The organism is Pseudomonas sp. MF6767 (assembly GCF_016405475.1).
In the GTDB taxonomy this organism is placed as follows: Bacteria; Pseudomonadota; Gammaproteobacteria; order Pseudomonadales; family Pseudomonadaceae; genus Aquipseudomonas; species Aquipseudomonas paracarnis.
Window position 1 is genome coordinate 1 of sequence record NZ_JAEKCY010000031.1, and the last position, 56,469, is coordinate 56,469.

The 56,469-nt window shown below is 60.6% G+C and carries 45 protein-coding genes and 1 tRNA gene; 31 read left to right on the forward strand and 15 right to left on the reverse strand.

What is annotated here, in order from left to right; genetic code table 11:
- Positions 1–39: 39 nt before the first annotated feature.
- A tRNA-Leu gene (locus tag JFT58_RS28450) sits at positions 40–126 on the reverse strand.
- A gap of 224 nt (positions 127–350) precedes the next feature.
- On the opposite strand from JFT58_RS28450, the gene rnr reads away from it, so the two are divergent.
- From rnr to JFT58_RS28525, 15 genes are all read left to right on the forward strand, one after another.
- On the forward strand, positions 351–2,978 hold the full coding sequence (gene rnr, locus JFT58_RS28455) for a ribonuclease R (RefSeq protein ID WP_054896269.1): 2,628 nt from the start codon (positions 351–353) through the stop codon (positions 2,976–2,978).
- Positions 2,975–3,736, forward strand: a complete 762-nt coding sequence (gene rlmB, locus JFT58_RS28460) for a 23S rRNA (guanosine(2251)-2'-O)-methyltransferase RlmB (RefSeq protein ID WP_003188074.1) — start codon at positions 2,975–2,977, stop codon at positions 3,734–3,736. The genes rnr and rlmB overlap by 4 nt, the downstream gene beginning before the upstream one ends.
- Before the next feature lie 324 nt (positions 3,737–4,060).
- Positions 4,061–4,483, forward strand: a complete 423-nt coding sequence (rpsF, locus tag JFT58_RS28465; RefSeq protein ID WP_003236224.1) for a 30S ribosomal protein S6 — start codon at positions 4,061–4,063, stop codon at positions 4,481–4,483.
- A gap of 28 nt (positions 4,484–4,511) precedes the next feature.
- Complete coding sequence (gene rpsR, locus JFT58_RS28470) at positions 4,512–4,742, forward strand: 30S ribosomal protein S18 (protein ID WP_002551829.1); 231 nt, start codon at positions 4,512–4,514, stop codon at positions 4,740–4,742.
- A gap of 36 nt (positions 4,743–4,778) precedes the next feature.
- Entirely contained in the window at positions 4,779–5,672 is an 894-nt protein-coding gene (locus tag JFT58_RS28475) for a hypothetical protein (protein WP_014716675.1), read from the forward strand.
- Positions 5,673–5,690: 18 nt separating this feature from the next.
- On the forward strand, positions 5,691–6,137 hold the full coding sequence (gene rplI / locus JFT58_RS28480) for a 50S ribosomal protein L9 (protein ID WP_003171376.1): 447 nt from the start codon (positions 5,691–5,693) through the stop codon (positions 6,135–6,137).
- Positions 6,138–6,247: 110 nt separating this feature from the next.
- A complete protein-coding gene (gene dnaB, locus JFT58_RS28485; protein WP_003188079.1) occupies positions 6,248–7,645 on the forward strand; it encodes a replicative DNA helicase in 1,398 nt (465 codons plus the stop codon).
- Between the two features lie 184 nt (positions 7,646–7,829).
- A complete protein-coding gene (locus JFT58_RS28490; RefSeq protein WP_054896277.1) occupies positions 7,830–10,133 on the forward strand; it encodes a YgiQ family radical SAM protein in 2,304 nt (767 codons plus the stop codon).
- A 202-nt stretch (positions 10,134–10,335) separates the two neighbouring features.
- Positions 10,336–11,268 carry a hypothetical protein gene (locus tag JFT58_RS28495; RefSeq protein WP_054896270.1) on the forward strand — a complete coding sequence of 311 codons (933 nt, stop codon included), beginning with the start codon at positions 10,336–10,338 and terminating at the stop codon, positions 11,266–11,268.
- Positions 11,265–11,714, forward strand: coding sequence for a hypothetical protein (locus JFT58_RS28500; protein ID WP_054896271.1), 450 nt, complete (start codon positions 11,265–11,267; stop codon positions 11,712–11,714). The genes JFT58_RS28495 and JFT58_RS28500 overlap by 4 nt, the downstream gene beginning before the upstream one ends.
- A 166-nt stretch (positions 11,715–11,880) precedes the next feature.
- Positions 11,881–12,801 (forward strand): hypothetical protein, encoded by a 921-nt coding sequence (locus JFT58_RS28505; protein WP_054896272.1) that lies wholly within the window; start codon positions 11,881–11,883, stop codon positions 12,799–12,801.
- Entirely contained in the window at positions 12,798–13,247 is a 450-nt protein-coding gene (locus tag JFT58_RS28510; RefSeq protein WP_034125658.1) for a hypothetical protein, read from the forward strand. The genes JFT58_RS28505 and JFT58_RS28510 overlap by 4 nt, the downstream gene beginning before the upstream one ends.
- A 187-nt stretch (positions 13,248–13,434) precedes the next feature.
- Positions 13,435–16,725, forward strand: coding sequence for a transglutaminase family protein (locus tag JFT58_RS28515; RefSeq protein ID WP_054896273.1), 3,291 nt, complete (start codon positions 13,435–13,437; stop codon positions 16,723–16,725).
- Between the two features lie 193 nt (positions 16,726–16,918).
- Positions 16,919–19,405 carry a circularly permuted type 2 ATP-grasp protein gene (locus JFT58_RS28520; RefSeq protein WP_054896365.1) on the forward strand — a complete coding sequence of 829 codons (2,487 nt, stop codon included), beginning with the start codon at positions 16,919–16,921 and terminating at the stop codon, positions 19,403–19,405.
- Entirely contained in the window at positions 19,405–20,295 is an 891-nt protein-coding gene (locus tag JFT58_RS28525) for a transglutaminase family protein (protein ID WP_054896366.1), read from the forward strand. The genes JFT58_RS28520 and JFT58_RS28525 overlap by 1 nt, the downstream gene beginning before the upstream one ends.
- Before the next feature lie 131 nt (positions 20,296–20,426).
- Here JFT58_RS28525 and JFT58_RS28530 read toward each other — a convergent pair whose 3' ends face one another.
- Positions 20,427–20,609, reverse strand: coding sequence for a hypothetical protein (locus JFT58_RS28530; protein ID WP_034125662.1), 183 nt, complete (start codon positions 20,607–20,609; stop codon positions 20,427–20,429).
- A gap of 334 nt (positions 20,610–20,943) precedes the next feature.
- Here JFT58_RS28530 and azu point away from each other — a divergent pair, with 334 nt between their 5' ends.
- Positions 20,944–21,390 carry an azurin gene (azu, locus tag JFT58_RS28535; protein ID WP_003188091.1) on the forward strand — a complete coding sequence of 149 codons (447 nt, stop codon included), beginning with the start codon at positions 20,944–20,946 and terminating at the stop codon, positions 21,388–21,390.
- 136 nt (positions 21,391–21,526) lie between these two features.
- Here the strand turns inward: azu and nadE are convergent, their stop codons facing one another.
- The 3 genes from nadE to JFT58_RS28550 all read right to left on the reverse strand — a co-directional run bounded on the left by nadE (position 21,527) and on the right by JFT58_RS28550 (position 24,670).
- Positions 21,527–22,354: an ammonia-dependent NAD(+) synthetase gene (gene nadE, locus JFT58_RS28540; protein WP_014716685.1), complete on the reverse strand. Its 828-nt coding sequence runs from the start codon at positions 22,352–22,354 to the stop codon at positions 21,527–21,529.
- A gap of 3 nt (positions 22,355–22,357) precedes the next feature.
- Entirely contained in the window at positions 22,358–23,572 is a 1,215-nt protein-coding gene (gene pncB, locus JFT58_RS28545; protein ID WP_054896367.1) for a nicotinate phosphoribosyltransferase, read from the reverse strand.
- Positions 23,573–23,779: 207 nt separating this feature from the next.
- Positions 23,780–24,670 carry a LysR family transcriptional regulator gene (locus JFT58_RS28550; protein WP_034125663.1) on the reverse strand — a complete coding sequence of 297 codons (891 nt, stop codon included), beginning with the start codon at positions 24,668–24,670 and terminating at the stop codon, positions 23,780–23,782.
- Between the two features lie 153 nt (positions 24,671–24,823).
- Here JFT58_RS28550 and amaB point away from each other — a divergent pair, with 153 nt between their 5' ends.
- From amaB to JFT58_RS28595, 9 genes are all read left to right on the forward strand, one after another.
- The gene (gene amaB / locus JFT58_RS28555; RefSeq protein WP_019818294.1) at positions 24,824–26,314 is read left to right on the forward strand and encodes an L-piperidine-6-carboxylate dehydrogenase; all 1,491 of its coding nucleotides are present in this window, start codon (positions 24,824–24,826) and stop codon (positions 26,312–26,314) included.
- A 144-nt stretch (positions 26,315–26,458) separates the two neighbouring features.
- Positions 26,459–27,742, forward strand: a complete 1,284-nt coding sequence (gene amaA, locus JFT58_RS28560) for an L-pipecolate oxidase (RefSeq protein WP_198834811.1) — start codon at positions 26,459–26,461, stop codon at positions 27,740–27,742.
- 374 nt (positions 27,743–28,116) lie between these two features.
- Positions 28,117–29,253, forward strand: coding sequence for a branched-chain amino acid ABC transporter substrate-binding protein (locus JFT58_RS28565; RefSeq protein WP_034125665.1), 1,137 nt, complete (start codon positions 28,117–28,119; stop codon positions 29,251–29,253).
- A gap of 284 nt (positions 29,254–29,537) precedes the next feature.
- Positions 29,538–30,452: an ABC transporter permease subunit gene (locus JFT58_RS28570; protein WP_003188099.1), complete on the forward strand. Its 915-nt coding sequence runs from the start codon at positions 29,538–29,540 to the stop codon at positions 30,450–30,452.
- 2 nt (positions 30,453–30,454) lie between these two features.
- Positions 30,455–31,732 carry a high-affinity branched-chain amino acid ABC transporter permease LivM gene (gene livM / locus JFT58_RS28575; protein WP_003188100.1) on the forward strand — a complete coding sequence of 426 codons (1,278 nt, stop codon included), beginning with the start codon at positions 30,455–30,457 and terminating at the stop codon, positions 31,730–31,732.
- A complete protein-coding gene (locus tag JFT58_RS28580; protein ID WP_005784285.1) occupies positions 31,729–32,604 on the forward strand; it encodes an ABC transporter ATP-binding protein in 876 nt (291 codons plus the stop codon). Before livM ends, JFT58_RS28580 begins: the two co-directional genes overlap by 4 nt.
- Positions 32,601–33,317: an ABC transporter ATP-binding protein gene (locus tag JFT58_RS28585; RefSeq protein WP_005784287.1), complete on the forward strand. Its 717-nt coding sequence runs from the start codon at positions 32,601–32,603 to the stop codon at positions 33,315–33,317. Before JFT58_RS28580 ends, JFT58_RS28585 begins: the two co-directional genes overlap by 4 nt.
- 822 nt (positions 33,318–34,139) lie before the next feature.
- Positions 34,140–34,907, forward strand: a complete 768-nt coding sequence (locus JFT58_RS28590) for an SDR family oxidoreductase (RefSeq protein ID WP_034125868.1) — start codon at positions 34,140–34,142, stop codon at positions 34,905–34,907.
- A gap of 229 nt (positions 34,908–35,136) precedes the next feature.
- Positions 35,137–36,042, forward strand: a complete 906-nt coding sequence (locus tag JFT58_RS28595; RefSeq protein WP_003188105.1) for a cation diffusion facilitator family transporter — start codon at positions 35,137–35,139, stop codon at positions 36,040–36,042.
- 109 nt (positions 36,043–36,151) lie between these two features.
- Here the strand turns inward: JFT58_RS28595 and JFT58_RS28600 are convergent, their stop codons facing one another.
- The 5 genes from JFT58_RS28600 to ureE all read right to left on the reverse strand — a co-directional run bounded on the left by JFT58_RS28600 (position 36,152) and on the right by ureE (position 39,818).
- Positions 36,152–37,261: an AGE family epimerase/isomerase gene (locus JFT58_RS28600; protein WP_054896370.1), complete on the reverse strand. Its 1,110-nt coding sequence runs from the start codon at positions 37,259–37,261 to the stop codon at positions 36,152–36,154.
- A gap of 161 nt (positions 37,262–37,422) precedes the next feature.
- On the reverse strand, positions 37,423–37,995 hold the full coding sequence (locus tag JFT58_RS28605) for a HupE/UreJ family protein (protein WP_034125669.1): 573 nt from the start codon (positions 37,993–37,995) through the stop codon (positions 37,423–37,425).
- 22 nt (positions 37,996–38,017) lie between these two features.
- Positions 38,018–38,632 (reverse strand): urease accessory protein UreG, encoded by a 615-nt coding sequence (ureG, locus tag JFT58_RS28610; protein ID WP_003188109.1) that lies wholly within the window; start codon positions 38,630–38,632, stop codon positions 38,018–38,020.
- Positions 38,633–38,646: 14 nt separating this feature from the next.
- A complete protein-coding gene (locus JFT58_RS28615) occupies positions 38,647–39,321 on the reverse strand; it encodes an urease accessory protein UreF (protein ID WP_054896371.1) in 675 nt (224 codons plus the stop codon).
- The gene (gene ureE, locus JFT58_RS28620; protein WP_054896372.1) at positions 39,318–39,818 is read right to left on the reverse strand and encodes an urease accessory protein UreE; all 501 of its coding nucleotides are present in this window, start codon (positions 39,816–39,818) and stop codon (positions 39,318–39,320) included. The genes JFT58_RS28615 and ureE overlap by 4 nt, the downstream gene beginning before the upstream one ends.
- A gap of 340 nt (positions 39,819–40,158) precedes the next feature.
- Between ureE and JFT58_RS28625 the strand changes: the two genes are divergently transcribed.
- Positions 40,159–40,665 (forward strand): C40 family peptidase, encoded by a 507-nt coding sequence (locus tag JFT58_RS28625; protein WP_034125672.1) that lies wholly within the window; start codon positions 40,159–40,161, stop codon positions 40,663–40,665.
- 5 nt (positions 40,666–40,670) lie between these two features.
- Here JFT58_RS28625 and JFT58_RS28630 read toward each other — a convergent pair whose 3' ends face one another.
- Positions 40,671–41,303: a TetR family transcriptional regulator gene (locus JFT58_RS28630; RefSeq protein WP_003188114.1), complete on the reverse strand. Its 633-nt coding sequence runs from the start codon at positions 41,301–41,303 to the stop codon at positions 40,671–40,673.
- 151 nt (positions 41,304–41,454) lie between these two features.
- Positions 41,455–41,775: a hypothetical protein gene (locus tag JFT58_RS28635; protein WP_003188116.1), complete on the reverse strand. Its 321-nt coding sequence runs from the start codon at positions 41,773–41,775 to the stop codon at positions 41,455–41,457.
- Between the two features lie 357 nt (positions 41,776–42,132).
- On the opposite strand from JFT58_RS28635, the gene JFT58_RS28640 reads away from it, so the two are divergent.
- A complete protein-coding gene (locus JFT58_RS28640) occupies positions 42,133–44,199 on the forward strand; it encodes an AsmA family protein (RefSeq protein ID WP_054896373.1) in 2,067 nt (688 codons plus the stop codon).
- Between the two features lie 113 nt (positions 44,200–44,312).
- Here JFT58_RS28640 and JFT58_RS28645 read toward each other — a convergent pair whose 3' ends face one another.
- Positions 44,313–44,843, reverse strand: coding sequence for a ferritin-like domain-containing protein (locus tag JFT58_RS28645; protein ID WP_034125674.1), 531 nt, complete (start codon positions 44,841–44,843; stop codon positions 44,313–44,315).
- A 97-nt stretch (positions 44,844–44,940) separates the two neighbouring features.
- Positions 44,941–45,831: a DMT family transporter gene (locus JFT58_RS28650; RefSeq protein ID WP_034125675.1), complete on the reverse strand. Its 891-nt coding sequence runs from the start codon at positions 45,829–45,831 to the stop codon at positions 44,941–44,943.
- A gap of 98 nt (positions 45,832–45,929) precedes the next feature.
- Between JFT58_RS28650 and JFT58_RS28655 the strand changes: the two genes are divergently transcribed.
- From JFT58_RS28655 to JFT58_RS28665, 3 genes are all read left to right on the forward strand, one after another.
- Positions 45,930–46,718, forward strand: a complete 789-nt coding sequence (locus tag JFT58_RS28655) for an AraC family transcriptional regulator (RefSeq protein WP_034125676.1) — start codon at positions 45,930–45,932, stop codon at positions 46,716–46,718.
- A gap of 71 nt (positions 46,719–46,789) precedes the next feature.
- Positions 46,790–47,089, forward strand: a complete 300-nt coding sequence (locus tag JFT58_RS28660; RefSeq protein ID WP_014716700.1) for a PsiF family protein — start codon at positions 46,790–46,792, stop codon at positions 47,087–47,089.
- Between the two features lie 205 nt (positions 47,090–47,294).
- Positions 47,295–48,308, forward strand: coding sequence for an AI-2E family transporter (locus JFT58_RS28665; RefSeq protein WP_003188124.1), 1,014 nt, complete (start codon positions 47,295–47,297; stop codon positions 48,306–48,308).
- Positions 48,309–48,946: 638 nt separating this feature from the next.
- Here the strand turns inward: JFT58_RS28665 and JFT58_RS28670 are convergent.
- Positions 48,947–50,215, reverse strand: a complete 1,269-nt coding sequence (locus JFT58_RS28670; RefSeq protein ID WP_054896375.1) for an Hsp70 family protein — start codon at positions 50,213–50,215, stop codon at positions 48,947–48,949.
- 158 nt (positions 50,216–50,373) lie between these two features.
- Between JFT58_RS28670 and JFT58_RS28675 the strand changes: the two genes are divergently transcribed.
- Positions 50,374–56,469, forward strand: a 6,096-nt coding sequence (locus JFT58_RS28675; RefSeq protein ID WP_198834812.1) for an NEL-type E3 ubiquitin ligase domain-containing protein, incomplete at its 3' end; no start/stop codon positions are given.

The following is a 56,469-nucleotide window of genomic DNA, read 5'->3' on the forward strand; positions in this document are numbered from 1 at the left end:
GAAACGAAAAAACCCGCTTTCGCGGGTTTGATCTGAATTTGGTGCCCAGGAGAAGACTCGAACTTCCACGACCTTGCGATCACCAGCACCTGAAGCTGGCGTGTCTACCAATTTCACCACCTGGGCAGCATCAACAGCGTTGCCGTCGTCGATGGCGCGCACTATACGGAGCGATATTTGAGCTGTAAACCCCTGCCATGAAAAAAGCCTGGAAAATTTCGCCAGTGGTCGTGCAAGGTGCGCGCCGGGGGTCGCAAAGGGCTTTTAAACGCTTGTTGATACCTGAAATTTCCCGTTTCAATACGCGTATGCCAAACTAACCCGCATATAGACAAGGTGAAAACTCTCTAATGGCCGATTGGCAGTCCCTCGATCCCGAGGCCGCTCGTGAAGCGGAAAAATATGAAAACCCTATTCCTAGCCGCGAACTGATCCTGGCGCACCTCGCCGATCGTGGTTCGCCTGCTAGCCGTGAGCAACTGGTTGAAGAATTCGGTCTGACCACCGAAGACCAGCTCGAAGCCCTGCGCCGCCGTCTGCGTGCGATGGAGCGCGATGCTCAATTGATCTACACCCGTCGTGGCACTTACGCGCCGGTCGACAAGCTGGACCTGATCCTGGGTCGCATTGCCGGCCACCGTGACGGCTTCGGCTTCCTGATCCCGGACGATGGCAGCGACGACCTGTTCATGAGCCCGGCGCAAATGCGTCTGGTGTTCGATGGCGACCGTGCCCTGGCGCGGGTTTCTGGCCTCGACCGCCGTGGTCGTCGTGAAGGCGTGATCGTCGAAGTGGTGTCCCGCGCCCACGAATCCATCGTCGGCCGTTACTTCGAAGAAGGCGGCATCGGCTTCGTTGTGCCGGATAACCCGAAGGTCCAGCAGGAAGTGCTGATCACCCCGGGCCGCAATGGCGCCGCGAAGGTCGGCCAGTTCGTCGAGGTGAAAATCACCCACTGGCCTACTGCGCGCTTCCAGCCCCAGGGCGATATCGTTGAAGTGGTCGGCAACTACATGGCGCCGGGCATGGAAATCGACGTTGCCTTGCGCACCTACGATATCCCTCACGTCTGGCCTGAGGCCGTGCTCAAGGAAGCCGCCAAGCTCAAGCCGGAAGTCGAAGAGAAAGACAAAGAAAAACGCATCGACCTGCGTCATCTGCCGTTTGTCACTATTGACGGTGAAGATGCCCGCGACTTCGACGATGCGGTCTACTGCGAAGCCAAGCCTGGCAAGCTGCGCCTGTTCTCCGGCGGCTGGAAGTTGTACGTCGCGATTGCCGACGTATCCAGCTACGTGAAGATCGGTTCGGCCCTGGATAACGAAGCCCAGGTGCGCGGCAACTCCGTGTACTTCCCAGAGCGCGTGATCCCGATGCTGCCCGAGCAGCTGTCCAACGGCCTGTGCTCCCTGAACCCGAAAGTCGACCGTTTGGCCATGGTGTGCGAGATGACCATCTCCAAAACCGGCGAAATGACCGACTATCAGTTCTACGAAGCGGTGATCCACTCCCAGGCACGCCTGACCTACAACAAGGTCAGCACCATCCTGGAAACGCCGAAGACCAGCGAAGCCAAGGCCCTGCGTACCGAGTACGCTGGCGTGGTGCCGCACCTCAAGCAGCTGTACTCGCTGTACAAGGTGTTGCTGGGTGCCCGTCATACCCGTGGCGCGATCGATTTCGAAACCCAGGAAACCCGCATTGTCTTCGGCTCCGAGCGCAAGATTGCGGCGATCACCCCGACCACCCGTAACGACGCGCACAAGCTGATCGAGGAGTGCATGCTGGCGGCCAACGTGGCCACTGCCGAGTTCCTCAAGAAGCACGAAATTCCTGCGTTGTACCGTGTGCACGACGGCCCGCCGCCGGAGCGCCTGGAAAAACTTCGCGCCTTCCTCGGCGAACTCGGCCTGTCCCTGCACAAAGGCAAGGACGGCCCGACGCCGAAGGATTACCAGGCCCTGCTGGCCAGCATCAAGGACCGTCCGGATTACCACGTGATCCAGACCGTGATGCTGCGCTCGCTGAGCCAGGCGGTGTACAGCGCCGATAACCAGGGCCACTTCGGCCTGAATTACGAGGCGTACACCCACTTCACTTCGCCAATTCGCCGTTACCCGGACTTGCTCACGCACCGGGCGATCCGCAGCGTGATCCATTCCAAGCAGAACACCCCGCACGTCAAGCGCGCCGGTGCCATGACCATTCCGAAAGCACGGATCTACCCGTACGACGAAGCGGCCCTGGAACAACTGGGCGAGCAGTGCTCCATGAGCGAGCGCCGCGCTGACGAGGCCACCCGCGACGTGGTGAACTGGCTCAAGTGCGAGTTCATGAAGGATCGCGTGGGCGAGTCGTTCCCGGGTGTCATCACCGCCGTGACCGGCTTTGGCCTGTTCGTCGAGCTGACCGACATCTACGTCGAGGGCCTGGTGCACGTCACCGCCTTGCCGGGTGATTACTACCACTTCGATCCTGTGCATCACCGCCTGGCGGGCGAGCGCACCGGTCGCAGCTTCCGCTTGGGCGATACCGTTGAAGTGCAGGTCATGCGTGTCGATCTCGACGAGCGCAAGATCGACTTCGGCATGCCTGACAAGCCGGCAGAGCCTGCGGGTCGTAAAAAACGTGGTGAAACCACGGCGCCTGCGTCCAAAGGCAAAGCGGCCACCCCAAAAACCACGGCCGAGCCTGCACCTGCCAAGGCTGGTCGTCGTTCTTCCGCCAAGGACAAGGCCCCTGAAGCCTACCGCCCAAGCGACGCGGCGGCGAAAAACGCCGAGCTGCGCAAGAGCCGCGAGTTGAAGCAGCAGTTGCTCAACGAAGCCAAAAGCGGTGGTAAAGCGGCGTCTGGGGGAAAGTCCCACGGGGCGGAAAAGCCGTCGAGCAAGCCAAGTAAACACCGTAAAGGCCCGCCAAAAGCGGGTTCGGCTCCCGCAAAAAGCGGCGGGTCGCGCAAACCTAAGGCCAAGTCATGAGTCTGGAAAAAATCTACGGCGTGCACGCCGTAGAAGCACTGCTGCGTCACCATCCCAAGCGCGTCAAGCAGGTGTGGTTGGCCGAAGGTCGCAGCGAGCCGCGCGTACAGGCGCTGGTCGAGTTGGCTACGCAGAATAAGGTTGCCATCGGCCAGGCCGAGCGTCGTGAAATGGACGTGTGGGTCGAAGGCGTTCACCAAGGTGTGGTGGCTGACGTCAGTCCGAGCCAGGTGTGGGGCGAGGCGATGCTCGACGAGCTGCTCGACCGTACCGAAGGTGCACCTTTGCTCTTGGTGCTGGACGGCGTGACCGACCCGCACAACCTCGGCGCCTGCCTGCGTTCGGCGGATGCTGCCGGTGCGCTGGCAGTGATCGTGCCCAAGGACAAGTCCGCGACCCTGACGCCGGTGGTGCGCAAGGTCGCCTGCGGTGCGGCGGAAGTGATCCCGCTGGTGGCCGTGACCAACCTGGCGCGTACCCTGGAGAAGCTCCAGCAGCGCGGCCTGTGGGTCGTGGGCACGGCGGGGGAGGCTGAGGTCAGCATTTATGACCAGGACCTTACCGGCCCTACCATCCTGATCATGGGCGCCGAAGGCAAAGGCATGCGCCGCCTGACCCGTGAGCATTGCGATTATCTGGTGCACCTGCCGATGGCCGGTAGTGTCAGCAGCCTCAATGTGTCGGTGGCGACGGGCGTGTGCCTATTTGAAGCCCAGCGTCAGCGTGGTGCCAAGGCTAAGGCCAAGCCCAAGAAGTAATCACCATGTGGGGCTTGCCCCAATCCTGATGTAGGAGCGAGCTTGCTCGCGAAAAACGTCAACGATAACGCGGGCTTCCTGAATGAGCGCGGTGTCTGTGAGTTTTTCGCGAGCAAGCTCGCTCCTACATTTGTGTTTGTGGTGCTTGGGGTTGTTCAAATAATCACCAATTGCCTTGCGCCGCTTCTCCCCCTTCTCTACAATTGCGCCCCTTGCCTTCCTGGCAGGCACCGATGTGCCTCCCTTGCGGCAAGATCCATAAGTGTCATTCACTCCTTGTCTGACCGTTTTTGAGCGGCAGGCTACAACCCGTAAGGAGCATTCATGCGTCATTACGAAATCATCTTTTTGGTCCACCCGGATCAAAGCGAGCAAGTCGGCGGCATGGTTGAGCGTTACACCAAGCTGATCGAAGAAGACGGCGGCAAAATCCACCGTCTGGAAGATTGGGGCCGTCGTCAACTGGCCTACGCAATCAACAATGTTCACAAGGCTCACTACGTGATGCTGAACGTTGAGTGCACTGGCAAGGCCCTGGCCGAGCTGGAAGACAACTTCCGCTACAACGATGCTGTGATCCGTAACCTGGTCATCCGTCGCGAAGAAGCCGTTACTGGCCAATCCGAGATGCTCAAGGCTGAAGAAAACCGCAGTGAGCGCCGTGAGCGTCGCGACCGTCCTGAGCACGAAGGCGCTGATAGCGCTGATAGTGATGACAGCGACAACAGCGATAACGCTGACGAGTAATCCACGGACCTTTTAAGGAGCCTATCAAATGGCACGTTTCTTCCGTCGTCGTAAATTCTGCCGCTTCACCGCTGAAGACGTGAAAGAGATCGATTACAAAGATCTCAACACTCTGAAAGCCTACGTATCCGAGACCGGCAAAATCGTTCCAAGCCGTATCACCGGTACCAAAGCACGTTATCAGCGTCAGCTGGCCACCGCTATCAAGCGCGCCCGCTTCCTGGCCCTGCTGGCCTACACCGACAGCCACGGCCGCTGAGACCGGGCAGTCGACAAGTAGTAAGGGATTGAATGCATGCGCGCCTTAGCTGAGTTCATCATGCGCGGTCGCGTGCAGGCCACTCTGGTAGTGGCTGGATGTGCGGCATTGCCGTTGCTTTATTGGTTGGGTGCTGCCGCAGGTTGCCTTGTGCTACTGCGGCGCGGTTTGAAGGACGCCCTTGGCGTTCTTGCCCTGGGTTTGTTGCCGGCCTTGATCTGGTGGCTGCAAATGGGTGATCCACGGGTACTTCTGGTACTGCTGGGGTCATCGAGCCTTGCGTTGGTTTTGCGCGCAAGTGAGTCCTGGGTCCGCACGCTGCTGGTCAGCGTGGCATTGGGGTTGGTGTACTCAGTGATGCTTGGCGCGGCTTTCCGCCCGCAGATCGAGGCGCTGGCGCAGGAGATCGTCAAGATCCTGCCGTTGGCCCTCGGGGATCTCTACCAGCATTTGTCGGTAGATGAGCGAGCGCGGTTTGCGTCACTGATTGCCCCGGTCCTGACCGGCCTGATTGCGGCTTTGTTGCAGGTCGTCAGCGTGCTGAGCCTGATTCTTGGGCGTTATTGGCAGGCGTTGTTGTACAACCCGGGTGGTTTTGGTCGCGAGTTTCGCAGTATCAGAATCCCAGCGGGGCCGGCGATGTTGCTGCTGGCGTGCATGGTTGTCGGGCCGAACTTCGGCCCACAGATGGCCTTGCTGGCGCCGATTTGCAGCGTACCGCTGGTGTTTGCCGGGCTGGCCCTGATTCATGGGCTGGTTGCGCGAAAGCGCCTGGCCAGGTTCTGGCTGGTGGGGTTGTACGTCACGCTGTTGCTGTTCATGCAGCTGATCTATCCGTTACTCGTGGTCTTGGCCATTGTTGACAGCCTGATTGATTTTCGCGGTCGTCTGGCGTCGAAAGACGCCGATAACGCGAACGGTGAAGGTTAAAAGTTAGAGGATTTTCACATGCAACTGATCCTTCTGGAAAAAGTCGCCAACCTGGGCAACCTGGGCGACAAAGTGAACGTTAAGGCCGGCTACGGTCGTAACTACCTGCTGCCATACGGCAAAGCCACCGCTGCAACCGCTGCCAACCTGGCTGCGTTTGAAGAGCGTCGTGCTGAGCTGGAAAAAGCCGCAGCAGACAAAAAAGCGTCGGCCGAAACTCGCGCTGCCCAACTGGCTGAGCTGGAAGTGACTATCACTGCCACCGCTGGTGACGAAGGCAAGCTGTTCGGTTCGATCGGTACCCACGACATCGCTGATGCACTGACCGCCTCCGGCGTTGAAGTGCAGAAGAGCGAAGTTCGTCTGCCGAACGGCACCATCCGCAACGTAGGCGAATTCGACGTAGCCGTGCACCTGCACGCCGAAGTTGAAGCCACCGTACGCGTTGTCGTGGTAGCAGCTTAAGTCGCACCTAACTGACTGGCACCTCGCGTGCCAGCCGGTTAACATCGGGCACGATCCTGTTTACAGGTCGTGCCTTTTGTTTTTCTACACACCCCAAATTCCAAGTGGCCATGAACGAAATCTCTGCTCCTGAGCAATACGATCTGCAAACCGCTGCCCTGAAGGTGCCGCCGCATTCCATCGAGGCCGAACAGGCCGTGCTCGGTGGCTTGATGCTGGACAACAACGCCTGGGAACGCGTGCTGGATCAAGTCTCGGACGGTGACTTCTATCGTCATGACCACCGCCTGATCTTCCGCGCCATCGCCAAGCTGGCCGACCAGAACTCACCGATCGACGTGGTAACCCTGGCCGAGCAGTTGGACAAGGAAGGCCAGACCTCCCAAGTGGGTGGCCTGGGCTACCTCGGTGAGCTGGCAAAAAACACGCCGTCCGTCGCCAACATCAAGGCCTATGCCCAGATCGTCCGCGAGCGCGCCACGTTGCGCCAGTTGATCGGCATCAGCACCGAAATCGCCGACAGCGCCTTCAACCCCGAAGGCCGCACCGCTGCCGAGATCCTTGACGAAGCCGAGCGCCAGATCTTTCAGATCGCCGAGGCCCGCCCGAAAACCGGCGGCCCGGTCAGCGTCAACGACCTGCTGACCAAAGCCATCGACCGCATCGACACCCTGTTCAACACCGATGCCGCGATTACCGGTATTTCCACCGGTTACACCGACCTCGACGAAAAGACCAGCGGCCTGCAGCCGTCCGACTTGATCATCGTCGCCGGTCGTCCGTCCATGGGTAAGACCACCTTCGCGATGAACCTGGTGGAAAACGCCGTGTTACGCAGCGACAAGGCGGTGCTGGTGTACTCCCTCGAGATGCCAGGCGAATCGTTGATCATGCGTATGCTCTCGTCGCTTGGCCGTATCGACCAGACCAAGGTGCGTTCCGGCCAGCTTGAAGACGACGACTGGCCGCGCCTGACCTCCGCGGTCAACCTGCTCAACGACCGCAAGCTGTTCATTGATGACACTGCGGGTATCAGCCCGTCCGAAATGCGCGCGCGTACCCGGCGCCTGGTGCGTGAGCATGGCGACATCGCCCTGATCATGATCGACTACCTGCAGTTGATGCAGATCCCCGGTTCCAGTGGCGACAACCGTACCAACGAGATTTCTGAAATCTCTCGTTCCTTGAAGGCCCTGGCCAAGGAATTCAACTGCCCGGTGGTGGCGTTGTCCCAGCTCAACCGTTCCCTGGAACAACGTCCCAACAAGCGTCCGGTGAACTCCGACTTGCGGGAATCCGGAGCGATCGAGCAGGACGCCGACGTGATCATGTTCGTGTACCGCGACGAGGTGTACCACCCCGAGACGGAACACAAGGGCATTGCCGAAATCATCATCGGCAAGCAGCGGAACGGCCCGATCGGGTTTATCCGGTTGGCGTTCATCGGCAAGTACACGCGTTTCGAGAACCTGGCGCCGGGTAGCTACAACTTCGACGACGACGAGTAGTTTCAAGCGCCTGTAAGGGCCTCATCGCAGGCAAGCCAGCTCCCACATTTGGAATGCATTCCCCTGTGGGAGCTGGCTTGCCTGCGATGGGACCACCACAATTCCGACTACTACCGTCGGAATTGGTCAAAATTTGTGCTATATTCCGCGCCCGCGATTTTTCATCTTCACACCGGTCACCGTCATGCAAACAGCCAAGCCGTTATTTGACTATCCCAAGTACTGGGCCGAATGTTTCGGTCCTGCGCCATTCCTGCCGATGAGCAGGGAGGAGATGGATCAGCTTGGCTGGGATTCGTGCGACATTATCATCGTCACCGGTGATGCCTATGTTGACCACCCATCGTTCGGCATGGCGATCATCGGCCGGCTGCTGGAGTCCCAGGGCTTTCGCGTCGGGATCATCGCGCAACCGAACTGGCAGTCCAAAGACGACTTCATGAGGCTCGGCGAGCCGAACCTGTTCTTCGGCGTCGCGGCCGGCAACATGGACTCGATGATCAACCGCTACACCGCCGACAAGAAAATCCGCTCCGACGACGCCTATACCCCTGGCGGCATGGCCGGCAAACGTCCCGACCGTGCAAGCCTGGTGTACAGCCAGCGTTGCAAGGAAGCCTACAAGAACGTGCCGATCGTGCTTGGCGGCATCGAAGCTTCCCTGCGTCGTATCGCCCACTACGACTACTGGCAGGACCGCGTGCGCAACTCGATCCTGATCGACGCCACCGCCGATATCCTGCTGTACGGCAACGCCGAGCGGGCCATCGTCGAAGTTGCCCAGCGTTTGTCGTGGGGCCACAAGATCGAAGACATCACCGATGTGCGCGGTACCGCGTTCATCCGCCGTGATACGCCGGCCGGTTGGTACGAAGTGGATTCCACGCGCATCGACCGTCCGGGCAAGATCGACAAGATCATCAACCCGTACGTCAACACCCAGGACACCCAGGCCTGCGCCATCGAGCAGGAAAAGGGGCCGGTGGATGATCCGGAAGAAGCCAAGGTTGTGCAGATCCTGGCCAGCCCGCGCATGACCCGTGACAAGACCGTGATCCGCCTGCCATCGGTGGAAAAAGTCCGCGGCGACGCGGTGCTCTATGCCCACGCCAACCGCGTGTTGCACCTGGAAACCAACCCAGGCAACGCCCGCGCCCTGGTGCAGAAGCACGGTGAAGTTGACGTGTGGTTCAACCCTCCGCCCATTCCGATGACTACCGAAGAAATGGACTACGTGTTCGGCATGCCTTATGCCCGCGTACCGCACCCGGCGTATGGCAAGGAGAAGATCCCGGCCTACGACATGATCCGTTTCTCGGTGAATATCATGCGTGGCTGCTTCGGCGGCTGCACCTTCTGCTCGATCACCGAGCACGAAGGCCGCATCATCCAGAACCGTTCCGAAGAGTCGATCATTCGCGAGATCGAAGAGATCCGCGACAAAGTGCCGGGCTTCACCGGCGTGATCTCCGACCTCGGCGGCCCGACGGCGAACATGTACCGCATCGCCTGCAAGAGCCCGGAAATCGAATCCGCGTGCCGCAAGCCGTCGTGCGTGTTCCCTGGCATCTGCCCTAACCTGAACACCGACCACTCGTCGTTGATCCAGCTGTACCGCAGCGCCCGTGCGTTGCCGGGTGTGAAGAAGATCCTGATCGCTTCCGGCCTGCGCTACGACCTGGCCGTCGAGTCGCCGGAATACGTCAAAGAGCTGGTCACCCACCACGTCGGTGGTTACCTCAAGATCGCCCCGGAACACACCGAGGAAGGTCCGCTCAACCAGATGATGAAGCCGGGCATTGGCAGCTATGACAAGTTCAAGCGCATGTTCGAGAAGTACACCAAGGAAGCGGGCAAGGAGCAGTACCTGATCCCGTACTTCATCGCCGCCCACCCGGGTACCACCGATGAAGACATGATGAACCTGGCCCTGTGGCTCAAGGGCAACGGCTTCCGTGCCGACCAGGTGCAGGCGTTCTACCCGTCGCCGATGGCCACCGCCACCGCGATGTACCACTCGGGCAAAAACCCGTTGCGCAAGGTCACCTACAAGAGCGACGCGGTGACCATCGTCAAGAGCGAGGAGCAGCGCCGCCTGCACAAGGCGTTCCTGCGTTACCACGACCCGAAGGGCTGGCCGATGCTGCGTGAAGCATTGACCCGCATGGGCCGTGCCGACCTGATCGGGTCGGGCAAGGACCAGTTGATCCCGCTGCACCAGCCGTCCACCGACAGCTACCAGAGCGCCCGGCGCAAGAACTCGACGCCGGCCGGCAGCCATAAGGTCGCCAAGGAAACCACCACCAGGATTCTCACCCAGCACACCGGCCTGCCACCCCGTGGCAGCGACGGCAGCAACCCGTGGGACAAGCGCGAGCAAGCCAAGGCTGCGGCCCAGGCGCGCAATAAGCAGGCGGCCAAAGAGCGCAGCGATGCGGCCAAGGGCAAGGGCGGCAAGCCTACGCGCAAGCCGGTTGTACCGCGGTGATCGACGTCTGAAATGCAAAACGCCAGCCTCGTGCTGGCGTTTTGCTTTCTGGTCGGTGGTGAGTCTGTTTGGTAAGGTGGCGCCCATTAGATTTCTATCGCAGGCAAGCCAGCTCCCACAGGAGAATGTATTTCAAGCGTGGGAGCTGGCTTGCCTGCGATGAGGCCGGTCTGGGCACTCTCGATTTCAAGGAAGAACACTTATGGGCAACCCCTTGCTCAACATCGGCATGGACTCCAACCGCTCCCAATTCATGGCGCGCCAGCGCATTGAGAGCCAGATCAACCTGCCGCGGCTGTTCGCCGTCATTGACGCCGACCCCAGCATCGTCGGCGCTGGCGTGGTGTACATCGACGCCGACTTCAACGTGATCACCCTGCGCGAATTCAAACCCATCTGCAGCATCAAACCCAAGCGCGTCATTTTGCGCGAGGCGCAGAAGTACATCTCGCCGGCGCAGTTTGTCGAGCAGGTGAAGACCGACCCCCGTGAAGGGCGCCTCCAGAAGGAGGCCTTTGACATGGGGCTTTCCTGTGGGGCGGCGGTGATCGGCTGGATCGTGGTGTTCAGTGGCGGCGTCGCCGTACCGTTCACCGCCGGTGCCAGTGCTTTTGTGGTGGGTATCGGTGTCACGGCGGCGCTGGCCAGCAGCGCTCAGTGCGGGTTTGGCGTGGCCCGGACCTATAACGAGATCCTTGACCCAGATGCCAACGACCGCATGGACGACGCCCAGTGGTATGGCGCGGTGTCACCGATTCTCGATGCCGCGTCGTTGGTCGGGATCGGAACGGGAGCTTTCACCACATTAAGGCTGCTCAAGGCCAAAAAAGCCGCTGCGTTGGGCAAGAGCTGGTATGAATTGCTCAAGGGCTTGAATCGCCAGGAGCGCAAGAAGTTGACCCAGGAATTGCTCAGTCTCAAAGACCCAAGCCTGACCCCCAAGTTGCTCAAGTTGCAGCAGCGCGCCGGCACGTTGCCCAAGCGCTACAGCTCCACGGAAATTCGTCATGCCACGCTCACCCAGCTCAAGGACGCCTTGGGCGGCATGTTGGGTATCTGGGGCAGCTATCGAACCGGTCACGTTGGCTCGGCATCGACGCTTGCCATTGGCCTGTATGAGGAACTGACGGAATGAAGGGGTTTCCCGATAGGCGCAGTTTCCTTGCGCGTTATTTTCCGGTGTTCATGGGCACCATCTTCATGGCGATTTTCTCTGGTTCGGTGGCTGTGTCCACGGCGGGCGTAACCTATTTGCGCGGGGTTGAACCGGCGCTCAAGGCCAACTACTCCGGGGCTGCAATACTGGTGCTGGTAGCGGTGCTGGTGTTTGGCAATGTGATGATTGCACGCGGATTCCCCTGGGCGACCCGGCTGGTGGCGAGCTACTTGGTGTGTTGCCTGCTGTTCGTTTTGCCGATGATTCAATACGGCCTCAATACCCTGGTGTACGGTTCGGCGGTGCTGTTTCCGCTGCTGGGTTTGTTGCTGCTCAACAGCAAGCGCCATCGTGAAATGCGTCAGCGATTACTCGAAATACGTCACCTGCGTCGGGCGGCGATTGCGCAACGCAAGACCCGTTGATTAGATAGGTTTATTGGCGGTAGGTGGCCTGTTTGTTAGGGGGGCGCTCATCAGATTGCTATCGCAGGCAAGCCAGCTCCCACAGGGGAATGCATTTCAAGTGTGGGCGCTGGCTTGCCTGCGATGAGGCCGGTCTGGGCACTTTCAATTTCAAGGAAGAACACTTATGGGCAGCTCCTTGTTCAACATCGGCATGGATTCCAACCGCTCTCAATTTATGGCGCGCCAGCGTATCGAGAGCCTGATCAACCTGCCACGGCTGTTCGCCGCCATCGATGCAGACCCCGCCATTGTCGGTGCAGGTGTTGTGTATATCGATGCCGATTTCAACGTTGTCACCCTGCGCGAATTTCAGCCCATCTGCAGCATCGCACCCAAGCGTTTGATCCTGCGTGAGGCGCAGAAGTACATCGCGCCAACGCAATTCGCTCAGCAGGTGCAAGACAATCCGCGTGAGTCCCGCTTGGTGGGCGAAGCGGTCAATACCACGCTATCGTGTGCCGGCGCGGTTATCGGTTGGATCGTGGTGCTCAGTGGTTCCGTCGCAGTTCCGTTTTCGGCGGGGGCCAGTTCGGTGGTCGTGGCGCTCGGCTATACGGCCGCGGCAGCCAGTTCTGTGCAGTGCTTTGCCAGCGGCTATCGCACCGTCAATGAGATCCGCAACCCCGCGCGCAATGATCAGCTCGACAGTGAGGAGTGGTACCAATACACCATGATTGCCCTGGATGCGGCGTCGTTGGTTGGGGTGGGTTCATCGGCATTGGCAACGGTCAAGCTGGTGCGGCTGAATAAGGCCTCTACCGGGAAAAGTGTGAGAGAGGTGCTCAGGGGCCTGAATCGACAGGAGCGCGCCAAGTTGACCAAAGAGCTGCTGAGCATCAACGACCCACGCTTGACGTCCAAGATGATCAAGTTAAAGCAGTTGTCGGGCGATTTGCCTAAGCGGTTCACGCCCACCGAGGTCAAGCATGCAACGGTCACGCAGATCAAGGACGCGTTGGGCGCAGCCATCGGTTTTACCGGTAGTGCGGTGTCAGGGAACGTACGCACAATTGCCATAGGTCTGTATGAGGAGGCCGAACAATGAACGAGCTGCCTAGCATTCGCAGTTTTCTGTCGACGTATTTCCCCGTCTTTATGGGGGCGATATTCGTCTGCATTTTCACCCTCGTGTTTGCGGTTCCGGTGTTCTTCGATAGCTATATGCCAAGCCTGTCCATGGCAGATAATGCCAAATACTCCTTCCTGGCGGGTATCGCACTCACGCTAGTCATTGTGCACTGCAATTTCATGATCGCACGCGGGCGTCCCCAATGGATTTGGCCGCTAGTGTTGCTGCTGGGGGTATGCTTTCTGGGTGTATTGCCAACACTCAATGATCAACCGAACGGGGTGGTATATGCCTTGAGCCTGGTGTTTCCATTAATTGGGCTATTGCTGTTCAACAGCAAACGCCACCGTGAAATGCGCCAGAAACTGGTCGAAGTCCGCTGCCTGCGCCAGGCCATGATTGCCCAACACAAACACCATTGATTGGGTAGATTCACCACCTGCCCTCAGCCCGGCGCTACAAATGTGTGCAGCGCCTGCACCATAGCCACAACGTTGGCGCCGTTTTGGTGCTGTACTGCACCGGGCCTGACGTTTTAGTGCAATGACTGCTGCTGTGGCATAAGTCTTGCGCGCGTTGTGCTTATGCCCTGGCTCGCAGGAGGCCGCCGTGTCGATTCATGTCGCGTTGCACCACGTTACGCATTACCGCTACGACCGTGCTGTCGAACTCGGCCCACAGATCGTTCGGCTACGCCCGGCAGCCCATAGCCGTACGCGAATACTGTCCTACGCGCTGAAGGTGTTGCCCGAGCAGCATTTCATCAACTGGCAGCAAGACCCCCAGGGCAATTATCTGGCGCGCCTGGTGTTCCCGGAAAAGACTGACGAGTTGCGCATTGAGGTCGACCTGGTCGCCGAGATGGCGGTGTTCAATCCGTTCGATTTTTTCCTCGAGCCCTACGCCGAAAAAATCCCGTTCAGCTACGCCGCCGATGAGCAGCGCGAGCTGGCGCCGTACTTGGAAACCCTGCCGCTGACGCCAAGGTTTGCCGCTTACCTGGCCGGTATCGATCGCACGCCGCTGCCTGCTGTGGATTTCCTGGTCGGCCTCAACCAGCGCCTGGCCGCCGATATCGGTTACCTGATTCGCATGGAGCCGGGTGTGCAAACCCCGGAATTTACCCTGGAAAACGCGTCCGGCTCCTGCCGCGACTCGGCCTGGTTGTTGGTGCAATTGCTGCGCAACCTCGGGTTGGCGGCGCGATTTGTCTCTGGTTATCTGATTCAACTGACCGCCGACGTCAAAGCCCTCGACGGCCCGTCCGGTACCGAGGTGGACTTCACCGACCTGCACGCCTGGTGCGAAGTGTATCTGCCCGGCGCTGGCTGGATTGGCCTGGATGCCACGTCCGGGTTGTTCGCCGGTGAAGGGCATATCCCCTTGGCCTGCAGCCCCGATCCATCGTCTGCCGCGCCCATCAGTGGGTTGGTTGAGCCGTGCGAATGCGAGTTCACCCATGAGATGTCGGTGGAGCGCATCTGGGAAGCGCCACGGGTGACCAAGCCCTACACCGAAGAACAATGGTTGGCGATCCAGGCCCTGGGCCGGCAGATCGACGGCGACCTGCTCAAGGACGACGTACGCCTGACCATGGGCGGCGAGCCGACCTTCGTCTCTATCGACGACCCAGACGGCGCCGAATGGAACACCGCAGCCCTGGGCCCGGACAAGCGACGCCTGTCGGCCGAGCTGTTCCAGCGCCTGCGCCAGCACTATGCGCCCAAGGGCCTGGTGCATTTCGGCCAAGGCAAGTGGTACCCCGGGGAGCAACTGCCGCGCTGGTCGCTCAATTGCTACTGGCGCCGCGACGGCGTGCCGATCTGGCACAACAGCGCACTGATCGCCGATGAGCAAGAAGACTACGGCGCCGATGGGGTGATGGCCGGGCGTTTCCTGGCCAGCGTCGCCGAGCGCCTGAAACTGCCGGCGCGCTTTGTGTTCCCGGCGTTCGAGGACAATTTCTACTACCTGTGGCGCGAAGGGGCGCTGCCCCAGAACGTCACCGCCCAGGACCCCCGCCTGAGCGACGACCTGGAGCGTGAGCGCCTGCGCAAAGTGTTCAGCCAGGGCCTGGATAAAGTCATCGGCCAGGTGCTGCCGCTGGCACGTACTGCGGCCAATGACCGCTGGCAGAGTGGGCGTTGGTACCTGCGCGACAACCATTGCCGGTTGGTGCCGGGTGATTCGCCGCTGGGTTACCGGCTGCCCTTGGCTTCCCAGCCCTGGGTGACGGCGGCTGAGTATCCGTTCATACACCCCACCGACCCGAACCAGGACCAGCCCGAGCTTCCCACTGCGGCGCAATTGCGCAGCCATGGCGAGCCGGCCCCGGACGACGAGCGTGTGCCCAAGGTCGACGAGTCCGCCGACTGGCTGACCCGTACCGCGCTGTGCGCCGAAGCACGAGAAGGCCGCCTGTACCTGTTTATGCCGCCGCTGGAGCGCATCGAGGATTACCTGGAGCTGGTGACTGCCATTGAGGCCACCGCCGAAGAGCTGCATTGCCCGGTACTGCTGGAGGGCTACGAGCCGCCAGCGGATACGCGCCTGAGCAATTTCCGGGTCACGCCAGATCCCGGTGTCATCGAGGTCAACGTACAGCCGTCCGCCACCTGGGACGAGTTGGTAGAACGCACCGAATTCCTCTACGAAGAGGCCCGGCAAACCCGCCTGACCACCGAGAAGTTCATGATCGATGGGCGCCATACCGGCACCGGTGGCGGTAACCACTTCGTACTGGGCGGTGCGACGCCCAAGGATTCGCCCTTCCTGCGCCGACCGGACCTGCTGCGCAGCCTGATCAGCTACTGGCATAACCACCCGTCGTTGTCCTATTTGTTCTCCGGCCTGTTTATCGGCCCCACCTCCCAGGCACCCCGGGTGGATGAGGCGCGCAACGATGCGCTGTATGAACTGGAAATCGCCTTCGCGCAGATGCCGGCACCGGGCGAGGACTGCCCGCCATGGTTGGTGGATCGCCTGTTGCGCAACCTGCTGATCGACGTGACGGGTAATACCCATCGCGCCGAATTCTGTATCGACAAACTTTACTCACCCGACGGCGCCACTGGCCGCCTGGGGCTGCTGGAACTGCGCGCCTTTGAAATGCCCCCCCATGCGCGCATGAGCCTGACCCAGCAGTTGTTGCTGCGGGCGCTGGTCGCGCGGTTCTGGCGCGAGCCCTATGCGCCGCCGAAGCTGGCGCGCTGGGGCACTGAACTGCATGACCGTTTCCTGTTGCCGCACTTTATCGAGCAGGACTTTGCCGACGTGATCGTCGAGCTGAACGCGGCCGGCTACCCGCTGCGTGCCGAATGGTTCGCGGCGCATCTGGAGTTTCGTTTCCCCAAGGTGGGCGACTACGCCGTCAGCGGTATCGAACTGGAACTGCGCCAGGCCTTGGAGCCTTGGCATGTGCTGGGCGAGGAGGGCGCAGTGGGTGGCACGGTGCGGTATGTGGATTCGTCCCTGGAGCGCCTGCAAGTGAAGTTGAGCGGGTTGCCACCGCAACGCTACCTGCTGACCTGCAATGGCGTGCCGGTGCCGCTGCAACCAACCGGCCGCGTCGGCGAGTTCGTGGCGGGCGTGCGTTACCGCGCCTGGCAACCGGCCAACTGCCTGCAACCGACCATCCCCGTGCATGCGCCGCTGGTATTTGACCTGCTCGACACCTGGATGCAGCGTTCGTTGGGTGGCTGCCAATACCATGTGGCGCACCCGGGCGGGCGCAATTACGACAGCCTGCCGGTGAATGCCAATGAGGCGGAGAGCCGGCGTATGGCGCGTTTTTTCCGCTTGGGGCATAGCCCGGGCAAGCTGCCAGTGCCGACTGTAACGGTAAACGATGAGTTGCCAATGACCCTGGATTTGCGGCGTTTCACAAAAAATAAGGAATGAACATGATCCTAGTGTGGGAGGGCTTTTGTGGCGAGGGAGCTTGCTCCCGCTGGGGTGCGAAGCGCCCCCAATAGCAGGCGACTGCTGCGCAGTCGAGCGGGAGCAAGCTCCCTCGCCACAACAAGCCAGCTCCCACATTGGATCGTAGTGAATTTGAGTTAACCTGACTTCCCTTGCCTCTGCCGAGCGTTCCATGTCCGACTTGCTCGACCGTTACCCGCTCACCGCGGGCACCTATCACGAACTGCTGGACGCCAGCGGCGCGGTGCGTGCCCATTGGCGACGCTTGTTCGATCACCTGCAACGCAGCACGCCCGCACAACTGGCCCAGCGCCAGGCGTTGTTGACGCGCCAGATCCAGGAAAACGGCGTCACCTATAACGTCTACGCCGACCCCAAGGGCGCCGACCGCCCCTGGGAACTGGACCTGCTGCCTCATGTGCTGGCGGCCGAGGAGTGGCAGCAACTGTCGGCCGGCATCGCCCAGCGTGCGCGCCTGCTCAATGCGGTGCTGGCCGACCTGTATGGCCCGCAGCGCCTGATCAAGGAAGGCTTGCTGCCGGCCGAACTGGTGTTCGGGCATAACAATTTTCTGTGGCCGTGCCAGGGCATCCAGCCGCCCGACGGTGCGTTCCTGCATCTGTACGCGGTCGACCTGGCGCGCACGCCGGACGGCCGCTGGTGGGTCACCGCCGACCGTACCCAAGCCCCATCGGGCGCCGGCTACGCCCTGGAAAACCGCACCATCGTGTCCCGCGCCTTCCCGGACCTGTACCGGGATATGCAGGTGCAGCACCTCACCGGTTTCTTTCGCACGCTGCAGGAAACCCTGGCGCGTCAGGCCCCTGGCGATGATCAGCCGCCGCTGATCGTGCTGCTCACGCCGGGGCGTTTCAACGAAAGCTATTTCGAACACCTGTACCTGGCGCGCCAGCTCGGGTACCCCTTGGTAGAGGGCGGCGACCTCACCGTGCGCGACAGCACCGTGTTCCTGAAAACCCTTAGCGGCCTGCGCCGGGTGCACGCGATCATGCGTCGCCTTGATGATGATTTCTGCGACCCGCTGGAGCTGCGCACCGACTCCGCGCTCGGCGTGCCGGGCCTGCTCGACGCCGTACGCCAAGGCAATGTGCTGGTGGCCAATGCCTTGGGCAGCGGCGTGCTGGAGTCCCCGGGGTTGCTGGGCTTTTTGCCCAAGATCAACGAGTTTTTGTTCGGTGAAGCCTTGATCCTGCCGTCGATTGCCACCTGGTGGTGCGGCGAAGCGCCGGTGCTTGCCGAAGCCCTGGAAAAACTCCCGGAGCTGCTGATCAAGCCGGCATTTCCCTCACAAAGTTTCGCCCCGGTGTTTGGTCGCGACCTTGACGACGAACAGCGCCAGGCCCTGGCTGAACGCATGCGTGCGCGGCCCTATGCCTATGTCGCCCAAGAGCTGGCGCAACTGTCTCAGGCGCCGGTATGGCACACCGTGGATGACCACCTGCAACACCGTGCCATTGGTATGCGTGTCTACGCCGTGGCCAGTGAAGACGGTTATCGGGTACTGCCCGGCGGCCTGACTCGCGTGGCGGCCGACGCCGATGCCGAGGTGGTGTCGATGCAGCGCGGCGGGGCGAGCAAGGACACCTGGGTACTCGGCGAACGCGTGCCGGGTGGCGAGCAGTGGCGCGCCCAGCGCACCATTGGCGCCTATGACCTGGTGCGCCGCGATCCCTATCTGCCCTCGCGCGTGGTGGAAAACCTGTTCTGGTTCGGTCGTTACTGCGAGCGCTGCGACGACAGTGCGCGCTGGCTGCGCATTGTGCTGGCGCGGTATGTCGATGGCGACGATCCGCTGGCGTTGCAGGCCGCCGTCGAACTGGGCGAAAGCCTGCGCCTGTTGCCGGAGGAGGGCGAGCTGCCTGAGCGCCTGCTCGCCGCCTTGCTGGGTGATGACTGGCCTTCAAGTCTGCGCGCCAACCTGCAGCGCCTGCAGTGGGCGGCGTCCCAGGTGCGCGGCAAGTTGTCCAGGGAAAACTGGCAGGCCCTGGTGGAGCTGCAACGCGAAGCCATGGAACTGGAAAGCGACACTGCAGACTTTGGCGAGCTGCTCGACTTTCTCAACCGCCTGGTGATGTCCCTGGCGGCACTGTCCGGTTTTGCCCTGGACGACATGACCCGCGATGAAGGCTGGCGCTTTTTGATGATGGGCCGGCGTATCGAGCGTCTGCAGTTTCTGAGCAGCAGCCTTGCGGCGTTCCTGCGCGGTGTGGCGGTGTTCGATCAGGCCGGGCTGGAATGGTTGCTGGAGCTGGGCAACAGCAGTATCACCTACCGCTCGCGCTACCTGGCGGTGCCGCAGTTGATCCCGGTGCTCGACCTGCTGCTGCTCGACGAGCAGAACCCCCATGCGGTGCTGTTCCAGCTCAAGTTGGTGAGCCGCACCCTGCGCCGTCTCAATGATGATTTTGGCGTGCCCCGTGAAACCGGGCTGGTGCCTTTGGTCGAGTGCCTGGCGCGTTTTGACCTGGGCTGCCTGGAGAACGGCCTGTTTGGCGAAACCAGCGTGCGTGCCGCGCTGGACGGCCTGGCCGACCTGTTGCAAGCGGTGGCCGATGAAAGCGGGCAAGTGTCGGATCGCCTGGCGCTGCGCCATTTTGCCCACGTGGATGATGTCAGCCAGCAAACGGTGTCGGTGTAATGAGCGCGCGCTACCAGATTTTCCACGATACCCATTACCACTATGACAGCCCGGTGTCCCTGGCCCAGCAACTGGCGCACCTCTGGCCAAGGCCGTGCGCCTGGCAGAAGTGCACCTGGCAGCAGTTGGATATCAGCCCGGAACCCACCTCGCGCCGCGACGAACTGGACGTATTCGGCAACCCGATCACTCGCCTGGCGTTCGAACGGCCCCATGATGAATTGCTGGTGAACGCCGGGCTCACCGTGGAAGTGCTGGCGCGACCCGCTCTGGACTTCCAGCGGTCGCCGCCCTGGGACCACACCCGCGACAGCCTGACTTACAGCAGCCAGGCATTGAGCTCCGAACTGATCGAAGCCTGTCGTTATCGCTTCGAGTCGCCCTATGTCCATCTGAAGAAAACTTTCGTCGAGTTCTCCGAAAGCTGCTTCCCGCCCGGCGAGCCTTTACTGTTGGGCACGCAGGCATTGATGGAGAAGATCTTCAGCGAATTTACCTTCGATGCCGAAGCCACCCAAGTCGCCACACCGCTGGTGGAAGTGCTGGAGCGCCGTCGCGGCGTGTGCCAGGACTTCGCTCACCTGATGCTTGCCTGCCTGCGTTCGCGGGGCCTGGCGGCGCGCTATATCAGCGGCTACCTGCTGACCCAGCCACCGCCCGGCCAGCCACGGCTGATTGGCGCGGATGCGTCCCATGCGTGGGTCTCGGTGTTTTGCCCGGTATCAGGCTGGGTGGATTTTGACCCGACCAACAATGTGCAGCCGGCGCTGGAGCACATCACCCTGGCCTGGGGCCGGGATTTCTCCGATGTGTCGCCGTTGCGTGGGGTGATTCTGGGGGGAGGCAGCCACGACCCGGAGGTGCGGGTGACGGTGATGCCGCTGGAATGAAAAACGATCATTCCCACGCTCTGCGTGGGAATGCCTGCTGTGACACTCTGCGTCACCCTTGCGCTGGCTTCAAGCCTGGTGCGGGACGCGGAGCGTCCGGGGCTGCATTCCCACGCGGAGCGTGGGAACGATCATTCAGTTGGGGCTTTCGGGGTTTCGGTCTCGTCAGGTGCCGCTTCACCTTCGGCATCCGGGTTCAGCGCGCCGGCTTCTTCCTCAGCAGCGGCTTTCTTGCGTTGCAGCTTTTCCTCTTTCTTCTGTTCCTTGGCCAAGTCTCTCTGACGTTTGGCGAAGGAGTAATTAGGTTTGGCCATGGGCGATCCTCTAGGGTCGAAGGTGAGGGTGGGCGGCGCGCAGCTGCCTCGGGTCGTCATGGTAGCAGCTTCGGGGGGGCGTTTGCTTTCACTTACCGCAGGCGTAGGCAGCCAGGAGGCCGTTGAACAGGTGATTGAGGTGCATGGCATGAACTCCCGTGAGTGATGGGCCGATCATAATCAGGGTGCGGCAGTTTGGCTGGTTGATTGTGTTGATGAAGCTGATAGCCTAAAGTTGTATACAATCTGTTGATTCAGATCATAAGAACTCAAGCCTGATTGAGGCACCCTTACCGCAATCCGCGTTTTTTAAAACCCTGCCTTGGAGATTCACATGTTTGCCAAACTCGTTGCTGTTTCCCTGCTGACTCTGGCGAGCGGCCAGTTGCTTGCTGCAGAGTGCAAGGTCACTGTCGACTCCACCGACCAAATGTCGTTCAACACTAAAGAAATCACCATCGACAAGAGCTGCAAGCAGTTCACCGTTGAGCTGACTCACTCGGGTAACCTGCCCAAGAACGTGATGGGCCATAACTGGGTGCTGACTACCGAAGCCAATATGCAACCGGTAGCAACCGACGGCATGGCTGCGGGGATCGACAAGGATTACCTGAAAGCCGGTGATGAGCGCATCATCGCCCACACCAAGATCATCGGTGCCGGCGAGAAAGACTCGGTGACCTTCGACGTCTCCAAGCTGAAGGCCGATGAGAAATACAGCTTCTTCTGCTCGTTCCCAGGCCACATCTCGATGATGAAAGGTGCTGTGGTCCTGAAGTAAGACCGCGTTACCGTTCATCGCAGGCAAGACGGCTCCCACATTCGACCGCATTCCCATGTTGGAATCCGGTCAAGTGTGGGAGCTGGCTTGCCTGCGATGGCGATCTGACAATCAATGCAAAACCATCGGGTTCACCTCAAGGCGCAAACGGCATCACCCGCTTGTGCTCAGTCTTGCGATAGGTCTCGCAGATAATCCTGAACGCCTCCTCACGCACCGGCTCCCCCTGCAGGAACGCATCGATCTCGGCATAGGTCACCCCATGTGACGCCTCGTCCGGCTTGCCCGGCGACAGGTCTTCGAGGTCAGCGGTCGGCACCTTCTCCACCAGCGATTCCGGCGCACCAAAGTGACGGGCAATGGCCCGCACCTGATGCTTCACCAGCCCGCTCAACGGTGCCAGATCGCACGCGCCATCACCGAACTTGGTATAGAAGCCCATCACCGCTTCCGCCGCATGGTCGGTGCCGATCACCAGGCCACCGGCCGCGCCAGCGATGGTGTACTGCGCCACCATACGCATGCGCGCCTTGGTGTTGCCCAGCACGAAGTCACGGGACGCCGCGGCCTTGCCTTCAAAGGCGGCCACTTCATTGGCCAGGGCTTTAACCGCCGGGCCGATGTTCACGGTGTGACGTTCATCCGGCTCGATAAAGTCCACAGAGGCCTGGGCGTCGTGCTCGTCGAACTGGGTTTCGTAGGGCAGGCGCACGGCGATAAAGCGGTACGCCTCATCGCCGGTGCTGGCGCGCAGTTCCTGCACCGCACGTTGGGCCAAGAGGCCTGCGGTCAGGGAGTCGACACCACCACTGATGCCGAGCACCAGGGTCTTGAGCCCGGAATTGCGCAGGCAGTCCTGGATAAAGGCCACGCGCCGGGCAACCTCGGCTTCGAGTGCGGCCTGGTCCTTGAACGGGGCTTGCACCTTGAGCTGTTGTGCAATCTCACGCTGTACGGCTTGCATGATTCACTCCTTGCTGGATAGGGCAGGTACTTTGAAAACGTGACGCAAATAGGCGACAAAATTCGGGTCGGTGCAATGGGTCTTGCCCGCTTCATCGGAGATCTTCGCGACGGGCTGGCCATTGCAGGCGGTCATTTTAAGCACGATGCTCATCGGTTCCACCCCTGGAATATCACAGGTCAGGTTGGTGCCGATGCCAAAGCTCACATTAATGCGACCGCGCAACGCCCGGAATATTTCCAAGGCTTTGGGCAATGTCAGACTGTCGGAGAACACCAGGGTCTTGCTCATCGGTTCGATGCCCAGCTTGTGGTAGTGAGCGATGGCTTTTTCTGCCCACTGGATCGGATCACCGGAGTCATGGCGCAGGCCGTCGAACAGCTTGGCGAAGTACAAGTCGAAGTCGCCGAGGAACGCGTCGGTAGTGATGCAATCGGTGAGGGCGATACCCAGCAGGCCACGGTACTCGCGCACCCAGCAATCAAGGGCGGCGATCTGGCTGTCGATCAGGCGCGGGCCGAGTTGCTGGTGGGCCATGATCCACTCATGGGCCATGGTGCCCAGCGGCTTCATATCGAATTCGCGCGCCAGGTGCACGTTGCTGGTGCCGACAAAGCGCCCAGGGAAATCGTGCTTGAGCACGCTGACCACTTCCTCCTGCACCCGGTAGGAAAAACGCCGGCGCGTGCCGAAGTCTGCCACTTGCAGCTCCGACAGCTCATCGCTGTTGGCGTTGGCGGTCAACCAGTCGAACTTGCGATACAGCTGCTCGCGGGCCTGTTCAAGGATCACGGTCTGGTAGCGGTAGCGGTTACGCACCTCGCTGACGATGGCCAGCATTGGCACTTCAAACAGGATCACATGCAGCCACGGTCCGCGCAGGCGGATAAACAACTCGCCGTTCTCGATGCCGGTTTGCACATACCGCAGGTTGAAGCGAAACAGCCCGAGGAAGCGCAGAAAATCCGGTTTCATAAAACTGATCCGTTCCAGGAAACCCAATTGATCGGGGCTCAGGCTCAGCTCGGCGAGGCGCTCGATCTGGTAACGAATCTCCGCCAGGTAAGGGCGCAGGTCTTCACTGTTACGGCAACGAAACTCCCATTCAACTTCCACGTTCGGGTAGTTGTGCAGCACCGCCTGCATCATGGTCAGCTTGTAGAAGTCGGTGTCGAGCAGGTTCTGCACGATGCGATCGGCAAACACACTCTCGCTCATAACGGGAATCTCCAGACGGGTCGGCGATGGAGGCCGGCCTTTACGCACAATTGAGGAAGGGGGTTAGTGGCGCATAGACTTGTGGGGTTTTGCCAGTGATTTTTTCAGTAAGGCCACTGGCGCCATCGCAGGCAAGCCAGCTCCCACATTTGGAGTGCATTCCAAACGGTGGGAGCTGGCTTGCCTGCGATGGCGATTCTCCAGGCGCTAAAGCACCTGCTCCATCATCCACTTCACAAACTCGCGTACCTTGGGCACCTCCGCCGAATGCTCAGGATACGCCAGGTAGTAAGCATCCTGGCTTGGCATCGCATGTTGCCAGGGGATCACCAACTTGCCCTCGGCCAATTCCTCCTCCACCAGAAAACGCGGCAACAGCGCCACGCCGCATCCCACCTGCGCCGCACGAATACACATATAAAACGTGTCGAACCGCGGCCCATGGTAGCTGTGCTCGGTATGGAAACCCTGGCTGGCGAACCAGTCATGCCAGCCTTGGGGCCGTGACGCGTTTTGCAGCAGCACCAGCTCGCTCAGTTGTGTGGGGTCGGTGAAGGGCTGGGCGGGCAGGCTGTCGGGCGAACACACCGGTACCAGCTCTTCACTGAACAATTTCAGGCTCTCGGTGCCGGGGCGTGCGCCCTGGCCGAAATAGAACGCCATGTCGGCCTTGCCTTGCAGTAACTCGTCCGGGTCCTGTTCGTTGCACAGGTCCAGGTGGATCTGCGGGTGGCGCAAACGCCAACCCTTGAGGCGCGGTACCAGCCAGCGTGCGCCAAAAGTGTAGGGCGTGGACACGCGCAGCACTTCGGTTTCACCGCCGTAGGAGCGCAGGTAGTGGGTGGACATTTCCACTTGGGTGAGGATCTTGCGCACTTCCACCAGGTACAGGTCGCCCGCCGGGGTCATCTGCAAGCGGCGGCGCACGCGGCGAAACAGCAAGTGTTGTAACAGCTCTTCCAGCTGCGCTACTTGTTTGCTCACCGCGCTTTGGGTGAGGTTCAGTTCCTCGGCGGCTCGGGTGAAGCTCAGGTGGCGGGTGGCCGCTTCGAAACACTGCAGGGCGGTGATCGAGGGCAAATATCTTTTGTTCAGCACGGCATGCCTCTTTTTATTCTTTGCATGAATAAAGGGAATGATATCTCGCCTAATCGTCGTTTGTTGGCAAGTCTTGGGCCAGCTACAAATAGGCTCAGGATCGCCGTGCAAGCAGCGGCGCGATTTTTCTACGCAGATTTGAAGGAGTGACCCATGGTTGCCGCATTGCTTGATCGTCTCGGGGTAAACCCGGCGCTGTACCAGGCTGGGAAACAACCCGTGCATTCACCGATTGATGGTAGCCGTATCGGCAGCGTCCATTGGGAAGGTGCCGCCGAGGTGGAGCAACAGGTCAGTCGCGCCGAGCATGCATTCGAAGCCTGGCGCAAAGTGCCGGCGCCGCGACGTGGCGAGCTGGTGCGCCAGTTCGGCGACGTATTGCGCGAGTACAAGGCCGACCTGGGCGAACTCGTTTCCTGGGAGGCCGGCAAGATCACCCAGGAAGGTTTGGGTGAAGTGCAGGAAATGATCGACATCTGCGACTTCGCCGTCGGCCTGTCGCGCCAGTTGTACGGCTTGACCATCGCCTCCGAGCGCCCCGGCCACCATATGCGTGAAACCTGGCACCCGCTGGGCGTGGTCGGCGTGATCAGCGCCTTCAACTTCCCCGTGGCCGTGTGGGCGTGGAACACCGCGCTGGCCTTGGTGTGCGGCAACGCGGTGATCTGGAAACCGTCGGAAAAGACCCCGCTCACTGCACTGGCCTGCCAGGCCTTGTTCGAGCGCGTACTGAAAAAATTCGACGGTGCCCCCGAGTACCTCAGCCAAGTGATCATCGGCGGCCGCGACGCCGGCGCTGCGCTGGTGGATGACCCGCGCGTCGCGCTGATCAGCGCCACCGGCAGCACGCGTATGGGCCGTGAAGTGGCACCCAAAGTCGCCGCGCGTTTCGCCCGCAGCATCCTTGAGCTGGGCGGCAACAACGCGATGATCCTCGGCCCAAGCGCCGACCTGGACATGGCCGTGCGCGCCATCCTCTTCAGCGCGGTGGGCACCGCCGGCCAACGCTGCACCACCCTGCGCCGGCTGATCGCCCATGAGTCGGTCAAGGAAGAAATCGTCACCCGCCTCAAGGCCGCCTATTCCAAAGTGCGCATCGGCCACCCACTGGAAGGCAACCTGATCGGCCCGCTGATCGACAAGCACAGTTTCGACAACATGCAGGACGCCCTTGAGCAAGCCTTGAGCGAAGGCGGCAAGGTGTTCGGCGGCAAGCGCCAACTGCAAGACAAATTCCCCAACGCCTACTACGTATCGCCAGCCATCGTGGAAATGCCCGAGCAAAGCGACGTGGTGTGCAGCGAAACCTTCGCGCCGATTCTTTACGTGGTCGGCTACACCGACTTCGCCGAAGCCCTGCGCCTGAACAACGCCGTGCCACAAGGCTTGTCATCCTGCATCTTCACCACTGACGTGCGTGAAGCCGAGCAGTTCATGTCGGCGGTGGGCAGCGACTGTGGCATTGCCAACGTCAACATCGGCCCGAGCGGCGCGGAGATCGGTGGCGCGTTCGGGGGTGAAAAAGAAACCGGCGGCGGGCGTGAATCGGGCTCGGATGCGTGGCGCGGGTATATGCGCAGGCAGACCAATACCGTGAACTACTCGCTGGAGCTGCCGTTGGCACAAGGCATCACGTTCGACTGACCAGACTGATCGTTCCCACGCTCTGCGTGGGAACGCATTCTGTGACGCTCCGCGTCACGACAATGCGGACGCGGAGCGTCCAAGGCTACATTCCCACGCAGAGCGCGGGAACGAGCGGTGGTGAATTCATCCCGGAGTCTGGCAATGGCACTGCGCGAAACATGTTTATGGGAACACCTCACTCCAGGCCGCCCCGACCGAGCCGCGCTCAAGGGCGCTGTCAAGGTGGATTTGTGCGTGATCGGCGCTGGCATCACCGGTTTGTCGGCGGCCATTCATTTGCTGGAACAGGGTAAAAGCGTCGCCTTACTGGAGGCCCATCGCACCGGCCACGGTGGTTCGGGGCGCAACGTCGGGCTGGTCAACGCCGGCCTGTGGATTCCACCGGACGAGATCGAGGCCGGTTTCGGCACGGCGGTGGGCAGCCAACTCAATCGCATGTTGGGTGCGGCGCCGTCCCTGGTGTTCAGCCTGATCGACAAGTACAGCATCGACTGCCAATTGCGCCGTGAAGGCACCTTGCACATGGCGCACAACGCCCGTGGCGAGGCGGATTTGCGCAGCCGTGAGGAGCAGTGGAAACGCCGGGGCGCACCGGTTGAGTTACTCACCGGCCAGGCCTGCGAGCAAGCCACCGGTACCCGGAAAATCGCCGCCGCGTTGCTGGATCGGCGCGCCGGCACCTTGAACCCCATGGCCTACACCACTGGGTTGGCGAATGCCGCCGCAGCGTTGGGCGGGCAATTGTTCGATCATTCGCCGGTCACCCAGCTTGAGCGCCAAGGGGCCGATTGGTCGGTGCAGACCGCCGAGGGCGCGGTACAGGCCGCCCAGGTGGTGATCGCCTCCAACGCCTACACCGAAGGCGAATGGACCGAACTGCGGCGTAACTTCTTCCCCGGCTATTACTATCAGGTGGCCTCGGCGCCGCTGACCGATGACGCGGCCAAGCAGATCCTCCCCGGCGGCCAGGGTTCGTGGGACACGCGCCAGGTCCTGAGCAGCATTCGCCGCGATGCCGATGGCCGCCTGTTGCTGGGCAGCCTGGGTAACGGCAACCAGAAACCGGCGTGGTTCCTCAAGGCGTGGGCCGATCGGGTGCAGCAACACTACTTCCCGTACCTCAAACCGGTGCAGTGGGAATACACCTGGACCGGCTGCATCGCATTCACTCCCGACCACTTGATGCGCCTGTTCGAACCGGCCCCCGGCCTGGTGGCGGTTACCGGTTATAACGGACGCGGGGTGACCACCGGCAGCGTGGTGGGCAAGGCGTTTGCCGACTACCTGTGTCACCAGGACACCCAAGCCTTGCCGATCCCTTTTACGCCCATGCAACCCTTGGCCGCGGTGGGCTTGCGCAGCTGCCTGTATGAAGCCGGCTTCTCGCTCTATCACGCCGGGCAATGCCTGAGGATCGTGATCTGATCAGCGAAATACCCCTCAAAAGCCTGCGTTTTCTTAGCAGGCTACCCATCTGTATTGGTGCAAGTCGTAGCAATCACGCACTGTAAATGTGCAGTTCCGTTACGCACATTGTTACAGCTGCAGGAACTGTCGTTTATGCCTGTGGTTGCAGGTGCGACCTGCCAGGGTTGTACTTTTTTGAAGTGTTGGTTGCACCTATAGACGCTAGACGGTTGCACGTCCTGGCAAAAGGCGTCGAAACGCCTGTAATAACAATGACACCGTGTCTTTTTGAAGAATAAAAAAGTAATGGCACGCGGCTTGCTCTGAGCTTTCGGTGAAAGGTTTGAATGCAAGTTGTCGTGCCAAAAATCAAAAATATCGGAGCACCACTCATGTCCCAGACGTTTTACAAGAAAGGTTTTCTGGCCCTCGCCGTTGCTGCGGCGCTGGGTGTTTCTACGTTTGTTCAAGCTGATGTGAAAATTGGTGTGGCGGGCCCGATGACGGGTGCCAACGCCGCTTTCGGTGAGCAGTACATGAAGGGTGCCCAGGCGGCAGCCGACGTTATCAACAAGGCCGGCGGCATCAACGGTGAGCAGATCAAGCTGGTGGCGGGCGATGACGCCTGCGAGCCCAAGCAGGCCGTGGCCGTGGCCAACCGCCTGGCCGACCAGGACAAAGTGATCGGTGTGGTCGGGCACTTCTGCTCATCCAATACCATCCCGGCGTCTGAGGTTTACGACGAAGCAGGCATCATCGCCATCACCCCAGGCTCCACCAACCCACAAGTGACCGAACGCGGCCTGGGCGCCATGTTCCGTATGTGCGGGCGTGACGACCAGCAAGGCATCGTCGCCGGCGACTACATCGTCGACGTGCTCAAGGGCAAGAAAGTCGCGGTGATCAACGACAAGGACACCTACGGCAAAGGCCTGGCCGACGCCACCGCCGCCCAGTTGACCAAGCGCGGCGTCAAGCCGGTGCTGGAAGAGGGCCTGACCCGTGGCGAGAAAGACTTCAGCGCCCTGGTCACCAAGATCCGCTCCCTGGGCGCCGACGTCGTGTACTTCGGCGGCCTGCATCCGGAAGCCGGCCCACTGGTGCGCCAGATCCGTGAAGCGGGCTTGAAAGACGTCAAGTTCATGTCCGATGACGGCGTGGTCACCGACGAGTTGGTGTCCACCGCAGGTGGTGCGCAGTACGTCGATGGCGTGTACATGACCTTCGGCGCCGACCCGCGCCTGCTGCCGGACAGCAAGACGGTCGTGGAAGAGTTCCGCAAGAACGGCACCGAGCCTGAAGGCTACACCCTGTACGCCTACGCTTCGATCCAGGCCTTGGCCGCCGGCTTCAACGGTGCCAAGTCCAACAAGGGCGAAGACGCTGCCAAGTGGCTCAAGGCCAACCCGGTTAAAACCGTCATGGGCGAAAAAGCCTGGGATACCAAGGGCGACCTGAAAGTCTCTGACTACGTGGTTTACCAGTGGGACAAAGACGGCAAATACCATCAGTTGGAAAAGCAGAAGTAAGTACAAGCACCACGGGCCTAAGGTTAGGGGGGCTTGCTGTGGCGAGGGAGCTTGCTCCCGCTGGAGTGCGTAGCACTCCCAACCGCTTACCGAAATACATCTGATGTATCTCGATTGCCCAGTTTGGGGCTGCTTCGCAGCCCAGCGGGAGCAAGCTCCCTCGCCACATAAGCCAGCTCCCACAGAGGGCGTGGTTGCCTGCTCCATTGCAACAAACCTGTCTTTTCCTCCAGAAGCGCCGCACACCCACCGGTGTGCAGGTGCTCACCGCGTGAGATTGCGTTATGGATGGTATTTTCCTGCAGCAACTGGTCAACGGCCTGACCCTCGGGTCGGTCTATGGCCTGATCGCCATCGGCTACACAATGGTCTATGGCATCATTGGCATGATCAACTTCGCCCACGGTGAGGTTTATATGATTTCCGCTTACCTCGCGGCGATCAGTCTGGCACTGCTGGCTTACTTCGGCATCGAATCCTTCCCGCTGCTCATTCTCGGTACCTTGATCTTCACCGTGGTCGTCACCGGCGTGTACGGTTGGGTGATTGAGCGTGTCGCCTACAAACCCCTGCGTAACTCCACCCGCCTGGCACCGCTGATCAGCGCCATCGGTATCTCCCTGATTCTGCAGAACTACGCGCAGATCGCCCAGGGCGCCAAGCAACAAGGCATTCCCACCCTGCTGGCCGGCGCCTGGCGCGTCGATATCGGCACCGGGTTCGTGCAACTGACCTATACCAAAGTGTTCATCCTGGTCGCCGCTTTTGCCGGCATGGCCTTGCTCACCTACATCATCAAATACACCAAGCTCGGCCGCATGTGCCGCGCTACCCAGCAAGACCGCAAGATGGCCTCGATCCTGGGCATCAATACCGACCGTGTGATCTCCTACGTGTTTGTCATCGGTGCCGCCATGGCCGCCCTGGCCGGCGTGCTTATCACCCTCAATTACGGCACCTTCGACTTCTATGCCGGCTTCATCATCGGCATCAAGGCGTTTACCGCAGCGGTACTCGGCGGCATCGGCTCCCTGCCTGGGGCGATGCTGGGCGGGATCATCCTCGGTATCTCCGAGTCGCTGTTCTCAGGGTTGATCAACTCTGACTACAAAGACGTGTTCAGTTTCTCCCTGCTGGTGGTGATTCTGATTTTCCGTCCCCAGGGCCTGCTTGGTCGCCCACTCGTGGCGAAGGTGTAAACATGTCTGCTGCCAAATCCATTGATATCAAGAAAAGTGTGGTCGATACGGTCCTCGCGGGGCTGATTTCGCTGATCGTGTTCGGCCCGATTGTCGGCGTGGTGCTCGACGGCTACAGCTTCAACCTGGAACCTGCGCGGGTTGCCGTGCTGGTCGCCATCGTGATGGCCGGGCGCTTTGCCCTCAGCCTGTTTCTGCAAACACCCAAGGGCGTGAAGATCCTGCAGGGGTTCGAGAGCAGCGGCTCCGGCGTGCACGTGCTGCCACCGGACTACAAGTCGCGGCTGCGCTGGATCATCCCGGCGCTGATCGTGATCGCCATCGTATTTCCGATCTTCGCCAACAAATACCTGCTCACCGTGGTGATCCTGGGGCTGATCTACGTGTTGCTCGGCCTGGGCCTGAACATCGTGGTGGGCCTGGCGGGCCTGCTCGACCTGGGTTATGTGGCCTTCTACGCCATCGGTGCCTACGGCCTGGCGCTGGGTTATCAATACCTGGGCCTGGGCTTCTGGACGGTCCTGCCACTGGCGGCCATCGCGGCGGCGTTGGCGGGTTGCATACTCGGCTTCCCGGTGCTGCGAATGCACGGTGACTACCTGGCCATCGTGACCCTGGGTTTTGGTGAAATCATTCGCCTGGTGCTCAACAACTGGCTGTCGTTCACCGGTGGCCCCAACGGTATGCCCGTGCCGTCACCGACCTTTCTGGGCCTGGAGTTCGGCAAGCGTGCGAAGGATGGCGGCATTCCGTTTCACGAGTTTTTCGGCATCGATTACAACCCCAACATCAAGTTCATGTTCATCTACATCGTGCTGTTTCTGGTGGTGCTGGCCGTGCTGTACATCAAGCATCGCCTGACGCGCATGCCGGTCGGCCGCGCCTGGGAAGCCCTGCGCGAAGATGAAATCGCCTGCCGTTCCATGGGCCTGAACCATGTGCTGGTCAAACTCTCAGCCTTCACCATCGGCGCGTCCACCGCCGGTTTGGCCGGGGTGTTCTTTGCCAGCTACCAGGGCTTCGTCAACCCGTCGTCGTTTACCTTCTTCGAGTCGGCGTTGATCCTCGCCATTGTGGTGTTGGGCGGCATGGGCTCGACGGTTGGCGTGGTGATCGCAGCGTTCGTGTTGACCGTGGCGCCGGAACTGCTGCGTAGTTTTTCCGAGTACCGCGTGCTGCTGTTTGGGGTGTTGATGGTGGTGATGATGATCTGGCGACCGCGTGGCTTGATTCGGATTAGCCGTACCGGTGTGACGCCACGCAAAGGGGTAGCGCCATGAGCAAGGAAGTCGTGCTGTCTGTCGAACACCTGATGATGCACTTCGGTGGTATCAAAGCCTTGAGCGATGTAAGCCTCAAGGTTGAACGCAACTCGATCTTCGCCCTGATCGGCCCCAACGGCGCCGGCAAGACCACGGTGTTCAACTGCCTCACCGGCTTCTACAAAGCCAGTGGCGGCAAGATCGAGCTCAACGTGCGCGGCAAGCAAACCAACGTGATCCAACTGCTCGGCGAGCGCTTTGAGGCCACCGACTTCGTGTCGCCCAAAAGCTTCCTCAGCCGCGTTTACTACAAGATGTTCGGCGGCACCCACCTGGTGAACCGTGCCGGCCTGGCGCGCACCTTCCAGAACATTCGCCTGTTCAAGGAAATGTCGGTGCTGGAAAACCTGCTGGTGGCCCAGCACATGTGGGTCAACCGCAACATGCTTGCCGGCATCCTCAACACCAAGGGCTACCGCAAGGCCGAAAGCGATGCGCTGGACTGCGCGTTCTACTGGCTGGAAGTGGTCGACCTGGTGGACTGCGCCAACCGTCTGGCCGGCGAGCTCTCCTACGGCCAGCAGCGCCGCCTGGAGATCGCCCGCGCCATGTGCACGCGGCCGCAGATCATCTGCCTGGACGAACCGGCAGCGGGCCTCAACCCGCAGGAAACCGAAGCCCTCAGCGCGATGATTCGCCTGCTGCGCGACGAACACGACCTTACGGTGGTGCTGATCGAACACGACATGGGCATGGTGATGAGTATTTCCGACCACATTGTGGTGCTGGACCACGGCAACGTGATCGCCGAAGGCGGCCCGGATGCGATCCGCAACGACCCGAAAGTGATCGCCGCCTACCTGGGCGCGGACGAAGAGGAGCTGGTATGAGCGCACCTATCCTCGAAATGAAGGACCTGGACGTGTTCTACGGCCCGATCCAGGCCCTGAAAAAAGTCTCGCTGCACATCAACGAAGGCGAAACCGTCAGCCTGATCGGCTCCAATGGCGCGGGTAAGTCCACGTTGCTGATGTCGATCTTCGGTCAGCCTCGGGCCGAGTCGGGGCAGATCCTCTACAACGGCGTCGACATTACTCACAAGTCGTCCCACTACATCGCTTCCAACGGCATTGCGCAGTCGCCGGAAGGGCGGCGGGTGTTCCCCGACATGACCGTCGAGGAAAACCTGCTGATGGGCACCATCCCCATTGGCGACAAGTTCGCCAGCGAGGACATGCAACGCATGTTCGAGCTGTTCCCCAGGCTCAAGGAGCGACGCAACCAGCGGGCGATGACCATGTCCGGTGGTGAGCAACAAATGCTCGCCATCGCCCGTGCGCTGATGAGCCGGCCCAAGCTGTTGCTGCTCGATGAGCCAAGCCTGGGGTTGGCGCCGATTGTGGTGAAGCAGATCTTTTCCACCCTGCGCGAGCTGGCGTCCACCGGGATGACCATTTTCCTGGTGGAACAGAACGCCAACCATGCGCTGCGCCTGTCGGACCGGGCGTATGTGATGGTCAATGGTGAGATTCGCCTGACAGGCACCGGCAAGGAGTTGCTGGTGAACGAGGAAGTGCGCAACGCCTACCTGGGCGGTCACTGACCCAAGATCCAGGCGCATCAACCCTGTGGGAACCGGGCCTTATGTGGGAGCCGGGCTTGCCCGCGATAGCATCACCTCGGTTTAGCTGACATACCGAGGTGGCCGCATCGCAGGCAAGCCAGCGCCCACCCAAAGCCGGTTCCCACATTTGTTTTTGCGGTGTCAACAAGCCCTCCACCAAATTGTGGAAAACAAATCCAGCCCACCTCAAAAGCGCGACATATAGCCGCCGCAAATCCCTGTTTTGTCACAGTTTTGACTTGCCCCCATCCACTGTGGAACCGGCTGTGGGTAACGTGGGAGTAGCTGGCTGAAAGCCTTTAACCACGTGGCTTGTAGCGTGTTGGTTGTTTTTCGATCAGGGTATTTTTCGCGACCGTCTCAAGGGTTTGTCAACCTGTTTAAAGACACAGGTATATGAACGAAATAAGTCCTTCCAGCCTGTGGATAAGTCTGTGACTAAACTCTGGAAAGACTTGCGCAGGGGCCGGAATGACTGGCCTGGAGCCATCGTTGTGTTTTTCTGCCTTTGTCAGCGGCTACATAGGCGCTCGCCCAGGTCAAGCAAAAAACTTTATAAAACCGCCTGCAACCCTTGTACACAGCGGCTTTGAGCCGTTTGCACTTGCCCCCAAAGACTGTGGGCGCAGTTGTGGATAACCTGCGCGCATATGGCTGCAAGCTACGGTTTATAAGGCTTTGCGAAGATTGGTTAAAAAGTGATCAGCCAAGCATGCGTGTGTGTGCACAGCGGTTGCCGCAAACGCGGCGTAAGGGCATTCTGCTGGCTGTTTTTTTCCCGATGCCCGCAAGGAGAACCCCATGTCTGACACGCTGTTTATCACTGGCGCTACTTCAGGTTTCGGCGAAGCCTGTGCCCGTCGCTTTGCCGAGGCCGGCTGGAAACTGGTGCTCACCGGTCGTCGTGCCGAGCGCTTGAACGCCTTGGTCGAAGAGCTTTCCAAGCAGACCGAAGTGCATGGCCTGGTGGTGGATGTGCGCGACCGCAAAGGCATGGAGGAGGCCATCGCCAACCTGCCGGCGTCGTTCGCCACGCTGCGCGGCCTGATCAACAACGCCGGCCTGGCCGTGGGCACCGACCCTGCGCCCAAGTGCGACCTCGACGATTGGGAAACCATGGTCGATACCAACATCAAGGGCCTGCTGACCACCACTAACCTGCTGTTGCCGCGCCTGATTGCCCATGGCCGCGGTGCCGGGATCATCAACCTGGGTTCCATCGCCGGTAACTACCCGTACCCGGGCAGCCATGTGTATGGCGGTTCCAAGGCGTTCGTGAAGCAGTTCTCGTTGAACCTGCGCTGCGACTTGCAAGGCACCGGCGTGCGCGTGACCAATATCGAGCCGGGCTTGTGTGAGAGCGAGTTCTCCCTGGTGCGCTTCGGCGGTGACCAGGCGCGTTATGACGCCACCTACGCAGGTGCCGAGCCGATCCAGCCGCAGGACATTGCCGATACGATTTTCTGGGTGATGAACACCCCGGCGCACGTGAACATCAACCGCCTGGAGTTGATGCCGGTGAGCCAGACCTGGGCTGGGTTTGCGATTGAGCGTGGGGCCAAGGGCTAAGCGCCTGCGCGACACACGCTGATCGTTTCCACGCTGCGCGTGGGAATGCCGCCGGGGGCGCTCTGCGCCCCGCTTTCTGCTGGTGACGCAGTGCGTCACGCGATGCATTCCCACGCGGAGCGTGGGAACGATCAGTGGCGGCAAATCGGTCAAAATGCGGCATAAGGTACACTGCCCGCCTGAAAACCCCACCGCACCCAGCGGTTTAAAGGTTTTGACAGGAGGCAATGTGAGTAACCGAGGTGAGCAGGCACTGCTCAAACAATCGACTATCCTGATGTTCGCAGTCGCGATCGCAGGGATTGTCACGGGTGTGATATCCGGCGCCCAATCCATTCTGTTCGACGGCTTTTTCTCGCTGATCGCCACCGCCATCAAGGTGCTGATGCTGATCACGGCCAAGCTGATCGCCAAGAAAAGCAACGAGCGTTTCCAATTCGGCTATTGGCACCTGGAGCCGATGGTGCTGTTGATCGAAGGCAGTTTCCTGCTGCTGATCGCCATCTACGCGTTCCTCAATGGCGTGTTCGGCATTATCAATGGCGGGCGCGAAATCGAGCTGGGGCTGGTGATCATTTATGCGGCGGTGTTTACCGTCGTGGAGTTCGCCTACTTCTTCTATGTGCGCTACCGCAATCGCACACTCAAATCGTCATTGATCCAGTTCGACAACATCAGCTGGCTGGTGGATGCGATGCTGTCGGTGGGCTTGCTGATCAGCTTCCTGGCCGCGCTGTTGCTCAAGTCCCAAGGCTATGGCGAGTGGGCGGTCTACGTGGACCCGTTGATCCTGATCCTGCTGGCCCTGAGCATGCTGGCGCCGGCATTCAAGATCCTGCGCCCGGCGCTGCGCGAAGTGTTGGGGATCGCTCCGGATCACTTGGACGACAAGGTCCGCGAAGTGATGGACGCGGCGCAGGCCAAGCATGGTTTCGACGACTACGTGTCCTATGTGCAGAAGCACGGGCGTGCACGGTTTATCGAGATTCATGTGGTGCTGCCAGCGGATTACCCGGTGGATAACGTCGCCACCCTCGATGGGCTGCGTGAAGAGATATCCACAGGGCTGGGGGCGGCGGATGCGGCGCGGTGGTTGACGATCAGTTTTACCGGTGACCGCAAGTGGATTGCCTAAAGTCTGTTAGAGCGAGGTGAGGCTATAGCAGGCAAGCCAGCTCCCACATTTAAATGTGCGAACACAATCAACTGTGGGAGCTGGCTTGCCTGCGATGGGGCCCTGCAGGTCAGCCCAGATGCTGGACCAAGCCCTGATAGCAAGTCGCCAAATGATAAGGCGTAGTCGAAGGCATATCCCGCCGGCTCACCTTACCCTCGGCATCCAGGCATTCATGCCAACCCTTGGCATGCAAAAAGCGCTGTTGCAGCGCCTGTAACTGACGCTGCAGCACCGCCTCGCTGCCTGGCCGCAAGGTCAGTGCCCGCAGGTACTCCGCCTGAGCCCAGATCCGTTGGGTACCGTCGCGCACCGTGCCATCCAGCGCCAGCATGCCGCTGACCGCACCGCTTAATTTATCCACACCCTTTTGCTCGGCATAGGCAAATGCCCGTGTCAGCGACTCATGCAGTGCAGTGCCGCGCAGCACAGCTGAAGATTCCAGCAAAAAGAACCATTCGAACTGGTGCCCCGGCTCAAACCAGTTATCCACAGCGCCCAAAGGTTTCTCCATCATCACGCCGTGCTCGCGGTCGATGAAGCGTTGCTGCATGGCCGTCGCCAGTGCCAGCAGGGCCGCTTGTACCTGGGCGTCCTCACGCACCGCGAGGGTGGCGAGGAAGCCTTCAGCCAGGTGCATCAACGGGTTTTGCAACGGGCCGGAGTCGAGCGAGGCCCAGTTGCGCTCCAGTACGGCCTCGTACAAGCCGTCACCGGTGGCAAAGCGTTGGGCGACGACTTCCAGGGCAGCGTTGAGTACCGACTCGACCAACGGCTCACGCACCTTGGCCCAGTAATGGGCGCAGGCAAAGATAATGAAGGCGTGGGTGTAGAGGTCTTTGCGCTCGTCCAGCGGCTGGCCGGCGGGGTCGATGCTGTAGAACCAGCCACCGTGTTCGGCATCATGAAAGTGCCGTTGCAGGGAGCGAAACAGCGCAGCCGCACGTTCTTCGGCGAAAGCCGCGCCGGGTTCGCCGATCAGGCTGGCGAACAGGTACAACTGCCGGGCGCAGGCCATGGCGCGATAGCGCTGGGGGGGCAGTGGCTGGTGATCGGCATCCAGTGCCTCAAAGGGCAGCGCCAGGTCGGCATTCCAGCCCGGGCCTTGCCAGAGAGGCACGATCAGGTCATGGAAGTGCGTGAGCACAGGCGTCAGGGAAGAGGGGGAAGCGATGGGCATTGGCTGGCGTCGTCACGGCAGGGGTGTAGGCGCGCATGGTAGCAGGCTGATCGTTCCCACGCTCTGCGTGGGAATGCATTTTATGACGCTCTGCGTCATGCTTTGGGACGCAGAGCGTCCTAGGCTACATTCCCACGCGGAGCGTGGGAACGATCTTTTCCTCAGCCCGCCAGCAACCACACCCCAGTCGCCGCCGAAGCAGCCCCGGCCACTCGCACCAAGGGTGCCGCAGCTGCCGGCAAAAAGCGCACCACTGCATAACCCGCAGCGTGCAACACGGCTGTTGCCCCCACGAACCCAGCCGCATACGCCCAAGGGCTGGTCATATCCGGCAGTTCCAGGCCATGGGCCACGCCGTGAAACAGCGCAAACAACGCCGTGGCGCCCACGGCCACGAACAGCGGCGGCCGGACCGCCAACGCTACCGCCAGGCCCAAGGCCAGCACCGATGCAGCAATCCCGCTTTCCAGCGCCGGCAATTGCAGCCCTTCGAAACCCAACACCCCGCCGATCAGCATGGTGCCGACAAAGGTGCATGGCAGCGCCCAGCGCGCGGCGCCTTTTTGCTGGGCCGCCCAGAGGCCCACCGCAAGCATGGCCAGCAAGTGATCGAGGCCGCCCAGGGGGTGGCTGATACCGGCCACCAGGCCATTGTCGCCATGGCCCGGATGGGCGAAGGCCAAGGCAGGGGCGAGCAGCAGCGCGGCGGCGGCGAAAAGTCTGTTGAGTCTCATGGACAGGTTCCTTATGGGTTGATCAGGCGGCGGTCAGCAGGCCCTGGCGTTCGATGAAGGCGACGATGTCGTCCAGGCCGACCCCGGTCTTCTGGTTGCTGAACACAAAGGGTTTGCCGTTGCGCATGCGCTGGGTGTCGCTGTTCATCAGTTCCAGCGAGGCACCCACCAGCGGGGCCAGGTCAATCTTGTTGATCACCAGCAGGTCGGATTTGCAAATACCGGGCCCGCCCTTGCGCGGCAGTTTGTCGCCCGCTGAGACATCAATCACATAGATGGTCAGGTCCGACAGTTCCGGGCTGAAGGTGGCCGACAGGTTGTCGCCGCCGGACTCCACCAGAATCAGGTCCAGGCCGGGAAAACGGCGGTTGAGTTGGTCCACGGCCTCCAGGTTGATCGAGGCATCTTCGCGAATCGCCGTGTGTGGGCAGCCACCGGTTTCCACGCCGATGATGCGCTCCGGCGCCAGGGCCTGGTTACGCACCAGGAAGTCGGCGTCTTCACGGGTGTAGATGTCGTTGGTGACCACCGCCAGGTTGTAGCGATCGCGCAGCGCCAGGCACAGGGCCAGGGTCAGGGCGGTCTTGCCCGAGCCTACCGGGCCTCCGATACCGACGCGCAGGGGTTGTGTGTTCATGTGCTTCTCCAGAATCAGGAACGGAACAGGCGGCTGTACTGGCGCTCGTGGGCCATGCACGCCAGGGACAGGCCAAAAGCGGCGCTGCCCAAATGGTTAGGGTTAATGCGTTCGGCATCCTGCTGTGCTTGTTGCAGCAGCGGCAGCAGTTCGCTGGTCAACCGCTGGGCCGCTTGCTGGCCCAATGGCAGGGTTTTCATCAGTACCGCCAGTTGGTTTTCCAGCCAGCTCCATAGCCAGGCGGCAAGAGCATCGCCGGGGTTAATGTGCCAGGCGCGCGCGCCCAAGGCCCAGCCCAGGGCCAGATGCGGTTCGTCGCGTTGTGCAAGAAAATCACGGGCGCTGTCGTCCAGTTCCGGCAAGCCGTTGAGCAGTTGTTGCAGGGAATAGCCCATCTGACGACTCTCCTGATACAGCTCCCGGGTCTCACGGCTGGCGCGATGCTCGTCGCACCACTGCGCCAATTGGGCCCAGTCCTGTTCGCCGGCTGCGCGGCAGTGGGCGAGCAGCAGCGGGGCTTCGAAACGCGCCAGGTTGAGCAGCAACTGGTCACTGATCCAGCGCCGGGCGCTCGCGGCATCCTGCACGCGGCCGTTGTCCACCGCCATTTCCAGGCCTTGGGAATAGCTGTAGCCGCCAATCGGCAGTTGCGGACTGGCCAGGCGCAGCAGCGCCCAGGCTGGGTTCATAGACGCACGCCGAACTGATGCAGCTTGGGCGCGTAGTTGAAGTCTTCATCACCATGCCGTGAATGATGATGGCCGCCGCCATAGGCGCCGTGCTCGGGTTGAAACGGCGCCTCGAGGGTCTGCGCATCGGCACCCAGTTGCTCGAGCATGGCCTTGAGCACGTAGTCATCGAGCAGGCGCAGCCAGCCGTCACCGACTTGCAGGGCCACATGGCGGTTGCCCAGATGATACGCGGCACGGGTGAGCTCGAAGGCGTTGCGGCAGGTGACGTGCAGCAGTTGTTCAGGGCGGGCGCATACCCGTACGACGCGTCCGTCTTCTGCCTGCAGGAATTCACCATCGTGCAAGGGCGGCTGGCCCCGCTCCAAAAACAGGCCGACGTCTTCACCGTCGGCACTGAAACAGCGCAGGCGGCTTTTGCTGCGGGCTTCGAAGTTGAGCAGCAACTCGGCGGCCCAGAGGGCTTGGGGGGCGATTCGGCGGTGTATCACCAGCATCAGAGAGCTTCCAACTGTGAGCGATGAAAGACCTAGAGCAAGGGGCTTGCCAATCACGGAATCGAGTAGGAATTCCCTGTAGTCAGGCAGGCATGCTGCTCAATAGGGCGTCGGATGATTTCCGCGCGTGTATCAATTTGGTGCGTGCCGAGGTTTATAGCACCGGGGAAGGGCATTCTGCGTTGATGGCGCCGCTCAGTTTGATGAAGTTTCTTTCATCTTTTTCTTTGTAGGTGTTTTTTAGGATTTTTCCTACGGGTCATCAGGATTTGGAGCTCATGAGATTACCTGCGGGTTCTTTAGGCTATGCGGCCTGTTTAATTCCACCGCGACGTTCATCATGCTTCGATCAATTTTTTGTGTATGCCTTGTCAGCCTGACCTGCTTTATTTCATCGGCAAAGGCCAATTTCCAACCCCGCGCCACCTTCAGCTCTTCGCTGCAAAGCATCAAGCCGGCCTCTATCGACGATGTCATTGACCGCGCCCATGAGTTGCTGGGTACGCCCTATAAGTGGGGCGGCACATCGGCAGAGCAGGGCTTCGATTGCAGTAGCTTCCTGGTGTACTTGTTCAAGACCCAAGCCAATATCCAGCTACCCCGCACCACTGCCGCCATGCACCGTTCATCGGCGACAACCATCAAACGCAGTGCTTTAAAGCCAGGGGATGCAGTGTTTTTCAAAGGCAACGGGCGGGGCCAGGTCAGCCATGTCGGCCTTTATATCGGCCAGGGCAAATTCATCCATTCGCCGCGTACCGGCAAAACCATCCGTATCGATTCATTGAGCAATAGCTACTGGAACAAGCACTACACCACCGCCAAACGGTTCCACACGGCGGGTTGATTGACTTACTCGGTGCTGCCCAGCCCTTGCCAATGTTTGAGGCCAATAAAGATAAAGCGCAGCTGCTGGGTGATTTTCGCCTGGGGCGTAAGGTGGGCCGGCAAGGCGTGGGCCGGTGGGTCGATGATATCGGGCAGGGTGGCGAACACACTCTTGACGATCAGGTCGGCCATCACATGCAAACCTTCGGCATCCAAGTGCTGAAGTTTGGGCATCAGTGTCAGGTCGGCGGCCAGGTCGCGAGTGATGTCTTCGCGCAGGGCGGCGATGGCTTGGCGCACGGCCAGGCAGCCGCCGTACTGTTCGCGAGCCAGGAACAGGAACTGAGAGCGGTTAGCCGAAACCACATCGAGAAAGATGCGCACCGAGGCATCAATGATGCCGCCCATCACGAATTCATTGTGGCGCACCAGGCGGATCGTGGCGCGAAAGGTCTGGCCGACCTCGCTTACCAGTACCAGCCCAAGTTGGTCCATGTCGGCGAAATGGCGATAGAAACCGGTGGGCACGATACCCGCAGTCTTGGCGACTTCGCGCAAACTCAGGCTGCCAAACCCGCGGCCACACTCCATCAGATGGCGGGCTGCGTCCATCAGGGCGAGGCGGGTCTGTTGCTTCTGTTCGGCGCGGGGCAGCATGAGCGGATGAGCTTTGTCGGCAAGTACAGCGACGCACTCTAGCAAAAGCGCTTTGCCGGCGTCGAACTTGGCAGGGGCGGGGCGTGACGCGTTCTATATAAAAGCAAAAGCCCGATCGGCAGATCGGGCTTTTTTCTGGGCCACCACAGGCTTAGCTCTGTGCTTGATGCAGTTCTTGCAGACGGTCGGCACCGCCTTCAGCAACGCCTTCGGTGTAGGCGCGTTTGTTGGCTTGTTCAGCACCGCCTTCGACCAGACCTTTCTCTTGCAAGCGGTTGTAGCCATTTTCAGCTACGGCGCCTTTGGCGTAATCACGGTTTTCGTCTTCTTGCGAACCGCTGCGAGCCACGGTTTGGCTGGTTTGCACGGCTTGAGCTTTGTTCTGCGGGGTGGCCTGTTCGGCAGCTGGCAGGGCAAAAGCGCTGGAAGCCAGGACAGATAACAGAACGGTAGCGAGTAATTGGCGTTTCATGATGGTTGCTCCTAGGGAGGGCGATAAAGTGGGTACAGGGCTAATGTTACCCTTGATAAGTCGATATAAAAGTTCATAAACACAATGGTAATAATCAACAGAATTGATTGTTCTCGCCGGAGGCTCTAGATCGAGCCTCTCAAGCCCGCGGCTTTGCACCGATGTGGGTATTTTCGACACGAACCTGGGTAACAATGGTGCGTCGTCGATGGGGAAAATTGTCTGGTTGATCAGGAAAATCGCTTTTTTCGGTTAAATCCGCGGTTGCGTTAAACCCCCAGGCACTTTGCCAGTCGTAGTCCTATAAGCTGTTTAAAAGGCTGTTGCCCAGCCAGTCGTATTCAGGAGTCCTGTGCAATGACGCGCACTCGTAAAATTCTCGCTTGGAGCTGCGCCAGCTTCGTTCTGTTGATTGCCATCGTGGTACTGGTGTTGGTGTTCTTCGACTGGAACCGCATCAAGCCGCCCCTCAATGCCAAGGTCTCCGAAGAACTGCATCGTCCGTTCGCCATCAACGGCAACCTCGCCGTGGTGTGGCAGCGTGAGCCCGATGAAGGCGGCTGGCGCGGCTGGGTGCCGTGGCCCCATGTGATTGCCGAAGACCTGACTCTGGGGAACCCCGATTGGTCGAAACAACCGCAGATGGTCACGCTCAAGAAGGTTGAGCTGCGCATTTCGCCCCTGGCCTTGCTGGTGCAGCGTGTGGTGATCCCGCGCATCGACCTCACCGAACCCAGTGCCCAGTTGCAGCGCCTGGCTGATGGCCGCGCCAACTGGACGTTCAAGTTCGACCCCAAGGACCCCAACGCCGAACCGTCCAATTGGGTGGTGGATATTGGCGCCATCGGCTTTGACAAAGGCCATGTGACCCTTGACGATCAAAGCCTCAAGACCCAGTTGGATGTGATCATCGACCCGCTGGGCAAGCCGATTCCCTTCGGTGAAATCGTCGGCGATGCCGATGCCAAAAAAGCCCTGGAAAAAGGCTCGGCGCCCCAGGACTACGCGTTCGGCCTCAAGGTCAAAGGCCAGTACCACGGCCAGAAACTCGCGGGCACGGGCAAGATCGGTGGCTTGCTGGCCTTGCAGGACGCGGCCAAGCCGTTCCCGCTGCAAGCCCAAGTCAAGATCGCGGACACCAGCATCGCCCTGGCCGGCACCCTGACCGACCCGCTGAACCTCGGTGCCCTGGACCTGCGCCTGAAACTGTCGGGCAGCAGCCTGGGCAACCTGTATCCGCTGACCGGCGTGACCCTGCCGGATTCGCCGGCCTATTCCACCGACGGCCACCTGATCGCCAAACTGCATGAGGCCAGCGGCGCCTCCTTTCGCTACGAGAATTTCAACGGCAAGATTGGCAACAGCGACATCCACGGCGACCTGGCCTATGTTGCCAGCCAGCCACGGCCCAAGCTCAGCGGCGCGCTGGTGTCCAACCAACTGCTGATGGATGACCTGGCGCCGCTGATTGGCGCAGATTCCAATGCCGAGCAAAAAGCCCGTGGCGGTGAAAGCAAGCAACCGGCGACCAAAGTGCTGCCGGTTGAAGAGTTCCGCACCGAACGCTGGCGCGAGATGGATGCCGATGTGGAGTTCACCGGCAAGCGTATCGTGCACAGTGCCGACTTGCCCTTTACCGACCTCTACACCCACCTGGTGCTCAACGACGGCCAACTGAGCCTTGAACCCCTGCGCTTTGGCGTGGCCGGTGGGAAGCTCGATGCGCAGATTCGCTTGAACGGCCGCACTACGCCGATGGAGGGCCGCGCCAAGCTGACGGCGCGCAACTTCAAGCTCAAGCAGCTGTTCCCGACTTTCGAACCGATGAAAACCAGCTTCGGTGAACTCAACGGCGATGCCGATATTTCCGGGCGCGGCAACTCGGTGGCGGCACTGTTGGGCACGTCCAACGGTGACCTGAAGATGCTCATCAACGATGGCGCCATCAGCCGAAGCCTGATGGAAATCGCCGGGCTCAACGTGGGCAACTACGTGGTCGGCCGCCTGTTCGGCGACGAGGAAGTGAAGATCAACTGCGCAGCGGCGGACTTCGGCATCAAGACTGGCCTGGCGACCACGCGGCTGTTTGTGTTCGATACCGAGAACGCGATCATCTACATCGACGGCACCGCGAATATGGCCACCGAGCAGTTGGACCTGACCATCACGCCGGAATCCAAGGGCTTTCGCCTGTTCTCCCTGCGTTCACCGCTCTACGTCAATGGACCATTCATCAAGCCCAATGCTGGCGTGAAAGCCATTCCATTGGCGCTACGCGGTGCGGGCATGGTCGCCCTCGGCGTGATCGCCGGGCCTGCTGCTGGCTTGCTCGCCTTGGTTGCCCCAAGCGGTGGCGAGCCCAATGAGTGCGCACCGTTGCTGCAACAGATGAAGGAAGGCAAGGCGCCCAAGACCGTGAAGTAACTGTGGGAGCGGGCTTGACCGCGATAGCGGAGTATCAGTCAATGATTTATCAACTGATCCAACGCTATCGCGAGCAAGCCCGCTCCCACAGGGAGATGTGGCGGTGTTAGTTATTACAGATCCTGCAGAATATCCGCCATATCGTCGGCGTGTTCTTCTTCCTGAGCCAGGATGTCTTCGAAGATGCGACGGGTAGTCGGGTCTTTGTCACCGATGTACTGGATGATCTCGCGGTAGCTGTCTACCGCGATCCGCTCGGCCACCAGGTCTTCGTAGACCATTTCCTTCAAGGTGTTGCCCGCCACGTATTGCGCATGGGAGTTTTTCGACAGCAGGTCGGGGTTGAACTCCGGCTCGCCGCCCAGTTGCACGATACGCTCGGCCAGTTTGTCAGCGTGCTCGGCTTCCTGGGTCGCATGTTCCAGGAACTCATCGGCAGCCACGCTGGCCTTGAGGCCGTTGGCCATGAAGTAGTGACGCTTGTAGCGCAACACGCAGACCAGTTCGGTGGCCAGCGACTCGTTGAGCAGGCGGATGATTTCTTCGCGGTCGGCGTCATAGCCTTCGGTCACGGCGCCGTTTTCGACGTTCTGGCGGGCGCGGCTGCGCAGGGTTGCAACGTCAGTCAATCGTGCTTCAGTCATTTCAATCTCCTGGGGCTAATCCGGTTGTACGCCACGCTCTGCCGGCGTGATCGCTATTGGTTGTGAGTCCCGGACCAGGCGAAAAGTTTTATCGGATTTAACAGGATGTGTCCTGAGGGCGTCTGACCGGTGTGGTCCAACGCTCTGACAGAATTACTCCACCCAGGGTCAGCAAGCCCCCCACCAGGTGATACAGCGCCAACTCCTCCTTCAGCACCACGGCTGCAATCAGCGCGGTAATCAACGGCAGCAGGTTGAAAAACAGTGTGGTACGGCTTGGCCCCAGGGTCTTGACCGAGTGCATCCACGCCAGCGGTGCCAGCATCGAAGCCAGCAGGCAGGCGTATAGCACCAGCGGAATATTCGCCCAGCCCAAACCGGCCTTGGCCGAGAACAGATACAGCGGCAGCAGCACCACCACCGCGACCAGCACCTGCAAATACAGCAGCACCAACGGCGGCAGGCGCAGTTGCCATTTTTTCAGCAGGGTGCTGTAGACCGCATAAGCCAGGGTCGCCACCAGCATCATGCCGTCGCCCAGGTTGACCCCATGTTGCAGCAACGCGCCCAGGCTGCCGGCCGACACGACCACTACCACGCCTGCGAACGACAGCACCGCGCCGGTCAGCGCGCCAAAGGTCAGGCGTTGGCCGAGGCTGATAATCGCGGCGGTCAACGCCATCAGTGGCATCAGCGAGAGGATGATGCCCATGTTGGTGGCACTGGTCAGCGTTGCGGCGTAGTAGGCCAGGCTTTGATACACCGCCATGCCGAGTACGCCGAGGATAAAGATCTTGCCCAGGTTGGGGCGGATCTGCGGCCAGTGGGCGATCACCGGCTTGAGCATGAACGGCGTGAACAGCAACGCAGCGAACAGCCAGCGGTAAAAGCCGATTTCAGCCGGGAAGATCGAGCCCACGGCCAATTTGTTGACCACGGTGTTGCCGGCCCAGATAAAGATAGCCAGCAGCGGATACGCGTATTGCATTGAAAAGAAACCCAGTGTGTTGACGAGGCAGGATTATCCTCTGTCTGGATCGAAGCCTATACTGCGATCCAGACAACTGAGCGTTGAATCCAGACAATATGTCCCGACACACCGTGCGCCTGCCCGATTTTGCCCGCCTGCCAAGCCCGGTGTACTTTCGGTATTCCGATTTTGCCCCGGACACCGAATGCACCCCGCACCAGCACACCTGGGGCTCGCTGGATTACTCGGCCAGCGGTGTGATGCGCATGGAAGTGGCGGGCAATCGCTTCATGTCGCCACCGCAATACGCGGTGTGGGTGCCGCCGCATACTGAGCACAGCTCTTACAATGCCGAGGCGATTGTCTACCACTCCGTAGGGCTGGCGCCGCAGCTGTGCGAGCAGTTGCCACAGCAGCCTTGCACGCTGGCGATCAGCGACATTCTCAAGGCGATCCTCAAGGATTTCGCCCTGCGCGATGTCAATGCACCGCGCACCGACGCCGACATCCGCCTGGCCCAGGTGCTGGTGGACCAGCTCAGGCAGGCGCCGGTCCACGACTGCTTCCTGCCCTACGCCCGCCACCCGGGATTGCTTGGGGTCTTGGAGGGCATGCAGGCAGAGCCGGGAGACAACCGCCCTCTGGCGCAATGGGCCGAGCAGGTGCATGTGAGCGAGCGCACCCTGGCGCGCCAGTTTGTGCGCGAGCTGGGCATGAGCTTTGGCGAATGGCGCCAGCGCCTGCGCTACCTGGCGGCCATCGAGGCACTGGACAGCGACCGCAGTGTGCAACACGTGGCGTTTGATCTGGGCTACAGCACCGCCTCGGCGTTTATCGCCATGTTCCAACGTCACGCCGGCTGCACGCCGGAGCAATACCGGCGGGCGAATATTCGTGGCCGGTGAAGTTGTAACAGGTTTTGACTACACTGCGCTGTAGGCCGTGCCCGTCGGCACGGTAACAGGGAGAAAACTCCATGAAGATGCTGCGTATTCCGTTGTTGATGATGGGCCTGCTGATGTGTGCCCAGGGTTTTGCCGCCACTGCCCAGCAGAACAAAATGACCACCTGCAATGCCGAGGCCACCACCAAGACGCTCAAGGGCGATGACCGTAAGGCCTTCATGAAGACCTGCCTGTCGGCACCTGCCGCCAACGACGCCAAGACCCTGACCCCGCAGCAGCAGAAGATGAAAGACTGCAATGCGTCGGCGAAAACCAAGGCGTTGACCGGTGATGCGCGCAAGACATTCATGAGCACCTGCCTCAAGGGCTGATCGCGAGTTCACGCATGCTGCAGAACCCCTGTGGGAGCTGGCTTGCCTGCGATTGCGTCGCCTCGGTATGACGGATACACCGAGGTGCCCGCATCGCAGGCAAGCCAGCTCCCACACTTGATCGTATTCACAACACCCGCTCTCGCTTGATTCCCTCAAGGCTGGCAGACTGCCCATCCTTCAACGCCGTTTGTTTTGAGGCTGTATGCCAACGTTTTCTCAGCGTCATGTGTTGTTGCTGTCCAGCTACATCATCATTTTCGGCGGGTTGCTGCTGGTACTGCCGCTGAAATTGCTGCCCAGCCTGCTGGCCGGCCTGTTGGTCTATGAACTGGTCAACATGCTCACCCCTCAACTGCAACGCCTGATCGAAGGCCGGCGCGCGCGTTGGCTGGCGGTGGCCTTGCTGGGCACCTTGATCGTCAGCGTGTTGGCCTTGATCTTCGCTGGCGCCATCAGCTTCCTGCTCCACGAAGCGGAAAACCCGGGGGCTTCCCTGGACAAATTCATGGGCGTGGTCGACCGCGCGCGCGGTCAATTACCGCCGTCCATCGACGCCTATTTGCCCGCCAGCGCCGCGGAGTTTCGCGTGGCCATTGGCGATTGGCTAAGCAAGCACTTGAGCGAACTGCAACTGGTCGGCAAAGACGCCGCCCACATGTTCGTCACCTTGCTGATCGGCATGGTGCTGGGTGCGATCATCGCCTTGCAGCGCGTGCCCGACCTGACCAAGCGCAAACCCTTGGCCGCCGCGCTGTTCGACCGCCTGCACCTGCTGGTCCAGGCGTTTCGCAATATCGTGTTCGCCCAGATCAAGATCGCCGCGCTCAACACCGCCTTCACCGCGGTGTTCCTGGCAGTGGTGCTGCCGTTATGCGGCATTCACCTGCCGTTGACCAAGACCCTGATCGTGCTGACCTTCCTGCTCGGTCTGCTGCCAGTGATTGGCAACCTGATCTCCAACACCCTGATCACCATCGTGGCGCTGTCGCTGTCGATCTGGGTGGCGGTGGCGGCACTGGGGTATTTGATCGTGATCCACAAGGTCGAGTACTTCCTCAACGCGCGAATCGTCGGCGGGCAGATCAGTGCCAAGTCATGGGAGTTGTTGTTGGCGATGCTGGTGTTTGAGGCAGCGTTCGGCCTGCCGGGGGTGGTGGCGGGGCCGATTTACTATGCCTATCTGAAAAGCGAGCTGAAGCTGGGTGGGATGGTTTAAGCCTTGTGTCGCCTGGGCTGACGCCATCGCGGGCAAGCCCGCTCCCACGTTGAAATGCGATCACCTGGGGGAGCTGGCTTGCCTGCGATGACGGCCTGCAGCCGAAGCCTATCTACCTGACACAACCCGATCAAATTGTGGGAGCTGGCTTGCCTGCGATGACGGCCTCACAGCCGGCCCCTATCTATCTGACGCCCCGCGATCAAACTGTGGGAGCGGGCTTGCTCGCGAAGGCGGCCTGACTGCCGACCGGGATGTTGGATTTGACCGCGTACATATCCGTTATTTAGGTAACGGCCGCTTAGGGTTACGCCCTGACGGCGTCTCACTTTTGAGAAGCGCAAAAGTAAGCAAAACGCTCTTGCCCCACCACTCGGCACCTCGCTTGGGCTCGGTGTGCCCGTAATTCGCCAGTGATTTGGGGGGCCGCCGCCACGCGCCATCCATGGCGCGGGGCGGCTAAACCGGCATCCCTGCCGGTTTACCCCCCAAATCCCTGTCGAATTCCGGCCAGCGTGGTTTAACGGGGCGCCTAAGATCAAAAGCCAGATCAAGATCACAAGCAGAGCAAGATCAAGAGCGACTCGCTTCGCATCGTGGTTACCGTCAAGTGGGCGCGCCACGGTGTCAGCTACAACTCAGCAACCGTAACGCTTGCTCGCCTCAATCGCCAAACCACTGCCAATGCTGCCGAAGATATTGCCTTCCACATGCCGCGCATTCGGCAGCATTGCAGAGATGCTGTGGCGCAGCGCCGGGATGCCGCTGGAACCGCCGGTAAAGAACACCGTGTCCACCTGCGCCACGCTCACCGAGGCGTCGTTGAGCAACTGTGTGACGCTGCCGCGTACACGTTCCAGCAAGCTGTCGATGGACGACTCGAACAGTGCGCGGCTCAGGTCTACGCTCAGGCCCGCTTCGATGCGGTCCAGCGGCACGTGGCGGCTGTCTTGATGGGTGAGCTGGATCTTGGTTTCTTCCACTTCCATGGCAAGCCAGTGCCCGGCGCGCTGTTCGATCAGTTTGAACAGGCGGTCGATGCCGCCGGTGTCTTCGATGTCGTAGCGCATGCTGCCCAGGGCCAGCTGGGATTTTTGCGAGTACACCGAGTTGATGGTGTGCCAGGTGGCCAGGTTCATGTGGTGGCTGGTGGGCATGTAGGCGCCGCTCTTCATGCGGCTGCCGTAGCCGAACAGCGGCATCATGCCTTGCAGGCTGAGCTGTTTGTCGAAGTCGGTACCGCCGATGTGCACGCCGCCGGTGGCGAGGATGTCGCTCTGGCGATTGTCGTTGTGACGACGATCCGGCGACAGACGCACCAGGGAGAAGTCGGAGGTACCACCGCCGATATCGACGATCAACACCAGCTCTTCTTTCTCGATGGTCGACTCATAGTCGAACGCCGCTGCAATCGGTTCGTACTGGAACGAGATGTCCTTGAAGCCGATTTTGCGCGCCACATCCACCAGGGTGTTTTCCGCTTCCTGGTCGGCCATCGGGTCGTCATCGACGAAGAATACCGGGCGGCCCAGTACCACTTCTTCGAATTCACGACCGGCGTTGGCTTCGGCGCGGCTCTTGAGTTGGCCGATAAACAGTGCCAGCAGGTCGGTGAAGGGCATGGCAGTGCCGAGCACGCTGGTGTCGTGCTTGATCAGCTTGGAACCCAGCAGGCTCTTGAGCGAGCGCATCAGGCGGCCTTCGTAGTTCTCCAGGTATTCGTGCAGCGCCAGGCGACCATATACCGGCCGGCGCTCCTCGAAGTTGAAGAACACCACTGACGGCAGGGTGATCTTGTCGTCCTCCAGCGCGATCAGCGTCTCCTCGCCGGGGCGGATCCAGCCGACGGTGGAGTTGGACGTGCCGAAGTCGATGCCGCAGGCACGGGCTGGAGATTCGTTTTTCATGTCTTACAGGTTCCGGGCAAAAAACGGCCGCGCAGTGTATGTCACTCGCGAGCGGATGCGTAGACCGGCGATCCGTAAATTCGCGCTATATAGCTACGTCTTGAACCGGCAGGGGCTTGGTTAGGCTCGGGTTTTACTGCCCTCACGGACGAATCGCTATGCCTGATGCAACCTTCAACGCCGACCTGCGCGGCGTGCATTACGACTTTCTCAAACAACGCGTGCCGAACTGGTTCATGGAAGGCACGCCGCAACGCCAGCAAGAGCTAGGCACGCACGAGATGGATATTCCTGCCTGGTACCTGGCCGCCACTCACCAAGACAAAACCACTCTGGCTGCCCGGCACACGCGCTTTCGCGAAACGCTCAATGCGATTGAAGAGCACCTGGGCCAGATCGAAGACGTCCTGGCCTTCGCCGAACAGCCGCTCAAAGAGGCGATCAAGAAAGAGTTCAACCTGGAACTGGATGTGCGCAATGTATTTTTCGTGCGCAAATACGGCTCAAAAGGTGCTCGCGATGACTTCTACGGTGCCTTTGTTTTCGAGCAGCAAAACGACCCGTCACTGAGCTACAGGTATCGCGGCATTTCCCTGTTGGAAGCGGCCCTGGCCAATTTCGAGGCCGATGAAGAGCAGCCGTCGTCGTGCACCGATTGCCAACTGATCACCACCTTCAACCTAGAAAACCCCCACATCATTGCGACCTTCGCGGCCGTCCATGCACAGGCGGTGGCGATCACGCCCCATGCTTTCGCCAGGCTTTGCCGCACATTGGACCTTGGCGCGCTTTATCAGGCGCATATCAAGGCCATTGTAGAGCCCCAGGACGCGGATGAGCGCCAGGCCCTTGAACAGCTGTTGGAAGAGCATCAACGCGAGCAGTTGGCACTGTGCATCGATATTGCCCGGTTGCAAAGCACCGGACCGCTCAGTGCCGACGCCTGCCAGATGCTCCAGAATGTGGTCTCGGGCTCCGCCACGCCGAAACTGGCCGGGAAGCCTGTGACATACACCGCGCTCAACGTGTTCGACAGCGTATTGGTGGGGCCGCTGCTGATCGGCCCTGATCGGCAAAACACCAACCGCCCCGAGCCTCTGGTGGTGTACATCCCCGGCGACCCGCAACAGCCCCTCAAGGAGTATGCGTCCAGTGGCGAATTCATGGCCGACTTGCGTACCCGTCTGCACAGCGCATCGTACCGGCGCTTCTTCAGCCGCTTTGTGCCGGTGCGCGAACAAGGCGGGTTCTTCACCCGGTTCAACCGTCTGTACCAGCCTGCCAGTAACGGCAATGGCGGCGCGGACTACCCGTTGCGCACGCCGTTGGCGCGCTTGCCTATGCAAGAGTTCGCCCTTGCCGGTGAGCTGTGGCAGCGCAGTCGCCAGGCGCATATCAGCAAGATCCTGAGCGATGCACGCGCAGTGGCCGTGCCCACCGAAGACGAGGACCGCAAGGCCCGGCTCGAACGCCTGGAAGGCTTTTTCGAGGCGGCCGTCAGCGTATTCAATCTCGCCGCGTTCGTGGTGCCGGGGCTCGGCCCGATCATGTTGGCCGTGGGCGCATCGCAGATGTGCTACGAAGTATTTGAAGGCATCGAGGCCTACGATCAAGGCGAGCCCCGCCAGATGTGGGCGCATTTTGCATCGGTAGCCCTGAACGTAGCGTTCATTGCCACCGGGTCCAAGGTGCTGCCCACCGTCAAATGGCAAAGCGCAGTGGATCACCTCAAACCGGTGACGCTGCCCACGGGCAAGCAGGTACTGTGGAACCCCGACCTCAGGCCCTATGCCTCTACCACCAAACCGGCGCCAGAGGTCAAGCCCAATACGTTGGGCCTGTACGATCATGCCGGTCAGCAATGGGTGTCGTTCGAGGATACGCATTACCAAGTCAAGCAAGACCCGAGCGGCCAGTACCGTATTCAGCACCCGACTCGCCCCGACGCCTACGCGCCGGAATTGGAACACAACCATAACGGGGTGTGGACCCATGAGCTGGAAGAACCGCTGACCTGGGACGAGCCCACCTTGATCAAGCGCCTCGGGCTGGTCGAGCAGGCGGATCCGTTGCGTATCAGCGGCGTCGAAACTGACGCTCTGCGCCAGGTTGCGGTCGATCATGAACCCTTGCCGCTGTTGCTTGACGACACCATCAAGCGCTTCGAGCTGCATCAGCAACTGACTACCTTTGTCGAGCAAATCAAAAGCAGTGACCCGCTGGTCTACCAGAAGGCCGAACCGGCACTGCAGTTTGACCTGCTTCAACGCCGCGGCCTGCTGCCTGATGGCGTAGCGCTGAAAGTCATCGGCCCAACGGGCGAGGTCGTGTGGGAAAGCGCCGATGCGTCGCCCTTATTGCCCAAGCGCGTGATGGTGTTGACCGAGACCGCCATGGCCCAGGGCCGTTTACTCAGGGAGTTGCTGTACACCTTGCAAGGCGTCGACCCGCAGCTCAAGGAATTCCCCGGCAGCCCCGAAGAGTCGCTGGACGTTCGCGCCGCCAAGCTGCGCCAGTACCTTGGCGATGCCGTTGATAGCCTCAAGGGACCGCTGCTGGAGGAGCGTTACCGTGCGTTGAACCCAACGCCTGACGCCGATGTGCAGCGCGTGCTGGATGCCTACCCGGCCTTGCCGACGCTGGCCGCCGAACGCTTGCTGCAAGGCGCTGCTGTGGATGAGCTGACCGCTTTTCGCAGCAGCGGGCGCCTGCCTGACCGGTTGGCCACGCAGGCTAAATGGTGCGCGCAGGAAACCCGCGTGGCGCGCGCCTACGAAGGGCTGCACCTAGATACTCAGACCCACCTCGACAGTCAGCGCCTGGCCTTGCGTACCCTGGAAACCCTGCCGGGCTGGCACCGTGGCTCGCGGGTGGAGTTGCGTCAGTATTCGGCGGAGGGCACGCTGATGGATGCCATCGGCTCCCCCGACTTCCCGCACAAGCGCAGCCTGATACTGCTGGACAGCGGTGAGTTCCAGGCAACCCTGCCCGGCGATTTCTACAGCGCCATCTGGGAGCAACTCGCGCCCGATGAGCGTCAGCGTCTCGGGTTGGGCAGCGCGGTCGAATTGAAGCAGGCGATTCAACGCAACCCTCTTTCGCGCCAGGCGTTGCGCACGGTGCTGGAGGACCAACCGCTGCGCAAGCCCGAGTACGATCCGATGGTCCGCTTGATGGGCGGCGCTCCGGGCTTTCGGCATATGGCAAGGGTGGCGGCTAATGTGCTGCGCTCTCCAGCAGAGCGGGTACGCCGGTTGTATCCATCATTCACTGAGGAGCAAGTCACAGCGTTTATTCAGTCGCTGGGCGAAGATGTCCCAGGCGGGTTGGCCAGTCGTGAGCTGGAATACCACCACCTGAAAAAATCCTTGAAAGCGTGGGCTCGCTCCAGAGGGCCACATGCCCTGGCGTACTACAGCGCCGAATGGCGTGTGAGTGATGCAATCAAACGCTGCTGGCGTCGCGAGACCGGAAGCCAGTTGAATATCCGTCGTTCAAAAGACGAGATTCGTTGGGTGGATTTGCCGCCGCTGAAGGCCGACTTCAGTCATGTCCAGGAAGTGGCGTTATCGGGGCTCACATGGAAGGGGCACTCCAGCTCGTTGTTCCTCGAAAATTTCACGCATATCAAGAGCCTGAGCATGACTGGCGCCGAGTTGGTCGAGTTGCCGGCGGTGATCGGCGATATGAAGCAGCTCACGTCGTTGAAACTGCCCTCCAATGAACTGAAACTGAGCGAGCGTAGCGCGGCAAGCTTGAGCGCTCTGGATGCCTTGCAAGTGCTGGATCTTTCGGAAAATCCGCTGGGTACATTGCCTGATTTCGGCGGTATGCCGCATTTGAGAGCGCTGAATCTATCTTTCACCCGAATCGAGCGTTGGCCTTCGGGGTTGAGGACGCAGACTGGGCTGGAGCGCGTCGACTTACGTCACAATCGACTGCTGCAGGTACCGCAGGACAATCTTGTTCCGCCGGCAGATCAACTGGAAACGATCGTGCGGATCAATAACGTCACCTTGCTTGATGGCAATCGCTTCCCACACGATTACTGGGAAACATTCGATAAGTATTGGCAGGACGTGAACCAGTCACGCCCCGATCTTGTGTCAGGCGCTCTCGATGGCGCCTTTGACAGCAGAAACCCACGCCTGGAAATGGTGCAGCACATGTACCCCGAGTATTCCCTGCAAAAGGCCCGGGAGCTTGTCTGGAGCTGGGGCGAAGGCGCCGATACCGAGCTGGACCGGCGCTGGCAGGAGTTTTCTGTGCTGCTCAGGCAGTTGAACGCATGGGCATTTTCAGGCGGCGGCGAGCGCCAGCGCTATGTGCGCGTGGGGGAGCGCGCCACCGATGCTGCGTCACTGCGCGATCGCAACCTGGCGCACAACCGCATCATGCGCTGCTGGCGCCGTGAAACCCCGCAACAGCTCACCAACGACGGCGAGCCCTTCGGCCTGGAGCTGGACCTCAGCGGCCTGACGCTGCCAAGCCTGCCCGACCTGGATGCGGACTTCAGCCACGTAGGCTCACTCAAGCTGAGCAACATGAACCTCAGTACTTCGCCTGAGGGGTTCCTCGCTCGCCATCAGGGCGTACGCTGGCTGGACATGTCGCGCAACCAGTTGCGCGAGTTGCCGCCGGCGCTGGGGCAGATGCATGGCCTGACCCGGCTGTCGTTGCAAAATAACCAGATACGCCTGAACCCGGAGTCGGCTGCGATGCTGGCGTCGCGCAGCACCCTCAGAGCCTTGATCCTCAATTCAAACCCCCTTGATATCGCGCCGGATTTCAGCCAGATGACGGATTTGCGTTCGCTGGGGATGGGCAATACCCATATTGAAACCTTTCCCACCGGGCTGGGGGCGCAGCCCAGCCTGGATGCGGTGTACCTGAGGGGCAGTCGGATTTCAACGCTGCCCGATGCGCTGATTGCCCCCTCGGACGAGGCGTTGGCGCAATCCCTGCGGGTAACCAGCGTCACTGACCTGGGCCTGAACCCCTTGTCCGCCGAAACTCAGGCGCGAATCGCCGATTACAACCGTCGGCTTACCGACCCGGAGCGAGCGGCCAACAGGTTGGTGCGCAGCACTCTGGAGGTGACTGTGCCGCAGGCCGTTACTGGCGACTCAGCGCCGTTTCAGCGCTGGGCCAGAGGGTTGTCAACGCAGCAGCTTGCCCAGCGCCAAAGCCAATGGTCCACCCTGCGTGCACTGCCAGGCTCGGACGGTTTTTTCGACATGCTCAGAGACCTGAACGTGGCGCCCGCTGAATATGAGGATGTGCAGCAGCGGGTGTGGGAGGTGATCGACGCGATTGCCAGCCACAGCGCCGAGTCGGAGCAGCTGCGCAAGGAGATGTTCGAATGGGCGGGCCAGGCGACGTGTTGCGACCGTGCCGCGTTGACCTTCGGTAATCTGGAAATCCAGCTGATGACCAGCAATGCCAAGGCCCAGGCGTTGGATTCGACTCAGGGCGCCGCGCTGGTGAAGCTGTCCAGGGGCTTGTTCCGTCTGGAGGAAGTGGAAAAGATCGCCCTTACGGATATCGACCAGCGCCGGACTGCGATCAATAGCCGCGAAGACCTGACGGCGACGCAGAAGGCTGACGCTCTAAGGGCTCTGGAAGAAGTGGAAATCAGGCTGGCCTATCGTTACGGCCTTAAAGAGCGGCTTGACTTGCCTGGCCAGGCGCAGCAGACCAGGTTCATTCGTTTCGGCAACGTCAGCCAGGCGATGCTGGATGCTGCGTACGATAAGGTGATCGGCCTGGATAATTCGGTGCATGAGTTTCAAGCCATGCTCGCCAGGGAATTCTGGCAAGACTACATCGCGAACAAATACCGCTCGCGGTTCGAGGCGCAGAACCAACCCCATCACGAACAAATGAATGCGTTGTTGCGCGATTTCGAGTCCGGTGCAATCTCCAAGGCGGTGTTCGACGGTGAGGCCGAAGCACTGCAGGGGCAGTTTGCAATCGAAGAAGCACAGCTGATTCAAACCCTGTCCCGCGATGAAGTGGCGCAAGCGTTGATGCCCACTGCGAGCCTTGAAGTGTTGGTGGAGCCTGTGGGTCAGGAGCTGCAACTGTCTGAGGCTAAAGCCATCGATTTCAACGGCAAACAGTATTTTGTCGCGAGCATGCCGGATGCGGGCGATGGCGAGCATTACATCTTGCGGGTGCAGGCACCCCAGAACCCGTTGGCGCTGGTCAGCAGTGGGGTGGTAGCCAAGCCCGATATCCATGGGGTCTGGAAG

Coding starts and splice junctions, on each gene's coding strand:
- rpsF (WP_003236224.1), top strand. CDS start 4,061: ATGCGTCATTACGAAATCATCTTTTTGGTCCACCCGGATCAAAGCGAG.
- JFT58_RS28590 (WP_034125868.1), top strand. CDS start 34,140: ATGTCTGACACGCTGTTTATCACTGGCGCTACTTCAGGTTTCGGCGAA.
- JFT58_RS28630 (WP_003188114.1), bottom strand. CDS start 41,303: ATGCTGCCCCGCGCCGAACAGAAGCAACAGACCCGCCTCGCCCTGATG.
- JFT58_RS28505 (WP_054896272.1), top strand. CDS start 11,881: ATGGGCAGCTCCTTGTTCAACATCGGCATGGATTCCAACCGCTCTCAA.
- livM (WP_003188100.1), top strand. CDS start 30,455: ATGTCTGCTGCCAAATCCATTGATATCAAGAAAAGTGTGGTCGATACG.
- rlmB (WP_003188074.1), top strand. CDS start 2,975: ATGAGTCTGGAAAAAATCTACGGCGTGCACGCCGTAGAAGCACTGCTG.
- JFT58_RS28670 (WP_054896375.1), bottom strand. CDS start 50,215: ATGAAAAACGAATCTCCAGCCCGTGCCTGCGGCATCGACTTCGGCACG.
- JFT58_RS28520 (WP_054896365.1), top strand. CDS start 16,919: ATGTCCGACTTGCTCGACCGTTACCCGCTCACCGCGGGCACCTATCAC.
- JFT58_RS28580 (WP_005784285.1), top strand. CDS start 31,729: ATGAGCAAGGAAGTCGTGCTGTCTGTCGAACACCTGATGATGCACTTC.
- amaB (WP_019818294.1), top strand. CDS start 24,824: ATGGTTGCCGCATTGCTTGATCGTCTCGGGGTAAACCCGGCGCTGTAC.
- JFT58_RS28650 (WP_034125675.1), bottom strand. CDS start 45,831: ATGCAATACGCGTATCCGCTGCTGGCTATCTTTATCTGGGCCGGCAAC.
- pncB (WP_054896367.1), bottom strand. CDS start 23,572: ATGAGCGAGAGTGTGTTTGCCGATCGCATCGTGCAGAACCTGCTCGAC.
- JFT58_RS28585 (WP_005784287.1), top strand. CDS start 32,601: ATGAGCGCACCTATCCTCGAAATGAAGGACCTGGACGTGTTCTACGGC.
- JFT58_RS28635 (WP_003188116.1), bottom strand. CDS start 41,775: ATGAAACGCCAATTACTCGCTACCGTTCTGTTATCTGTCCTGGCTTCC.
- JFT58_RS28640 (WP_054896373.1), top strand. CDS start 42,133: ATGACGCGCACTCGTAAAATTCTCGCTTGGAGCTGCGCCAGCTTCGTT.
- JFT58_RS28525 (WP_054896366.1), top strand. CDS start 19,405: ATGAGCGCGCGCTACCAGATTTTCCACGATACCCATTACCACTATGAC.
- nadE (WP_014716685.1), bottom strand. CDS start 22,354: ATGCAAGCCGTACAGCGTGAGATTGCACAACAGCTCAAGGTGCAAGCC.
- JFT58_RS28600 (WP_054896370.1), bottom strand. CDS start 37,261: ATGCCCATCGCTTCCCCCTCTTCCCTGACGCCTGTGCTCACGCACTTC.
- amaA (WP_198834811.1), top strand. CDS start 26,459: ATGGCACTGCGCGAAACATGTTTATGGGAACACCTCACTCCAGGCCGC.
- rplI (WP_003171376.1), top strand. CDS start 5,691: ATGCAACTGATCCTTCTGGAAAAAGTCGCCAACCTGGGCAACCTGGGC.
- JFT58_RS28655 (WP_034125676.1), top strand. CDS start 45,930: ATGTCCCGACACACCGTGCGCCTGCCCGATTTTGCCCGCCTGCCAAGC.
- JFT58_RS28660 (WP_014716700.1), top strand. CDS start 46,790: ATGAAGATGCTGCGTATTCCGTTGTTGATGATGGGCCTGCTGATGTGT.
- ureE (WP_054896372.1), bottom strand. CDS start 39,818: ATGCTGGTGATACACCGCCGAATCGCCCCCCAAGCCCTCTGGGCCGCC.
- rpsR (WP_002551829.1), top strand. CDS start 4,512: ATGGCACGTTTCTTCCGTCGTCGTAAATTCTGCCGCTTCACCGCTGAA.
- JFT58_RS28565 (WP_034125665.1), top strand. CDS start 28,117: ATGTCCCAGACGTTTTACAAGAAAGGTTTTCTGGCCCTCGCCGTTGCT.
- JFT58_RS28475 (WP_014716675.1), top strand. CDS start 4,779: ATGCGCGCCTTAGCTGAGTTCATCATGCGCGGTCGCGTGCAGGCCACT.
- JFT58_RS28665 (WP_003188124.1), top strand. CDS start 47,295: ATGCCAACGTTTTCTCAGCGTCATGTGTTGTTGCTGTCCAGCTACATC.
- JFT58_RS28490 (WP_054896277.1), top strand. CDS start 7,830: ATGCAAACAGCCAAGCCGTTATTTGACTATCCCAAGTACTGGGCCGAA.
- JFT58_RS28570 (WP_003188099.1), top strand. CDS start 29,538: ATGGATGGTATTTTCCTGCAGCAACTGGTCAACGGCCTGACCCTCGGG.
- JFT58_RS28530 (WP_034125662.1), bottom strand. CDS start 20,609: ATGGCCAAACCTAATTACTCCTTCGCCAAACGTCAGAGAGACTTGGCC.
- JFT58_RS28510 (WP_034125658.1), top strand. CDS start 12,798: ATGAACGAGCTGCCTAGCATTCGCAGTTTTCTGTCGACGTATTTCCCC.
- JFT58_RS28645 (WP_034125674.1), bottom strand. CDS start 44,843: ATGACTGAAGCACGATTGACTGACGTTGCAACCCTGCGCAGCCGCGCC.
- JFT58_RS28500 (WP_054896271.1), top strand. CDS start 11,265: ATGAAGGGGTTTCCCGATAGGCGCAGTTTCCTTGCGCGTTATTTTCCG.
- dnaB (WP_003188079.1), top strand. CDS start 6,248: ATGAACGAAATCTCTGCTCCTGAGCAATACGATCTGCAAACCGCTGCC.
- rnr (WP_054896269.1), top strand. CDS start 351: ATGGCCGATTGGCAGTCCCTCGATCCCGAGGCCGCTCGTGAAGCGGAA.
- JFT58_RS28625 (WP_034125672.1), top strand. CDS start 40,159: ATGCTTCGATCAATTTTTTGTGTATGCCTTGTCAGCCTGACCTGCTTT.
- ureG (WP_003188109.1), bottom strand. CDS start 38,632: ATGAACACACAACCCCTGCGCGTCGGTATCGGAGGCCCGGTAGGCTCG.
- JFT58_RS28605 (WP_034125669.1), bottom strand. CDS start 37,995: ATGAGACTCAACAGACTTTTCGCCGCCGCCGCGCTGCTGCTCGCCCCT.
- JFT58_RS28615 (WP_054896371.1), bottom strand. CDS start 39,321: ATGAACCCAGCCTGGGCGCTGCTGCGCCTGGCCAGTCCGCAACTGCCG.
- azu (WP_003188091.1), top strand. CDS start 20,944: ATGTTTGCCAAACTCGTTGCTGTTTCCCTGCTGACTCTGGCGAGCGGC.
- JFT58_RS28495 (WP_054896270.1), top strand. CDS start 10,336: ATGGGCAACCCCTTGCTCAACATCGGCATGGACTCCAACCGCTCCCAA.